Source organism: Streptomyces sp. NPDC037083 (assembly GCF_055606485.1).
The window spans coordinates 572804-630474 of sequence record NZ_JBVJSQ010000002.1 but is presented as its reverse complement, the minus strand read 5'-3'; the positions used below and the strand labels follow the sequence as shown (position 1 = coordinate 630474).

At 70.8% G+C, this 57671-nt stretch carries 47 protein-coding genes, 2 tRNA genes and 1 pseudogene (2 of these 50 running past the window's edge); 31 read left to right on the top strand and 19 right to left on the bottom strand.

Annotation, left to right across the window (positions count from 1 at the left end; translation table 11 throughout):
- Positions 1-500: the 3' portion of a mycothiol-dependent nitroreductase Rv2466c family protein gene (locus ACZ7DE_RS07510; protein ID WP_470758768.1), read on the top strand. The gene continues 145 nt to the left of window position 1, outside the view; 500 of the gene's 645 nt are visible here — the last part of the coding sequence; its start codon lies beyond the left edge, outside the window; it ends in the stop codon at positions 498-500.
- Between the two features lie 119 nt (positions 501-619).
- Here ACZ7DE_RS07510 and ACZ7DE_RS07505 read toward each other — a convergent pair whose 3' ends face one another.
- From ACZ7DE_RS07505 to ACZ7DE_RS07465, 9 genes are all read right to left on the bottom strand, one after another.
- Positions 620-856, bottom strand: coding sequence for a hypothetical protein (locus ACZ7DE_RS07505; protein ID WP_470758767.1), 237 nt, complete (start codon positions 854-856; stop codon positions 620-622).
- 194 nt (positions 857-1050) lie between these two features.
- On the bottom strand, positions 1051-1692 hold the full coding sequence (locus tag ACZ7DE_RS07500; RefSeq protein WP_470758766.1) for a superoxide dismutase: 642 nt from the start codon (positions 1690-1692) through the stop codon (positions 1051-1053).
- A 129-nt stretch (positions 1693-1821) separates the two neighbouring features.
- Entirely contained in the window at positions 1822-3207 is a 1386-nt protein-coding gene (locus tag ACZ7DE_RS07495) for an amino acid permease (protein ID WP_470758765.1), read from the bottom strand.
- A 114-nt stretch (positions 3208-3321) separates the two neighbouring features.
- Positions 3322-4215, bottom strand: coding sequence for a TauD/TfdA dioxygenase family protein (locus ACZ7DE_RS07490; RefSeq protein ID WP_470758764.1), 894 nt, complete (start codon positions 4213-4215; stop codon positions 3322-3324).
- Between the two features lie 29 nt (positions 4216-4244).
- Positions 4245-5603 carry an LLM class flavin-dependent oxidoreductase gene (locus ACZ7DE_RS07485; protein WP_470758763.1) on the bottom strand — a complete coding sequence of 453 codons (1359 nt, stop codon included), beginning with the start codon at positions 5601-5603 and terminating at the stop codon, positions 4245-4247.
- Positions 5600-6337: an ABC transporter ATP-binding protein gene (locus tag ACZ7DE_RS07480; protein WP_470758762.1), complete on the bottom strand. Its 738-nt coding sequence runs from the start codon at positions 6335-6337 to the stop codon at positions 5600-5602. The genes ACZ7DE_RS07485 and ACZ7DE_RS07480 overlap by 4 nt, the downstream gene beginning before the upstream one ends.
- Positions 6313-7233, bottom strand: a complete 921-nt coding sequence (locus ACZ7DE_RS07475) for an ABC transporter permease (RefSeq protein WP_470758761.1) — start codon at positions 7231-7233, stop codon at positions 6313-6315. The genes ACZ7DE_RS07480 and ACZ7DE_RS07475 overlap by 25 nt, the downstream gene beginning before the upstream one ends.
- A gap of 5 nt (positions 7234-7238) precedes the next feature.
- Entirely contained in the window at positions 7239-8306 is a 1068-nt protein-coding gene (locus ACZ7DE_RS07470) for an ABC transporter substrate-binding protein (RefSeq protein ID WP_470758760.1), read from the bottom strand.
- A 248-nt stretch (positions 8307-8554) separates the two neighbouring features.
- Positions 8555-9769, bottom strand: a complete 1215-nt coding sequence (locus ACZ7DE_RS07465) for an ROK family protein (RefSeq protein ID WP_470758759.1) — start codon at positions 9767-9769, stop codon at positions 8555-8557.
- A 466-nt stretch (positions 9770-10235) separates the two neighbouring features.
- Here ACZ7DE_RS07465 and ACZ7DE_RS07460 point away from each other — a divergent pair, with 466 nt between their 5' ends.
- Positions 10236-10814, top strand: coding sequence for a biotin transporter BioY (locus ACZ7DE_RS07460; protein WP_470758758.1), 579 nt, complete (start codon positions 10236-10238; stop codon positions 10812-10814).
- Between the two features lie 149 nt (positions 10815-10963).
- Here the strand turns inward: ACZ7DE_RS07460 and ACZ7DE_RS07455 are convergent, their stop codons facing one another.
- Positions 10964-11686 carry a hypothetical protein gene (locus ACZ7DE_RS07455; protein ID WP_470758993.1) on the bottom strand — a complete coding sequence of 241 codons (723 nt, stop codon included), beginning with the start codon at positions 11684-11686 and terminating at the stop codon, positions 10964-10966.
- A 293-nt stretch (positions 11687-11979) separates the two neighbouring features.
- Here ACZ7DE_RS07455 and ACZ7DE_RS07450 point away from each other — a divergent pair, with 293 nt between their 5' ends.
- On the top strand, positions 11980-14574 hold the full coding sequence (locus tag ACZ7DE_RS07450; RefSeq protein WP_470758757.1) for a serine/threonine-protein kinase: 2595 nt from the start codon (positions 11980-11982) through the stop codon (positions 14572-14574).
- A gap of 123 nt (positions 14575-14697) precedes the next feature.
- Here ACZ7DE_RS07450 and ACZ7DE_RS07445 read toward each other — a convergent pair whose 3' ends face one another.
- Complete coding sequence (locus ACZ7DE_RS07445) at positions 14698-16191, bottom strand: amino acid permease (protein WP_470758756.1); 1494 nt, start codon at positions 16189-16191, stop codon at positions 14698-14700.
- 216 nt (positions 16192-16407) lie between these two features.
- On the opposite strand from ACZ7DE_RS07445, the gene ACZ7DE_RS07440 reads away from it, so the two are divergent.
- Complete coding sequence (locus ACZ7DE_RS07440; protein WP_470758755.1) at positions 16408-16893, top strand: ribose-5-phosphate isomerase; 486 nt, start codon at positions 16408-16410, stop codon at positions 16891-16893.
- Positions 16894-17008: 115 nt separating this feature from the next.
- On the top strand, positions 17009-17815 hold the full coding sequence (locus ACZ7DE_RS07435) for an Fpg/Nei family DNA glycosylase (protein WP_470758754.1): 807 nt from the start codon (positions 17009-17011) through the stop codon (positions 17813-17815).
- Positions 17816-17848: 33 nt separating this feature from the next.
- Here ACZ7DE_RS07435 and ACZ7DE_RS07430 read toward each other — a convergent pair whose 3' ends face one another.
- The gene (locus ACZ7DE_RS07430) at positions 17849-19090 is read right to left on the bottom strand and encodes a GNAT family N-acetyltransferase (RefSeq protein ID WP_470758753.1); all 1242 of its coding nucleotides are present in this window, start codon (positions 19088-19090) and stop codon (positions 17849-17851) included.
- 163 nt (positions 19091-19253) lie between these two features.
- Between ACZ7DE_RS07430 and ACZ7DE_RS07425 the strand changes: the two genes are divergently transcribed.
- Positions 19254-20438: a SpoIIE family protein phosphatase gene (locus tag ACZ7DE_RS07425; protein WP_470758752.1), complete on the top strand. Its 1185-nt coding sequence runs from the start codon at positions 19254-19256 to the stop codon at positions 20436-20438.
- A 79-nt stretch (positions 20439-20517) separates the two neighbouring features.
- The gene (locus ACZ7DE_RS07420) at positions 20518-20967 is read left to right on the top strand and encodes an HD domain-containing protein (RefSeq protein ID WP_470758751.1); all 450 of its coding nucleotides are present in this window, start codon (positions 20518-20520) and stop codon (positions 20965-20967) included.
- Here ACZ7DE_RS07420 and ACZ7DE_RS07415 read toward each other — a convergent pair.
- On the bottom strand, positions 20955-22178 hold the full coding sequence (locus ACZ7DE_RS07415; RefSeq protein ID WP_470758750.1) for an acyltransferase family protein: 1224 nt from the start codon (positions 22176-22178) through the stop codon (positions 20955-20957). The two genes, ACZ7DE_RS07420 and ACZ7DE_RS07415, sit on opposite strands and share 13 nt — an antisense overlap.
- A 389-nt stretch (positions 22179-22567) precedes the next feature.
- Between ACZ7DE_RS07415 and ACZ7DE_RS07410 the strand changes: the two genes are divergently transcribed.
- Complete coding sequence (locus ACZ7DE_RS07410) at positions 22568-22762, top strand: hypothetical protein (RefSeq protein ID WP_108999428.1); 195 nt, start codon at positions 22568-22570, stop codon at positions 22760-22762.
- Positions 22763-22825: 63 nt separating this feature from the next.
- On the opposite strand, the gene ACZ7DE_RS07405 is transcribed toward ACZ7DE_RS07410, so the two are convergent.
- Complete coding sequence (locus ACZ7DE_RS07405; RefSeq protein WP_470758749.1) at positions 22826-23203, bottom strand: DUF6083 domain-containing protein; 378 nt, start codon at positions 23201-23203, stop codon at positions 22826-22828.
- Between the two features lie 347 nt (positions 23204-23550).
- Positions 23551-23624 (bottom strand) — tRNA-Gly (locus tag ACZ7DE_RS07400).
- A 166-nt stretch (positions 23625-23790) separates the two neighbouring features.
- On the opposite strand from ACZ7DE_RS07400, the gene ACZ7DE_RS07395 reads away from it, so the two are divergent.
- The 5 genes from ACZ7DE_RS07395 to clpX all read left to right on the top strand — a co-directional run bounded on the left by ACZ7DE_RS07395 (position 23791) and on the right by clpX (position 28741).
- Positions 23791-23867: transfer RNA gene (locus tag ACZ7DE_RS07395), tRNA-Pro, on the top strand.
- Between the two features lie 204 nt (positions 23868-24071).
- Positions 24072-25463, top strand: coding sequence for a trigger factor (gene tig, locus ACZ7DE_RS07390; RefSeq protein ID WP_470758748.1), 1392 nt, complete (start codon positions 24072-24074; stop codon positions 25461-25463).
- A 282-nt stretch (positions 25464-25745) separates the two neighbouring features.
- Positions 25746-26354 carry an ATP-dependent Clp protease proteolytic subunit gene (locus ACZ7DE_RS07385; RefSeq protein WP_030779489.1) on the top strand — a complete coding sequence of 203 codons (609 nt, stop codon included), beginning with the start codon at positions 25746-25748 and terminating at the stop codon, positions 26352-26354.
- A 235-nt stretch (positions 26355-26589) separates the two neighbouring features.
- A complete protein-coding gene (locus ACZ7DE_RS07380; protein ID WP_470758747.1) occupies positions 26590-27270 on the top strand; it encodes an ATP-dependent Clp protease proteolytic subunit in 681 nt (226 codons plus the stop codon).
- A 181-nt stretch (positions 27271-27451) separates the two neighbouring features.
- On the top strand, positions 27452-28741 hold the full coding sequence (gene clpX / locus ACZ7DE_RS07375) for an ATP-dependent Clp protease ATP-binding subunit ClpX (RefSeq protein ID WP_079662266.1): 1290 nt from the start codon (positions 27452-27454) through the stop codon (positions 28739-28741).
- Between the two features lie 66 nt (positions 28742-28807).
- Here clpX and ACZ7DE_RS07370 read toward each other — a convergent pair whose 3' ends face one another.
- On the bottom strand, positions 28808-29779 hold the full coding sequence (locus ACZ7DE_RS07370) for a hypothetical protein (protein WP_470758746.1): 972 nt from the start codon (positions 29777-29779) through the stop codon (positions 28808-28810).
- A gap of 136 nt (positions 29780-29915) precedes the next feature.
- Here ACZ7DE_RS07370 and ACZ7DE_RS07365 point away from each other — a divergent pair, with 136 nt between their 5' ends.
- From ACZ7DE_RS07365 to ACZ7DE_RS07310, 12 genes are all read left to right on the top strand, one after another.
- On the top strand, positions 29916-32567 hold the full coding sequence (locus tag ACZ7DE_RS07365) for a valine--tRNA ligase (protein ID WP_470758745.1): 2652 nt from the start codon (positions 29916-29918) through the stop codon (positions 32565-32567).
- Positions 32568-32657: 90 nt separating this feature from the next.
- Positions 32658-34190, top strand: a complete 1533-nt coding sequence (folC, locus tag ACZ7DE_RS07360) for a bifunctional tetrahydrofolate synthase/dihydrofolate synthase (RefSeq protein ID WP_470758744.1) — start codon at positions 32658-32660, stop codon at positions 34188-34190.
- Between the two features lie 11 nt (positions 34191-34201).
- Positions 34202-34567, top strand: coding sequence for a DUF4233 domain-containing protein (locus ACZ7DE_RS07355; protein WP_470758743.1), 366 nt, complete (start codon positions 34202-34204; stop codon positions 34565-34567).
- A gap of 66 nt (positions 34568-34633) precedes the next feature.
- Positions 34634-35047: a nucleoside-diphosphate kinase gene (ndk, locus tag ACZ7DE_RS07350; protein ID WP_393251511.1), complete on the top strand. Its 414-nt coding sequence runs from the start codon at positions 34634-34636 to the stop codon at positions 35045-35047.
- Between the two features lie 231 nt (positions 35048-35278).
- A complete protein-coding gene (locus ACZ7DE_RS07345; protein WP_020127820.1) occupies positions 35279-36298 on the top strand; it encodes a rod shape-determining protein in 1020 nt (339 codons plus the stop codon).
- Positions 36299-36480: 182 nt separating this feature from the next.
- Complete coding sequence (gene mreC / locus ACZ7DE_RS07340) at positions 36481-37419, top strand: rod shape-determining protein MreC (protein ID WP_470758742.1); 939 nt, start codon at positions 36481-36483, stop codon at positions 37417-37419.
- Between the two features lie 15 nt (positions 37420-37434).
- Positions 37435-38106: a rod shape-determining protein MreD gene (gene mreD, locus ACZ7DE_RS07335; protein WP_470758741.1), complete on the top strand. Its 672-nt coding sequence runs from the start codon at positions 37435-37437 to the stop codon at positions 38104-38106.
- Between the two features lie 236 nt (positions 38107-38342).
- Positions 38343-40592 (top strand): penicillin-binding protein 2, encoded by a 2250-nt coding sequence (gene mrdA / locus ACZ7DE_RS07330; RefSeq protein WP_470758740.1) that lies wholly within the window; start codon positions 38343-38345, stop codon positions 40590-40592.
- The gene (gene rodA / locus ACZ7DE_RS07325; RefSeq protein ID WP_470758739.1) at positions 40589-41788 is read left to right on the top strand and encodes a rod shape-determining protein RodA; all 1200 of its coding nucleotides are present in this window, start codon (positions 40589-40591) and stop codon (positions 41786-41788) included. The genes mrdA and rodA overlap by 4 nt, the downstream gene beginning before the upstream one ends.
- Before the next feature lie 92 nt (positions 41789-41880).
- Positions 41881-43431, top strand: coding sequence for a CYTH and CHAD domain-containing protein (locus ACZ7DE_RS07320; protein WP_470758738.1), 1551 nt, complete (start codon positions 41881-41883; stop codon positions 43429-43431).
- A 121-nt stretch (positions 43432-43552) separates the two neighbouring features.
- Entirely contained in the window at positions 43553-45493 is a 1941-nt protein-coding gene (locus ACZ7DE_RS07315) for a TIGR03960 family B12-binding radical SAM protein (RefSeq protein WP_470758737.1), read from the top strand.
- A gap of 81 nt (positions 45494-45574) precedes the next feature.
- On the top strand, positions 45575-45898 hold the full coding sequence (locus ACZ7DE_RS07310; protein ID WP_470758736.1) for a S1 RNA-binding domain-containing protein: 324 nt from the start codon (positions 45575-45577) through the stop codon (positions 45896-45898).
- A gap of 341 nt (positions 45899-46239) precedes the next feature.
- On the opposite strand, the gene ACZ7DE_RS07305 is transcribed toward ACZ7DE_RS07310, so the two are convergent.
- Positions 46240-47148, bottom strand: a complete 909-nt coding sequence (locus ACZ7DE_RS07305) for an NADP-dependent oxidoreductase (protein ID WP_470758735.1) — start codon at positions 47146-47148, stop codon at positions 46240-46242.
- Positions 47149-47574: 426 nt separating this feature from the next.
- On the opposite strand from ACZ7DE_RS07305, the gene ACZ7DE_RS07300 reads away from it, so the two are divergent.
- The gene (locus ACZ7DE_RS07300; RefSeq protein WP_470758734.1) at positions 47575-47931 is read left to right on the top strand and encodes a MerR family transcriptional regulator; all 357 of its coding nucleotides are present in this window, start codon (positions 47575-47577) and stop codon (positions 47929-47931) included.
- Positions 47932-48282: 351 nt separating this feature from the next.
- Here the strand turns inward: ACZ7DE_RS07300 and ACZ7DE_RS07295 are convergent.
- Positions 48283-48471: pseudogene (locus tag ACZ7DE_RS07295) on the bottom strand (transposase); the annotation flags it as partial.
- Between the two features lie 126 nt (positions 48472-48597).
- Complete coding sequence (locus tag ACZ7DE_RS07290) at positions 48598-49290, bottom strand: hypothetical protein (protein WP_470758733.1); 693 nt, start codon at positions 49288-49290, stop codon at positions 48598-48600.
- 268 nt (positions 49291-49558) lie between these two features.
- On the opposite strand from ACZ7DE_RS07290, the gene ACZ7DE_RS07285 reads away from it, so the two are divergent.
- The 5 genes from ACZ7DE_RS07285 to ACZ7DE_RS07265 all read left to right on the top strand — a co-directional run.
- Positions 49559-50710 (top strand): glycosyltransferase, encoded by a 1152-nt coding sequence (locus ACZ7DE_RS07285; protein ID WP_470758732.1) that lies wholly within the window; start codon positions 49559-49561, stop codon positions 50708-50710.
- A 124-nt stretch (positions 50711-50834) separates the two neighbouring features.
- Positions 50835-52004, top strand: a complete 1170-nt coding sequence (locus tag ACZ7DE_RS07280) for a hypothetical protein (protein WP_470758731.1) — start codon at positions 50835-50837, stop codon at positions 52002-52004.
- 48 nt (positions 52005-52052) lie between these two features.
- Positions 52053-52817, top strand: a complete 765-nt coding sequence (locus ACZ7DE_RS07275; protein ID WP_470758730.1) for a TIGR03936 family radical SAM-associated protein — start codon at positions 52053-52055, stop codon at positions 52815-52817.
- A gap of 277 nt (positions 52818-53094) precedes the next feature.
- Positions 53095-57186, top strand: a complete 4092-nt coding sequence (locus ACZ7DE_RS07270) for an Rne/Rng family ribonuclease (RefSeq protein ID WP_470758729.1) — start codon at positions 53095-53097, stop codon at positions 57184-57186.
- A 462-nt stretch (positions 57187-57648) separates the two neighbouring features.
- Positions 57649-57671: the 5' end (the start) of a DegT/DnrJ/EryC1/StrS family aminotransferase gene (locus tag ACZ7DE_RS07265; protein WP_470758728.1), read on the top strand. It continues 1093 nt past the right edge of the window; only the first 23 of its 1116 coding nucleotides appear in the window; its start codon is at positions 57649-57651; its stop codon lies off the right edge, out of view.

Below are 57671 nucleotides of genomic sequence, written 5' to 3'. Positions count from 1 at the left end.
ACAAGCTCGACGAGCTGCCCGAGGAGTACCGCGAGATGCTCGCGGTCAAGGCCTGGCAGCCGGTGCGCGTGGTCACCGCCGCGTGGCAGCTGCACGGCGAGGACGTCCTCGGCCCGCTGTACACCGCGCTCGGCACCCGCTTCCACAACAACGGCGAGGGTCCGACGGTCGAGGCCATCGCGGGCGCGCTCAAGGACGCCGGTCTGCCCGCGTCCCTGATCGAGTACGCCGAGCAGACGGACTTCGAGTTCGACGCCCAGCTGCGCGCCTCCCACAAGGAGGGCATCGACAAGGTCGGCCAGGACGTCGGCACCCCCGTCATAGCCGTCCCCGGCCCCGACGGCGAGCAGATCGCCTTCTTCGGTCCGGTCGTCACCCCGGCCCCCAAGGGCGAGGAGGCCGCCCGCCTGTGGGACGGCACCCTCGCCGTCGCCTCGGTCCCCGGCTTCTACGAGATCAAGCGGACCCGCACGAAGGGACCGGACTTCAGCAACCTGTGACCGTGGGGGTCCCCGCGGGCGACGCCCTCGGGGACCCGTGGGACCGCGCCCGGAAGCCGGCCTCACGGCCGGGGCGGCAGCCCCGTTCCACGGCAACCACCACCGCCCGGGTGCAGGTCCTAGGTGGCCGGCTGCGGAGCCGTCCGGAACTCCTCCGGTAGGTCGAAGCCGGTTTTCCAGTTGAAGTAGGACTGCACCCGCACACAGCCCTCGCTGGTGCAGCGCCGGTACTTGTCGAGATCCGCCCTGTGCACCTGTGCCTGTGTCAGGGCGAAGGCCCGCTCGTCGTCCTGCAGGTGCCGGAAGTGCTGATCGGTGTCCCCACAGTTGGGGCAACGCCTCTTCGGAAGACCCATGCGGGCCACTGTCACCCGTGGGCGCCGCCCTTGGGAAGCACCCACGCCCGCCCGCACACACGAGCGGCGCACACCGGGTCGGCGTACGCCGAAGCGGCCCCGCGAGTCATGTCCTCGCGGGGCCGCTCCCTCCTTCCGCCCGCCGTCGTGAAGGGTGAGAAGACGATCACGAGGCAGGACGCTTCGCCCGCTGCTCAGGGAGCGAGCAGCAGCACATCCGCGCGGGACTTCGCGCTCTCGTAGCGCCTCGCCACGTCCTGCCAGTCGACGACGGCCCACATGGCGTCGATGAAGTCGACCTTCTGGTTCCTGTACTGGAGGTAGAAGGCGTGCTCCCAGGCGTCGAAGACGAGGATCGGCACGGACCCCTGGCCGACGTTGCCCTGGTGGTCGTAGACCTGCTCGACGATCAGCCGGCCGCTGAGCGGCTCGTGGGCGAGGACGCCCCAGCCGGAGCCCTGGGTCGTCGCGGCCGCCTTGGTCAGCTGGGCCTTGAATCCGGCGAAGGAGCCGAAGGACTCGGTGATCGCGTCCGCCAGCTCGCCGACGCCGTCCGCCGCGAGGGGCTCGCCGCCGCCGTCGCCGCTCATGTTGGTCCAGTAGATGCTGTGCAGGATGTGGCCCGAGAGGTGGAAGGCCAGGTTCTTCTCCAGCCCGTTGAGCGCCGCCCACTGCTCCTTGTCGCGCGCCTCCGCCAGCTGCTCCAGGGTGTCGTTGGCGCCCTTCACATAGGCCGCGTGGTGCTTGTCGTGGTGCAGCTCGATGATCTCAGGGCTGATCACGGGGGCGAGCGCGGAGTAGTCGTAGGGCAGTTCGGGCAGCGTGTAGACGGGCATGACGGGGTCCCCTCAACCTCTTATTGCAAGTCACTTGCAAGTGCAGGCTAGCAACAAGAGGGGGGATCCGGGCAACAGGAAGGCCCCCACGCGTCCCGCACGTGAGGGCCGACTGGCGTTCCGGGGGGATCAGTTCACGCCCCGCCTCCGCTGCCACGCGTATCCGACGGCCGCCAGGAACGCCGTCATCCCGCCCGACCAGTACAGCTGCACCCGGGTGTCCGGCTCCCGCGCCATCAGGACGAAGATCGCCGCCATGCCCGCCAGCGCGACCCAGGTGAGCACCGGGAACGCCCACATCCGGACGACCAGCCGGTCGGGCGCCTCCCGCTCCAGACGGCCGCGCAGCCGCAGCTGGGAGAGCGCGATGAAGATCCAGACGACGAGGATCACCGCGCCGATCATGTTCAGCAGCCAGGGGAAGACATCGTCCGGACGCCAGTAGCTGAGCAGTACGCAGCCGAAGCCGAAGACGCAGGACGTGAGGACCGCCACCCGGGGCGCGCCGCCCGACACCCGGCCGAGCGCCTTCGGCCCGTGGCCCCGCTCCACCAGCGAGTACGCGATGCGCGAGGAGCCGTAGACGTTGGCGTTCATGGCGCTCAGCAGCGCGACCAGCACCACCACGTTCATGACCTGGCCGGCCCCCGGGATGCCGAGCTGGTCGAGGGCGGCGACGTACGGGCCCTTCTCGACGACCGCCTTCGAGTCCCAGGGCACGAGGGTGACGATGAGCGCCATGGAGCCGACGTAGAACAGCGCGATGCGCCACATCGCCGTGCGGACCGCGCCGGCCACGCCCCGGACCGGGTTCTCCGACTCGGCGGCGGCGATGGTGACCGTCTCCAGGCCGCCGTACGCGAAGACGGACGCGAGCAGGCCGACGACCAGGCCCTCGCTGCCGTGCGGGAAGAGCTCGCTCAGATGGGACGTCCCCGGGGAGTCAGTGCCCGGCAGGACACCGGCGACGGCCAGCACGCCCAGCACCAGGAACAGGGTGATCGCGCCGACCTTCAGCGCCGCGAACCAGAACTCGAACTCGCCGAAGTTCTTCACGGCGGCCAGGTTCGCCCCGCAGAACAGCAGCATGAACAGGGCCACCCAGGCCCACTCGGGCGTGCCCGGCAGCCAGCCCGTGACGATCTTCGCGGCGCCGATGCCCTCCAGGCCGACGGCCGTGCACAGCAGGACCCAGAAGGCCCACCCCACGGTGAAGCCCGCCCAGGGCCCGAAGGCCCGCTCGGCGTGCGCCGAGAACGAACCCGACGAGGGATACGCGGCCGACATCTCGCCCAGCATCCGCATCACCAGCATCACGAGAAGACCGGAGAGGGTGTAGGCGAGGACGATCGACGGACCGGCGGCGGCGATCCCCGCGCCCGAACCGACGAAGAGGCCGGCGCCGATGACGCCGCCGAGGGCGATCATCGACAGATGGCGCTGTTTGAGGCCGTGGGACAGGGGGGCGCCCGACTCCTGCGGAGTCCTGGCGGTGGTGGTGTCGCTGCTGGGCATGGGCGCGGCTCGTCCAATGCGTGAGATGGGCAAAAAACGCACCCAGTCTGGGCAGCCCCTCCGCCCGGGCGGAGGGGCTGCCCATCATTCGGACGGCCCGGACACGCGCTGTGTCTAGGCGGCTACGGAAGTGTAGTGCGCCGCGTCCCCCTCGATCGCGTAGCTCTCCTTGCCGTCGATGCCGACCGGGATGTCGCCCGCGACCGTCACCCGGTGCAGCCGGCGCGGCCGGCCGTCGTAGTTGTCGACCGCGTAGTGCTGGGTGATGCGGTTGTCGAACAGGACCAGCTGGTTCTCCGACCAGCGGTGCCGCAGGATGTTCTCCGGCCGGGTGACGTACGACTGGAGCAGGTCGAGGATCTTGCGGGACTCGGCCACCGACAGGCCCACGATGCGCTGCGCGAACCCGCCGATGAACAGGCCCCGTTCGCCGGTCAGCGGGTGCACGCGGACCACCGGGTGGACCGTTCGGTACTTGATCGAGGTGAACTGGGCGCGCGCGGCTTCCTGTTCCTCGTCGACCGCCTCCTGCGGCACCGCGTAGTCGTAGTCGTTGGTGTGCTCGGCCCACAGGGTGTCGGCGAGCTGCCGGAGCGGCTCGGGCAGCTGGCGGTAGGCGGCCGCCGCGTTGGTGATCAGGGTCTCGCCGCCGTAGGGCGGAAGGACGAGGCTGCGCAGCGTGCTGGCCTGCGGCGGATTGAGGACGAAGGTGACGTCCGTGTGCCAGTGGTTGGCGGCGCGGCCGCGCTCGCTGTCGACCGGCAGTACGTTCGGCGCGCCGTCGACGGCCGGCACGGTCGGGTGGGCGGTGGTGAGGTCGCCGAAGTGGCGGACGAAGGCCTGCTGGCCCTCGTCGTCCAGGTTCACGTCGTCGAACACCAGGGCCTTGTGGACGTTCAGCGCCTCACGCAGGGCGGAGTAGGTCTCCTCGTCGAGGGGCTTGGCGATGTCGACGCCACGGATCTGCGCGCCGATGTTCGCGGTGACCTTGCGGATCTCGATGCTCATGGAGAAGCCTTTCGGGCGAGTCGGACGGGTCAGACGAGGACGGGTGCGGGAGCGCTCACGTACTGGTTGGCGGGGCGGGGGAGGCCGTACCTCTCGCGCAGCGTGGTGCGCGGGCCGTACTCGCCGCGCAGCAGGCCGCGGGCGCGCAGGATCGGCACGACGTGGTCGACGAAGGCGTCCAGGCCGGAGGGCAGCACCGCGGGCATGATGTTGAACCCGTCGGCGGCGCCCTGGGTGAACCAGGTCTCGATCGCGTCGGCGACCTGCTCGGGGGTGCCCGCGAAGGTCAGGTGCCCACGGCCGCCGCCGAGCCGCCCGATCAGCTGCCGCACGGTGAGGCGCTCGCGCCGGGCCAGCTCCACCACCAGGGTGTAGCGGCTCTTGGCGCCCTCGATCGCGCTCTCCGGCGGCAGATCGGCGGGCAGCTCCGCGTCCAGCTCCAGGGCGCCCGGCTCCAGTTGGAGCAGCTGCTCCAGCCGCTGGACCCCGTGCGTGTGCACGATGTGGTCCTCCAGGACCTGTTCGTTCGCGCGCGCCTCGGCCTCCGTGGAGCCGATCACCGGGACGATCCCGGGCAGCACCTTGATGTGCTCGGGGTCCCGGCCCGCCGCCCGGGTACGCGACTTGAGGTCGGCGTAGAAGGCCTGCGCGTCGGCCAGAGTCTGCTGCGCGGTGAACACCGCCTCGGCGTACCGGGCCGCGAACGCCTTGCCGTCCTCGCTCGACCCGGCCTGCACCAGCAGCGGGTAACCCTGGGGCGAACGGGGGACGTTGAGGGCGCCCTCGACGCTGAAGTACGTCCCCCGGTGCCGGGGCGGGTGGACCTTCGCGTCGTCGCCCCAGACGCCGGCCGCCTTGTCGGCGACGATCGCGTCGTCCTCCCAGCTGTCCCAGAGCTTCAGGGCCACGTCGAGGAACTCGCCGGCGCGGGCGTACCGCTCGGCGTGCGCGGGCTCGGCGTCCAGGCCGAAGTTGCGGGCGGCCTCGGCGCCGGCGGTGGTGACGATGTTCCAGCCCGCCCGGCCGCCGCTGATGATGTCCAGGGAGGCGAACTTGCGGGCCAGGTTGTAGGGGGAGTTGTAGGAGGTGGAGGCAGTGGCGATGAGGCCGATGTGCCGGGTGGCCGTCGCCAGCGCGGTGAGCAGGGTGAGCGGCTCCAGGGCGCCGGCCGGACGCTGGGCGATGTTGCCCCACAGCTGCGGGCCGTCGGCGAGGAAGAGGGAGTCGAAGGTGCCGCGTTCGGCGATCCGGGCGAGGTGGACGTAGTGGTCCAGCTCGACGTGGGCGTACGGGTCGCTCTCCGGGAGCCGCCAGGACGCCTCGTGGTGGCCGGTGTTCATCAGGAACGCGTTCAGGTGGAGCTGTCGTCTGTTCTCAGCCGTGGTCACTGGTGATCCTCCGTGACGCCCAGCGCGGCGAGCAGCCGTTCGCGGTACTCGCCGAGCAGCGGGTCCCGGTACGAGCGCGGGTGCGGGCGGTCGATGGTCAGGTCGAGGCCGATACGGCCGTGGTCGAGGACGAGGACCCGGTCGGCGAGCACGATCGCCTCGTCCACGTCATGGGTGACGAGCAGCACGGAAGGCCGGTGGCGTTCCCACAGTTCGCGCAGCAGGGCGTGCATCCGGATGCGGGTGAGGGCGTCCAGCGCGCCGAACGGCTCGTCGGCGAGGAGGAGTTCCGGTTCGCGGACCAGGGACCGGGCGAGCGCGGCGCGCTGTGCCTCGCCGCCGGACAGCTCGTTCGGCCAGGCCCGTTCGCGTCCCTTCAGCCCCACCTCGGCGAGGGCCTCGCGGCCCTTCTCCTGCGCCTCCTTGCCGTCCAGTCCCAGCAGGACGTTGTCCAGCACCCGACGCCAGGGCAGCAGCCGGGAGTCCTGGAAGACCACCGACACCCGCTCCGGGGCCGTGAGCCGACCGCTGCCGACGACCTCGTGGTCGAGGTGGGCGACCGCCCGCAGCAGGGTGCTCTTGCCTGAACCGCTGTGGCCGAGGAGCGCCACGAACTGTCCGGCGGGGATGTCCAGGTCGATGCCGTCGAGGACCGTACGGTCGTTGAACGACCTGGTCAGTCCGCGCAGTTGGACGGCTGCGGGGCGGGTCAGCTGCTCAGTGTGCGGCGCCACGACAGCACCCTCCGTTCGATGAGACGGACCGCGCTGTCGGAGAGAAGTCCGAAGACGCCGTAGATGAGGAGGCCGACGAGGATGACGTCCGACTGGCCGTAGTTCGTGGCCTGGAACATCATGTAGCCGAGGCCGCTGGTGGCGTTGATCTGCTCCAGGACCACCAGCCCCAGCCAGGAGCCGGTCACCCCGAGCCGGAGTCCCACGAAGAATCCGGGCAATGCGCCGGGGATCACGATCTGCCGGATGAACTGGACCTTCGACAGGCCCTGCACCTCGGCGAGTTCGACGAACCGGTTGTCGATGCCGGACAGCGCGGCATGCGTGTTGAGGTAGATCGGGATGTAGACGACGATGGCGATGATCGCGATCTTGAAGGTCTCCCCGATGCCCAGCCAGAGGATGAACAGCGGGATCAGGCCGAGGGTCGGGATCGCCCGGTTGAGCTGCACGGTCCCGTCGATCAGCGCTTCGCCGGTCCGGGTCAGCCCCGACGCCAGCGCGAGCACCACCCCGGCGGTCAGGCCGATCGCGAAGCCGTAGGCGGCGCGCTCCAGCGAGGTCAGGACGTCGGTGGTCAGCGTCCCGTCGGTCCACAGATGGAAGCCGGTCCGCACCACCGTCCAGGGCGCGGGGATCGCCCCGGTGTCCAGCCGTCCGGCGGCCGAGGCGGCGGCCCACAGGACGATGAGCAGCAGGGGCCCGACGAGCCGGGACGCCGGCCACGGTGCGCCGGGCGCGAGTCCGCCACGTCGGCGGCGACGGACGCCGGGGCCGGTGTCGGCGTGGACGTCGGTTTCGACGGAGGTGGAGGCGGAGGCGGCGGTCGAAGCCGCGGCGGTGGGGGCGGCGACGGCAGGGGGCGTGCTCGTGGTCGTGCTTGAACGGGTGGTCATGGCGGTCAACTCCGGTACTCGGCGGCCACGGACTTGGCGGCGATGCCCTCGAAGCGGTGGTCGAACAGCGAGGCGACGTCGAACTTCTTCACGAAGCCGCCCTCGGCGAGCAGGTCCGCGGTCTCCTGCTCCCACTTGATGGCCTCGTCCCAACTCGGCGGGAAGAGAGGCTTGTTGGCGAGGGCGGTGATCGACTTGGCCTGGTCGAGGGTCAGGTTCTGCGTCTTGACGAAGAACTCCTCGTTCCAGACGTCCGGGTTCTCGTAGCTCCACACCAGGCCCTGCGCCCACTGCGGGATGAACGCGGCGACGGCGGCCGCCTTCGCCCTGTCGTTCAGCACGGACACCGGCGCCCACAGCAGACTGAGCAGGTCGACGACGTCGGTGGTGATGATGCGGGCGCCCTTGGACTCGTACTGCTTGAGGTAGGCGGGCGACTGGGTGTTGCCGAGCGGGGCGATGTCCACCTGGCCCGACTGGAGGGCGGTGAGGAACTGGTTGCTGGTCAGCGGGACGAGCTTCACGTCGTCGTACTCCAGCCCGGCCTTCTTCAGCGCCCGCAGCAGGACGACGCCCTGCGCCTGTCCCTGGGAGAAGGCCAGCTTCTTCCCGCGGAAGTCGTCGACGCTCCTGATGTCGCTGCCCGGCTTGGTGGCGAAGACGTAGTTCGGCCGCCGCGTGATGTTGATCGCGACGATCTTCGCGTCGAATCCCTGGTAATGCGCCTGGATCGGCGGAATGCCCGCGTTGTTGGCGAGGTCGAGGGACTTCGCGCGGAACGCGTTGATGACATCGGGGCCGGCCCCGATGTTCAGCCAGTTCGACACCTTGAAAGGCAGCTCGGGCAGTTTCGCCAGCTTGAGCTGCAACTCCTGCTGACCCTGGAAGGAGGCGATCTTCAGGCTCGTGCCGGCGGGCACCTTGTCGGCGAGCGGGGCCGTGGAGGCGCCCTTCCCGCTGGTGGCGGCACTGCTCTCGGCGCAGCCGCTGAGCCCGGCGACACCGGCGGCGGCGCCCAGCAGAGAGGTGAGGAAGAGACGCCGGTCGACACCGGACGTACGGGAAACGGGCATGGGAGGACCCCCAGGGGAAACGGAGAAAGCCTGGCAGCGGCAGGCGGAATCACGGGCACGACAGGGCGCGGCAGGGTGCCACGAGGCCCAGGAAAGAAATTCACCGGGGGAAGCAATTCACCCGGGAAAAGGCGAGGAGAAGGGCGCGCTCCCGGCGCGCCGGGGCGTCAGCAACAGAAAGTGCGACAGCTCATGATGATTATGTTCCTGTTCCGGTGGTGGGCCTGTCAACATTCAGAGTTTCTGAATTAACTCGGCTCTGGTGGCCGGCCCGGGGAGGTGGCCAGCGGATCGCGGTAGAGCACGTCCAGCGCCACCGCCCCGCCGGCCACGGCCAGTACGGAGTCGGGGAAACTGCTCGGCGCGACGGCGGCGGCGCGACCCGCTCCCACCTCGTCCCGCAGCGCGGTGAGACAGTCCTCCCGGAACAGCACCCCGACCTCCGTGACGACGACACGCTCCGGATTGAGCACGTCCAGCAGCAGCCCGGCCGCGCGCCCCACCATCCGCGCACGCTCCCGCAACAGCCTTACGGCCACCGGGTTCCCGGCGTCCGCGGCGGCGACCACGTGCATCGGGTTCACCCCGTCGATCACTCCGGCCTCGCGGGCCCGCCGGCACAGCGTCCGCTCGCTCAACTCCACCTGCAGGCAGCCGACGCGGCCGCAGTCGCAGGCCTGGGTGCCGCCGGCCAGCGGCAGGTGCGCGATGGCGCCCGCCTGGGAACGCGGCCCGTGGTGCACCTCGTCGTTGGTGGCGAACGCCGCGTCGACCACGTTCCCGACGAACAGGTGCAGCACGCTGCGGCTGCCGCGGGCCCGCCCGAACAACCGCTCCGCGTTGACCAACGCCCGTGCGTGTCCGTCCACATGGACCGGCAGCCCGGTGCGGGCGCCCATCGCCTCGCGCACCGGCACGTCCCGCCAGTCCAGCAGCGGATGCTCGACGACGGTGCCCGAATCCCGGTCCACCCAGCCGCCCGCGGCGACCCCCACCGCCAGCGGACGGCAGTCGTGCGCCTCGCCCAGCAGCGCGCCCAGCCCGTCGGCGGCCCGCGCCAGCACCGCGGACGGTTCGAGGCTCCGATGCTTCAACTCCCGCCGCGCCACCACCCGTCCGCGCAGATCCAGCAGCGAGACGGTCGTGTACGGCACCGCCACGTGCACCCCGCCCACCACGAACCGCGAGTCGTCCAGGTCCACGGGAACGTGCGGGCGGCCCACGCCGTTGCTGCGCCGGGGCGCGTCCGCCTCCCGGATCAGCCCGAGCCGGGTGAGCCGGGAGCAGTGGTCGGTGACGGAGGCGGGGGACAGCCCGGTCAGCCGGGCGATGGTGGAGCGCGCGACCGGGCCGTGCTCCAGCACGGACCGGAGGATCACGCTGGCGCTGGTGCGTCGCCGGTCGCTGTCGGCGACCCGGGTCACGGGAGAGGTCAGGGCGGGGGGAGCCGCGGTACGGGGCATGGGGAACTTCCTCGGAAGTCAGGAACCGGTCCGACACTGCGCCGTCTGTGGAGCGCGGCGCGCCGGATGATCGGCTCCGCCCGCCTCACACCGGAGGGCGACAGGCGGCAGCGCCCACCCGTCGCAGGTCGACATGGCGACGCGACGAGAAGTTGAGGGCTTGGGCCTGGGCAACCATGGCTCGAAGCTAGCAGCGAGGGCCCGTCCTGCCCAGACGGCGACCGACGGGCGAGACGGCCGCTGTTCGATTGGCGAAACCCTACAGAGGCCGCTCGGGGCGCCGACGTCGCCCGCACCACCTCACCTCAGTGACCAGGGTCACCCCGTACCAGGTGTAACCCCCATGTTTTGTCCGGAGCCCACCAAGCTCCCGATCGTCCGTTTGTCGATCGCTGACGGTGATCGCCCCGACGCCCCTGGGATAGCGTCACCGTGTCCTGATCCGTCCGACCTCCGCGGAGTCCCCATGAGCACCGCCGCCGCCACCCCCGCTCGCCCCGGACAGGTCCTCGCCGACCTGCTCCCCGCCTCCCGTGTCCGGGACGTCGCGCTCGTGCTCGGCGGTGCCGCGCTGACCGGTCTCGCGGCCCAGATCGCGGTCCCGATCCCCGGCACCCCGGTTCCGGTGACCGGCCAGACCTTCGCCGCGCTGCTCGTCGGCACGACCCTCGGCGCCCGCCGCGGCGTCTCCTCCCTCGCCCTGTACGCGCTGGCCGGTCTCGCCGGCGTGCCGTGGTTCGCCGGGGGCACCTCGGGCCTCGGCGTCTCCTTCGGCTACATCCTCGGCATGATCCTCGCGACCGCCGCCGTGGGCGCCCTCGCGCGCCGCGGCGCCGACCGCTCCATGCTGCGCATGGCGGGCGCGATGCTGCTGGGCGAGGCGATCATCTACGCCGTCGGCGTTCCCTACCTTGCCTTCGCGGCGGGCATCTCCGCGTCCGCCGCCGTCGCGGCCGGCCTCACCCCCTTCCTGATCGGCGACGCCGTCAAGGCGGCCCTGGCGATGGGCCTGATGCCCACGGCCTGGAAGCTCGTCAAGCGGTAGCCGTCTCGAGCCGTCGCCTGGCCGCCGTCGGCCGCCGCCGGCCGTCGTCGCCCCGAGGGAGGCGTGACCCGACCATCCGCGTCGGGTCACGCCTCCCTCGCGTCCGTCATGCCCTGGAGCGTGTCGTCATGCCCGGCCGGCGTCCGGGCTCAGCTCTCCTTCCGGGCGGGCCGCCGCTGGGACCACCACAGTCCGGCCACGCCCGCCGTGAGCAGCGAGGCCCCGGCCACGCCGAGCGGGATCAGGGCCCGTCCGACGCCGGTCCTGGGCAACTCGTCGCCGCCGGGCGCCGCGGGCGTGTTGTCGGTGCCGAGGAGCAGCGGAGTGGCGGGCGCGTTCGGCGACGGATTCGTCGTACCGAACGGCACCGGCCCCTGCTGCCAGAACGTCTTCTTGCCGTCACTCGTCTGGACGGGCAGACAGATCTTCCCGGTCTTGCTCAGATCGAAGGTCGCGTCGACGTCGTACGACTGCGACGCCCCGGCCGCGAGATTGTCGACGGGGCAGGCGAAACCGCTGTTGGAGCCTTCCGGGAGGTCCTTCTTCGCGATCGCCTCGCACCCCTGAACGCTTTTGACCGTGAGTCCGTCGAAGCCGACGACCAGAAGCCGTATCCGTCCGCTGTCCTTGGTCCCCTCATTCTTCACCGTGGCGGTGATCGCCGTTTTCCCGGAACTGTTGTCGACCGAGATCCGCTCCGGCAACGTCGTCGTCGTCCTCACGCCCGCGGGCGCCTCGTCGACGGGCTTTCCCCCCTTGTTGCTGCCGGGACCCTGATCGTCCGCCCCGGCAGGGAAGGAAAGGATCAACACTGCCGAGAAAGATGCCGCGACCATCGAACCGGCAATGGTCGTCGCACGACGAGAACTCATGTTCGTCCCCCTTGGCTGCGCCTGAATTCGCAGTACTTGAAGAGGTACCACAAGATTTCTCCGCACTATGCTGGTACGGCACTAAGTGTGACTATTGTGTTTCTGGGGCCGGGTAATGGAGGGGGTGCGACGGATTGCCGGGAAATTCGGGAAGCGCAGGGAATTCGGGGATTCCGGGGAATTCGGGGAATCTCGGGAACGGTGGTGAATCAGGGAGGGGCGGTTTTCCTGGGCTGCTGGTGGCGGGGCGTTATCGGCTGGTCGAGAGTATCGGCCAGGGGGGAATGGGCCGGGTGTGGCGAGCCACCGACGAGGTGCTCGACCGGCAGGTCGCCGTGAAGGAGATGCGCATCGACGGCCTGGACTCGGAGGACACCCGCACCCGCCGCGAACGCACCCTGCGCGAGGCCAGGGCGACCGCCCGCATCGACCACCCCAACGTGGTGCGCGTCTACGACGTCGTGGACGAGGGCGAACGCCTGTGGATCGTCATGGAGTTGGTGGCCGGGCGCTCCCTCGAGCAGATCATGGCCGAGGAGGGACCGCTGGGTCCCCGCGAGACCGCCCGCATCGGACTCGGGCTGGTCACGGCGCTGCGCCAGGTCCATGCGAGGGGCGTCCTGCACCGCGACATCAAACCGGGCAACGTGCTGGTGGCGGACAGGGTCGACGGGGGCGACGGAGGCGACGGAGGCTTCCAGGGCGTCGGGGGGAGGGGGACGTTCCCGGGGGGCGAGCAGCGGCGGGAAGGCGGCGGCCGACGGGTGGTCCTCACCGACTTCGGCATCGCCGCGATCCAGGACGCGAAGGCGTTGACCATGGTCGGCATGCTGGTCGGTTCCCCCGACTACATGGCCCCCGAGCGCATCTCGGGACGCCCGCAGGGCCCGCCCTCCGACGTGTGGTCGCTGGGCGCGACACTCTGCGCCGCCCTGGCCGGCCACTCCCCCTTCTCCCGGGACACCACGCTGGCGACGTTGCACGCGGTCCTCTATGAGGAGCCCCGACTCCCGGGCCACGCCGGCCCGTTGCGCACCGTCCTCGCGGCCCTCCTGCACAAGGAGCCCTCGGCCCGTCCGACCCTCGCAGCCCTGGAATCCACCCTCGCCCCCATAGCCTTTCCGCCCCCGACCCCGACCCTGGCGGTGACACCGGAGGCGGCACCACCGCCACCCCCGGGCGACAAGGGTGCGGAAGGCGACCGAGGACCAGGCGGCACGGACGGCCCGTCGGGCGCGGGTGAGCCACCGCCGGGTGAGCCCCCGTCGGGTGAGCCCGTGTCGGGGGAGCCGCGGCTGAGTCAACCGCCGCTGGGTGCGGCCCTGCCGAGTGAACCGCCGCCGAGTGAGCCCTTGGTGAGTGACGCGCCGTCGGGTGAGCCGTTGCTGAGTGAGCCGCCGACCCGCACCCTCCTGGACGCCGCCAGGGAGCCCGCCCCGCAGGATGCCCGCCGCCCGCCGCCCGCGCCCTACCCAGACCCCGAGGCCGGACGCCCCGAGCCGGTATACGGGGAACCCGCATACGTAGACCCCGGACACGCGGAGCCCGGACCTGCAGATCCCGGACACGCGGAGCCCGGGCACCCTGAGCTCTGGCGCTCCCGGCCCCGAGACCCCGAGTCACGTGACTCCGACCTCGCACCCTCCGGGCGACGGGGTTCCGAGGGTGAGCCCCCCACTCCTCCCCAGCCTCCCGAGGCGGCCTCCAGTGAAGCGGCGTCGGAGATGCGTTCCGAGTCGGGCTCCGAGCCGCCGTCCCCCAGCCCGGCCGGCGCCCCGCCTCCTCACTCCGGAGTATCACTGGCCCGCTCCCGGGCGGCGACGGAACGCAGGCCCGCTCCGGACCCTGACCCCGCCCCGGACCCTCATCCCGCCCCGGACTCTTATCCCGGCCCGGACCCCTACCCCGCCCCGGACCCTTATCCCGCCCCGGACTCTTATCCCGGCCCGGAGGCCGAGCCCGCCCCGGAGGCCGATCCCGGTCCCGGCCCGGACGTCCCGGACATCGGCGCTCAGGGGCACACCGGCCCTGCCCTGGAGCCTCGCCCGGCCGAGACCGGCGAATCCTCGAGCACGGCGTCGGGTCCACCGCACAGTCCTGCGCCGAGTCCCGCCTGGCAGGTGACGCAGTCCTCGGACGCGCAGTCGTCCGAAGCGCCGACCCGGAGGGCGGAGGGATGGCCGGCCGGCGGTGAGCTGCCCGGACCCGCTGTCCCGGCCGGCGCGGGCAGCGGCAGCCGTCGCCCGCTCACGGGGGAGTGGACGCGTCGGCGTGCGGGCACGGTCGGCGCCGTCCTCGCCGTGACCGTCGGCGCGGTCCTCGCGATCGTGCTGGTGGCGGCCCCCGGTGCGCACGACGGCGACGATCGGGCCCGGGCCGGCGGTTCCTCGTCCGGGTCGTCGGCCGTCACGGGCGTGAGCCCCTCGTCGTCGCCCACGGTCGAGGGGACCTTCAGGCCGCCGAGTCTGCCCCCGGGCGCGCACCGGGAGGCGGGCGGGTTCGCGTGGGCGACGCCGAAGGGCTGGCGACGCGACGTGAAGACCGGCGCGGAGGTGCACTACACGTCCCCCGACGGCGCCCAGGAGCTCGTCGCCAAGTCCTCCCTGGCCCGGGGCGATCTGATGGACACCTGGCGGACCTCCGAGCGGAACGCCCGCCAGGGCCGGGACTACCGCAAGATCCGCCTGGAGGAGACGACGTTCCGAGGCCTCCCGGCGGTCGTCTGGGAGTACACCTTCACCCTCGGGGGCACCCCTTGGCACGCCCGGCTCCTCGGCTTCGACGAGAGCGGGAAGTCCTACCAGATCAACACCTGGTACCAGCCCGCCGCCGAGGGGCAGGCTCTGAGGACGTACGAGAAGGTCAAGGACAGCTTCACCGTGATGTGACGGAAGGGGCCCGCTGAAGCGGACCCCTTCACTCTTGACGCTCTCCCGGCCCGAAGACCATCGACGACCGAGAAGACCTTCGAAGGACCCGGAGGCCCCCGGGCCGGAACCCGGATCGGGACCCTAGACCTTGCTCTTGGCCTCGACCTCGGCCCCGGTCTCGGCGTGGTCGACGGCGGAGTTCCGTCGGCCCTGCCGGGAGTTCCGCTCCTTGACCAGGGCGATGACGACCACGACGGCCGCGACGAGCAGCGACAGCAGGACGGTCGTCCGTCCGCTGCTCTCGCCCTCGGTGTCGGTCAGCATGTAACCGAGGACGAAGACGATCAGCGCGGCGGTCGCCCAGGTCAGGTACGGGTACAGCCACATCTTCACGACCAGCTTCTCCGGCGCCTCGGCCTGGATGATCTTCCGCATCCGCAGCTGCGAGAAGCAGATCACCAGCCAGACGAACAGGGCCACCGCGCCGCTCGAGTTCACGAGGAAGAGGAAGACGGAGTCCGGGAACCGGTAGTTGAAGAAGACGGCGACGAACCCGAAGACCACGGAGGAGACGATCGCCGCGAGCGGGACGCCCCGGCTCGTCGTGCGGGCGAAGACCTTCGGCGCGTCGCCCCGCTCACCGAGCGAGAACGCCATGCGGGAGGCCGTGTAGAGGCCGGAGTTGAGGCAGGACAGCACCGACGTCAGGACGATGAAGTTCATGATCTGGCCGGCGTGCGCGATGCCCAGGGAGTCCAGGGCGGCGACGTACGAGCCCTGCTCCTTGATGGCGGGGTCGTTCCACGGCAGCAGCGTGACGACGACGAAGATCGAGCCGAGGTAGAAGACGCCGATGCGCCAGATGATGCTGTTGGTGGACTTGGTCACGGCCCGCTGCGGGTCCTCCGACTCCCCGGCCGCCAGGGTCGCGATCTCGCTTCCCATGAAGGAGAAGACGACGAGCAGCACACCGGTGAGGATGGCGCCGGGCCCGTTGGGCAGGAAGCCGCCGTGCCCGGTGAGGTTGCTGAGCCCGGCCTTGTCGCTGTCGACGCCGGGCAGCACGCCGAACACGGCGAGCCCGCCCACGACGATGAACGCCCCGATGGCGACGACCTTGATGCCCGCGAACCAGAACTCGAACTCGCCGTAGGAACCGACGGAGACGAGGTTGGTGGCCGTCAGCACCACCATCACGATGAGGGCCCACCCCCACTGCGGTACGGCGGGGATCCACCCTTCGAGGATCTTGGCCCCGGCGGTGGCCTCCACCGCGAGCACGACGACCCAGAAGAACCAGTACAGCCAGCCGATGGAGAACCCGGCCCAGCGTCCGAGCGCCCGGTCGGCGTGCGCGGAGAACGAGCCGGAGGTCGGGTTGGCCGCGGACATCTCCCCGAGCATCCGCATCACCAGCACCACGAGCGTGCCGACGAGAGCGTAGGACAGCAGAATGCCCGGGCCCGCGGTGGCGATGCCGGAACTGGAACCGACGAAGAGTCCCGCGCCGATGACACCGCCGATGGCGATCATCGACAGATGCCGGTTCTTGAGACCTGCCTGAAGCCCGGAACCGTTTTCTCCGGGGGCTCCAGAGCCGTGTTCGGCCTTGGTGAGGGTCGGCTGCGAAGTCATGGGGATGGTCTTTCCTTTGCGCCGCGTGTGAGGAACCTTGCGCTTCGTGCGTGGGGGCGTACGAGCCGGTCCAGTGAATCCGAGGTGAATCAATTCGGGAACCTCTGAATCCGGATTGTTACTTGAGGTTTTCCTGAGCTTCCATGGGCTTGCTCGCAGTTCGTGGACGCGGCACCCGGCGCTGCTACCCCGCGGCGCCCGTGTCACACTCATCCCATGCGCGTGTATCTCGGCTCGGACCATGCCGGCTTCGAACTCAAGAACCACCTCGTCGAATGGCTCAGGGCGGCGGGCCACGACCCGGTCGACTGCGGGCCGCACATCTACGACGCCCAGGACGACTACCCGCCCTTCTGCCTCCGCGCCGCGGAGAAGACGGCCGCGGACCCCGACGCCCTCGGCATCGTCATCGGCGGCTCCGGCAACGGCGAGCAGATCGCGGCGAACAAGGTGAAGGGCGTCCGTGCCGCCCTGGCCTGGAGCGAGGAGACCGCGTCCCTCGGCCGCCAGCACAACAACGCCAACGTCGTCGCGGTCGGCGCCCGCATGCACACCCAGGACGAGGCGACGAAGTTCGTCGAGACCTTCCTGGCGACGCCGTTCTCCGAGGACGAGCGCCACGTCCGCCGCATCGACATGCTGTCGGCGTACGAGACCACGGGCGACCTCCCGGAGATCCCCGCCCACCACCCCCAGCAGTAACCCGCAGCCGGAGCCCTGGAGCCCCGGAGCCCCGCGCGGCGGCAGAGGCCGGGCGCGGGGCCGCCGCCCGTCCCGCCGCGTCGGACGGGCGGGCGGTGAGGAAAGGAAGACCCCGGTGCCAGAAGGGCACACGATCCACCGGCTGGCGCAGGACTACGCCCGCTTCGCCGGCCGCCCCGCCCAGGTGAGCAGCCCCCAGGGCAAGTTCGCCGACGCCGCCGCCCTTCTCACCGGCACCCCGCTCACCCGCACCGAGGCCCACGGCAAACACCTCTTCCTCGGGTTCGCCGGCGACCGGTGGATCCACATCCACCTCGGCCTCTTCGGCAAGGTCGCCTTCGGCGACGCCCCCGCGCCCCCGCCCACCGACACGGTCCGCCTCCGCCTGGCCGGCCCCACCGGGTACGTGGACCTGCGGGGCCCCACCACCTGCGCCCTGATCACGGACGTCGAGAAGCAGGCCGTACACGCCCGCCTCGGCCCCGACCCGCTCCGCGCCGACGCCGATCCGCGCGTCGCCCACGCCCGCGTCTCCCGCAGCCGTACGACGATCGCCGCCCTGCTCATGGACCAGAAGGTCATCGCGGGCGTCGGCAACGTCTACCGCGCCGAAGTCCTCTTCCGGCACGGCATCGACCCGTACCGGGCGGGCAGGACCATCACCCCGGACGAGTGGGACGCGATCTGGACCGACCTCGTCGCCCTCATGCGCGAGGGCGTCCGCAACAACCGCATCGACACGGTCCGCCCGCAGCACACCCCGGAGGCGATGGGCCGCGCGCCCCGCGTCGACGACCACGGCGGCGAGGTGTACGTCTACCGCCGCACCCACCAGCCCTGCCACCTCTGCGGCGACGCCATCCGCACCGCCGACCTCGCGGCCCGCAACCTCTTCTGGTGCCCGACCTGCCAGAAGGGCTGACCGCCCCGCTCGGAGCCCGGGCCCGGCCCCGTGTCAGAACCCGTGCGGCAGCCACGGAGCCGTGACCGATGCGAACCCCACCGCCGCCTCCGTCAGCGCCCCCCGCCTGAGTTCCCGCACCCGCCCGGCCGCGCCGAGCGCCCCGAGGCTCACCCCGCCGAGATACGCCGACCCCAACTCCCTTGCGGACAGGGCGAGATCGGCGGCGTCGGTCGTGCGCTCGCACACCGCGCCCTTGGCGTCCCCCGACAGTCGCCAACGCCCCGAGTTCCAGGGGCAGAAGGCGTCCTCGACGTCCAGCACCACGTCCACCGGCGCCTGGTACGTCCGCGCCTCCAGCGCCGCCGCGACGTCCACCAGCCGTACGTACAACGAGTCCCGCACCCGCAGTGCACACCGCCGGACGTCGGAGACGAGATGCCGCCACGCCTCGTCCACCGGGCGTCCACGCAGCCTCAGCGTGGTGGTCAGGTCGATCTCGAACAGGAACCGCCACAACGCGGCCTGCGACAGCGGGTCCACCGCGGCCAGGTCCTGCACCTGCACCTGCCCGTCGTGCCCGCTGTCCGTCCACCGGGGCAGCACCCGGAAGCGCGCGTACCCGGTGACCTCGCCGTCCCGCTCGGCGAGCGCGCACTGCAGCGGGGACGCCCCGCCCCGATCGCTCTCCGGATCGAGCAGCCCCAGCCGCTCCCAGCCCGGCCGCCTCGCGAGCATCCCGGCCCGGCCGGGCACCGTCCGCGCGTACACCCCCTCGCACGCCGCGAGTTCGGCGCCGGGGTCGCCGTACCGCACCCGCACGTCGTCCGTGCCGGGCGGGACGGACAGCCGTACCCGGCCGAGGTCGATCTCGGCGTTCAGCCCGAAGGTCGCCGTGCCGTACCCGAACCGCCCGTAGATCGCGGGCTCGGACGCGGTGAGCGCCGCCAGCGGCTCGCCCCAGGTCCGCACGTCGTCCAGCTGCCGCCGCATCATCGACGTCAGCACCCCGCGCCGCCGGTGCGTCGCGCTCACGCCGACCATCGTCACGCCCGCCGTCGGGACCGACGCCCCGCCCGGCACGGTCATCCGGAAGTCGTACGCCCCGGCCGTCGCCACGCACGCGGCGCCGTCCCACACTCCGAGGGAGCGTTCGTACGGGGTGAGCGCCCTGTAGAGCGCCCGCTCCTCGTCCGATTCTCCGACCCCGCCGAAGGCGCGAAGGAGAGTGTCGTACCACTCGTCCCATTCATCCCGCCGCAGTACCCGCATTCGCCCTGTCGCCTCGCTCGCCATGAATCCATGCCTAGCAGTCCGATGCGGGACGAGCCAGGGAATTTCACCCACCTTGCGGCGCGAGCGCTTTCCTTCAAGTTCACTGTGAAGTTGAGCCTCGGAGGGGGGACAAGTGGGACCTCCCGTGCCAAGCGGCGGGTTCGATGGATAGGGTCCCGAACTAATGGCAGCAGGACGACAGCGGCGCGCGGAAGCCGAGACGTTGACGGCCCGGATGAGGCACTGGATGCACCGGGTCCGGACCGGCGTGCGCAGAAGCGCCGTGGACTACTTCCGCGGCGACGGCTCGGACTGGATCGCGCTCGCCTTCCTGCTGCTCACCGTCCCGCTGATCGCCGTCACCACGCTCGCCAACTCGGTGTGGTGCTCCCCGGCCGCCCTCGTCCTGCCGATCGTCGCCGGCGGTCTGCTGCTGCGCCCGTCGAGCCTCCTCGGCCTGTACGCGGCGGCGGCCACGGCGCTCATCGTGGAGTCGGTGCAACTCGGCCCGTACACCGAGGGCCCGTCCCGGGTCACGCCCGGCGTGGTGCTCGTGGTGGCCGCATGCGGTTTCTTCGGTCTTCTCATCGCCCAGTTCCGCAGCCGGGTCGGCGTGCCCTGGCGGCGCGGCGGCACCATGCTCTTCGACCTGCGCGAACGCATCCGCGTGCAGAGCAAGCTGCCCGGGCTGCCGCACGGCTGGCACCGCGAGATGGCGCTCAGGCCCGCGGGCGGCCAGTCCTTCTCCGGCGACTTCGTCGTCGCGGCCCGCACCAACGGCGGCCGCACCCTGGAGGTCGTCCTCACGGACGTCTCCGGCAAGGGCATGGACGCCGGCTCGCGCGCGCTGCTGCTCTCGGGCGCCTTCGGCGGCCTCCTCGGCTCCCTGCCCCCGCACGCCTTCCTCCCGGCCGCCAACGGCTATCTGCTCCGCCAGGACTGGGACGAGGGATTCGCGACCTCCATCCACCTCGTCCTCGACCTCGACTCCGGCGACTACGAGCTCTACTCGGCCGGCCACCCGCCGGGCCTCCAGCTCAGTGCCGGCAGCGGCCGCTGGGAGGAGAAGGCCGCCGAGGGCCCCCTGCTCGGGGTGTACGACGGCGCCCAGTTCGACCCGGTGAAAGGCTCGCTGCGCCCCGGCGACGTGCTGATGCTCTTCACCGACGGCCTGGTGGAGACGTCCGACCGGGACATCGTCGAGGGCATCGACCGCCTCACCGGCGAGGCCGACCGCTACGTGGCCGGCGGCTTCCAGGGCGCCGCCTGGCATCTGATCGAGGCGGTGGCCAAGGACGTCAACGACGACCGGGCCCTGCTGCTGATCTGCCGCGAGGGCCCGACGGCCGTGTCCGCGGCGCTCTCCTGAGACCCGCGGGGCCCCGGCTCCGCGACGCCGTCCCGAGCTCGTCCGACCTCGCCCGAGCTCCTGCGAAGGAGGACCCGTCATGCTGACCCTGTCCGAGATCGAGACCCTGGCCCGCGCCGCCCACGAGGGGCAGACGGACAAGGCGGGCCGGCCCTACGCCGAGCACCTCCGGGCGGTCGCGGAAGGCGTACGCGCGCGGGGCGGCGACCCCGACCAGATCGCGGCCGCCTGGCTGCACGACGCCGTGGAGGACGACGCCCTGCCCGAGGCCTGGCTGGACGGAGCCGCCCTGAGCGAGCGCACGAAGGCGGTCGTCCGGGCGGTCACCAAGCGGGCGGGGGAGACGCCGGAGGCGTACGCGGGGCGCATTCTGGCGACCCCGGGAGCCCTGCTGGTGAAGGAAGCGGATCTGGCGCACAACGCGGACCCGGTGCGGCTGGCGGTCCTGGACGAGCGGACGCGCACCCGGCTGACCGAGAAGTACGCACGGATGCGCGCACTTCTCGGCCTGACGGATCAGCTCTTCTGAACCTCGAGCCGCTCTCGGCGCCCGGGCTCCTGCCGCTGCTTCCGCTCCTGCTTCCCGCGCTCACGGGCGAGTTCGGCGGCGTCCGGCTTGAACGACCACGCCATTCTCGGCTCTACGACGAACCGGAAGACGCGCCGTACGGGCGGGGTGCACAGCAGGGTGACGGCCACGGCCACCGCGACGCTGACGGCGATCTCGCCGAGCGGCCGGTGCAGCGCGGGCTGGTCGAACCAGCCGCGGTAGTCGGCGCCCTTGATCAGGAAGCCGTGCAGCAGATAGCCGTACAGCGTGCCCGCGCCGAGCGCCGTGAACCACATGGTGCGGCCCGGCACCCACGAGAAGAAGCAGGCCGTCAGCAGCAGCGAGCAGCCGAACAGGGCGAGCTGCATGGCGGGACCGACCCACCACGGCAGGCCCAACTCCTGTGCGGACGCGCGGTGGTAGAGCCAGCCGGTGTTCATCCTCGGCACCGCCCACCAGCAGAAGGCCAGGGAGAGGGCGAACACCGGGACGGCCGCGATCCGCACCGCGCGGCGGCGGACCATCCGGAAGTGCTCGGGCCGCAGGCACAGGCCGAGCACGAAGTAGGGCAGGAACTGCAGGACGCGCTGGAGGTCCAGATCGCCGCCGAAGGCCGGGGTGAGGGAGGCCAGCATCGCCATGCCCAGGGCGACCGGCAGCGGGTGGCGGACCATCTTCCAGATGGGGGTCGTCAGCCGCCAGATGAACAGCGCGCACAGGAACCAGGTCAGGTAGTACGGGTCGAGCAGGGTGATGGCGGCCTGGGGGTCGTGGTCGACGACGCGCTTGAAGAGCGGGTACGCGCTCTCGAACACGACGTACGGCACGGCGACTCCGGTGACCAGCCGCTTCAGCCGGCCGGGGCTGCCGTCGAAGCTGCGGGAGAAGAACCCGGAGACGACGATGAAAGCCGGCATGTGGAACGTGTACACGAGCATGTACGCGGCCTGCAGCACCCGGCTGTCGCCCTTGAGCGGCTCCCAGGAATGGCCCAGCGCCACCAGCACGATCGCCAGGTACTTGGCGTTGTCGAAGAACGCGTCACGCTGCGTGGCGGGACGCGGGGACGTTCGACCGGCGGATCTGTCCCGAGGCCGGTCGGGTGACCCGTCGTGCTGATCGTTCTGCTGACCGTTCCGGTTCTGGGGCGAGCGGGGGCTCGGAACGAGAGACGAGGCGGCGTGGAACATTCGATGCACCCTAGCGTCGCGCGCGCGTATTCGTAAAACGCCCCAGGTCATTCCTCGTTATTCACGTTCTGGACGCGTGATCGAGCGGCGACGGTAACGCGCAGTCGGCCGTGATGTCATGATTCATCCCGACTAAAAGGTGCATAACGCCGGTTGTGCGGCAGCATTTGACGAGACCGCGACCACAATTCGAATTACCTGCGCACACGTTGTGCGGATATGGAAACCGACCGCCCCAATTCCCGTACGGATAAGCCCTCCCGTGGTCGTCCGGCGCACTCACGTTCGGAGTCGGCCGCGCGATGATGCGTCACGGGCCGCATAGGGAGGCCGGGTTGGTGGCACGATGGTCTCGGGAGTGCGGACCGACCGAGGGCGTGTGATCAGTTGTGGCCATTTCACTGTCAGTGGTGCTGCTGTTGGCGATCATCCTGGTCGTGCTGATCCGAGGAGGGTCGATCAAGGCGGGCCCGGCCATCGTCGCCATCCTGTTCGGCTTCTTCCTCGCCTCGACCGGCATGGCGCCGTCGATCAACAGATTCCTCAACTCCCTCGCGGACACGATCAACTCCATCAGCTTCTGAGCCCGGCGGTCCGACCGGCCGAAGCGCCGGGGCGGCGCCCCCGAACCGTGGTTGCCGCGTGATCTACGGCTCCCCCCACTCGGGGACGCACGTCATGCGGTGAGCCGGCACGACGGGTTCGCCCGGGAGCGGATCGATTCCGCGGACCCGTACGGCCACGACGTCCGTGGTGATGAGGGATCGGCCCGGAAGCCTCGTCAAGCGCCACCTGAAGGCCTCCGGGACGTCTTTGGCGGGCAACTCCACCATGGCGAGACTGACCCATCGGTCGTAGTTGGTGGGATACACGCGAACGGAAGCGCCGCATTCCGGGCAGAGCGGTGGCTCGATCCATGTCGCGTCGTCGGGGTCGGGATCCGGTCTGGGGGCGGCTGTCGCCCCGTCGGCCTCGGCCATCTCGTTGGCGAAGCCGTTCCAGCACGTCTCGCAGTAGCTCGCCATGAGACCGAACCGTCCGCGTTCACGCACGGTGAGGCCGGTCTCCCCGCAGCGATGGCATGCCAACCGGTCACGATCCCGAATCGCCCCCATGTGTTTGAGTGTGAGCGAATCTGACCGGATCCCAGTAGGTCGCGATTTGGCCGTATTCGACGATCAGGGGCGCAGGCGGGCCTCCATGCCCGGTGATGAGCGCGCCCTGAGCCGGCGCCCTGAGGCACCACCCCTCGAAAAGAGGTGCGCTCGCCAGTCCGTGAGTCAGACGCGGGACGCGGCGGACTGATCGGCGTCCTCGGAAAACGACGAGGGCCAGGCGGAGGAATGAACCTCCGGCCTGGCCCTGCGTCTTCTGGAGCGGGCGACGGGAATCGAACCCGCGTAGCTAGTTTGGAAGACTAGTGCTCTACCATTGAGCTACGCCCGCACGCGACGCGCCGCAGGTCGGTGGACCGCGGCACTGCACGCATCGTAGCGGGTCGGCGGGCTGTGTCGCACACCGCGTTTCCCCGCCCCGTCGCGGCCCGCCCGGAGGCTCGGCAAATGCGGCGGTCAGAGGGCCTGCGGGCATGTACCCTACGTGTCGCACCAGACGGGGTGTGGCGCAGCTTGGTAGCGCGTCCGCTTTGGGAGCGGAAGGCCGTGGGTTCAAATCCCGCCACCCCGACCACCGACCGCGGTCGCCCCCGGTCGTCACCGGCCACCTGCGCGGTCACGTCGCTTGATCGCCTTTGGGGCGTGTCGTCGCTGCCGTTACTATGCAAGCTGCACGCCCGTATGTCCTCATCCTCTGAAGTCCTCCGGGCGGCGAATCCGCCGGAGCCGGTCTGGCTCCGGCAGAAACCAAGAAGTCAGCCCCCAAGGAGACCGAACCGTGAAGAGCGCCGTGGAGACCCTGAACCCGACCCGGGTTCGGCTCAGCATCGAGGTGCCCTTCGAGGAGCTCAAGGACAGCCTCGACGCGGCGTACAAGAAGATCAACCAGCAGGTCACGGTGAAGGGCTTCCGCAAGGGCAAGATCCCCGCCCGGGTCATCGACCAGCGCTTCGGCCGTGGCGCCGTGCTGGAGGAGGCCGTCAACGACGCGCTGCCGAAGTTCTACACCGAGGCGGTCAACGAGGCCGAGATCGACGTCCTCGGCCAGCCCGAGGTCGACATCACGGAGCTGAAGGACGGCGAGACGCTGAACTTCACCGCCGAGGTCGACGTCCGTCCCGCCCTCGAGCTCCCCGAGGACTTCTCCACCATCGAGGTCGAGGTCGACGCCGTCGAGGTCACGGAGGAGGACATCGACAAGTCGGTCGAGCAGCTCCGTGAGCGCTTCGCCTCGACCTCGCCGGTCGAGCGCGCCGCCGCGGACGGCGACGTCGTGACGGTGGACCTGGAGGCCAAGGTCGACGGCGAGGTCCTCGAGGACGGCGTCGCGAGCGGCGTCTCCTACACCATCGGCTCCGGTGAGCTGCTGGACGGCATCGACGAGGCCGTCAAGGGCCTGGAGGCCGGTGGCGAGGCCACCTTCACCTCCGAGCTGAAGGGCGGCTCCGCGGCCGGCAAGGAGGCCGAGGTCACCGTCAAGGTCACCCAGGTCGCCGCCCGCGAGCTCCCCGAGCTGGACGACGAGTTCGCGCAGCTCGCCTCCGAGTTCGACACCCTCGAGGAGCTCAAGGCCGACAGCCGCAAGCGCCTCGAGAACATGAAGCAGTACGACCAGGCCACGCAGGCCCAGGAGCGCGTCCTGGAGAAGCTGCTGGAGCTCGTCGAGGTGCCCGTCCCCGAGAAGCTGCTCGAGGACGAGATCAACACCCGCAAGCACAACCTGGAGCACCACCAGCTCGGCCAGATGGGCCTTGACCTCGACAAGTACCTCGAGATCCAGGGCAAGACCGCCGAGGAGTTCGACACCGAGACCCGCGAGGCCGCGGTCAAGGGCATCAAGACCCAGTTCGTGCTCGACGAGCTCGTCAAGCGCGAGAAGCTGAACGTCAACCAGGAGGAGCTCACCGAGCACCTCATGCGCCGTGCCGCCTCCTCTGGCATGTCCCCCGACCAGTTCGCCCAGGCGGTCGTCGAGGGCGGTCAGGTTCCGCTGCTGGTCGGCGAGGTCGCTCGCGGCAAGGCGCTGGCCACGGTCGTCGAGTCCGCCACGGTGAAGGACACCAACGGCGAGGTCATCGACCTGGACGACGAGGAGGAGGAGACCGCGGAGGCCGCCGCCGACGCGGAGACCTCCGAGACGGAGTCCTCCGAGGAGAAGTCCGAGGCCTGACACGCCTCGCGTCGCCTCTGACGCAGACATGAGGGGCCCCGGGGCGGGGATGCGCTCCGGGGCCCCTCTGTCTTGTCGTGCTCCCGTGCTGTCGTGCGCCTGCCGTACGGGCCCCGGCCGACTACGCCCCCGGCGAACACTCTCCTCTCCGGGATTCCCCGAAGGGACCCGCGCGTTAGGGTCCATGAGTACGAGGGCAGGGGAGTCCCCGAGCCCCAGGCAGTACACGTGAGACGGCCCGGCGCCGTCGTAAGACGAGCAGGTGGATACGTGACGAATCTGATGCCCTCCGCCGCCGGCGAGCCTTCCATCGGTGGTGGCCTCGGCGACCAGGTCTACAACCGGCTGCTCGGCGAGCGGATCATCTTCCTCGGCCAGCCGGTCGACGACGACATCGCCAACAAGATCACCGCACAGTTGCTGCTCCTTGCCGCAGACCCGGACAAGGACATCTACCTGTACATCAACAGCCCCGGCGGCTCCATCACGGCCGGCATGGCGATCTACGACACCATGCAGTTCATCAAGAACGACGTGGTGACCATCGCCATGGGCCTGGCAGCCTCCATGGGCCAGTTCCTGCTCAGTGCGGGCACCCCCGGCAAGCGCTTCGCGCTGCCGAACGCCGAGATCCTGATCCACCAGCCCTCCGCGGGCCTGGCGGGGTCGGCCTCGGACATCAAGATCCACGCCGAGCGGCTGCTGCACACCAAGAAGCGCATGGCAGAGCTGACCTCGCAGCACACCGGCCAGTCGGTCGAGCAGATCACCCGCGACTCGGACCGCGACCGGTGGTTCGACGCGTTCGAGGCCAAGGAGTACGGCCTCATCGACGACGTCATCCCGACGGCCGCCGGCATGCCGGGCGGCGGCGGTACCGGGGCGGCCTGAGCGAGGCCGCCGACGGCGGCAGGGCCGCCCAGGGCGCTCCCCGGAGCATCCTGAGCCCCTGATCCCTTCCGAGGCTCCAGGAGCCCGCTGGGAGGCTCCGGGTGGCCCGGGAAGCCCCTCGGGGCCCCCGGGCCACCCGGAGCCTCCCAGCGGGGCCCGGAGCCCCTCAGAAGCCGTCAGAGCCCCTCTCCAGCCCCTCCAGCCCACCGCCCCAGCCCCCTCTTCAGGAGACACCGTGAACGACTTCCCCGGCAGCGGCATCTACGCCCGCACCGAGGCCGAATACACCGGCCCCCGCGCCGAGTCCCGCTACGTCATCCCGCGCTTCGTCGAGCGCACCTCCCAGGGCATCCGCGAGTACGACCCGTACGCGAAGCTCTTCGAGGAGCGCGTGATCTTCCTCGGCGTGCAGATCGACGACGCCTCCGCCAACGACGTCATGGCGCAGCTGCTGTGCCTGGAATCGATGGACCCCGACCGGGACATCTCGGTCTACATCAACAGCCCCGGCGGCTCCTTCACGGCGCTGACGGCGATCTACGACACGATGCAGTTCGTGAAGCCCGACATCCAGACGGTCTGCATGGGCCAGGCGGCCTCGGCCGCCGCGATCCTGCTGGCCGCCGGTACGCCGGGCAAGCGCATGGCGCTGCCGAACGCGCGCGTGCTCATCCACCAGCCGTACAGTGAGACCGGCCGCGGACAGGTCTCCGACCTGGAGATCGCCGCCAACGAGATCCTCCGGATGCGCGCGCAGCTGGAGGACATGCTGGCCAAGCACTCGACCACGCCGATCGAGAAGATCCGCGAGGACATCGAGCGCGACAAGATCCTCACGGCCGAGGACGCCCTGTCGTACGGCCTGATCGACCAGATCATCTCCACCCGGAAGTTGAACAACGAGTCTCTTCGTTGACGTTCGCGGTCGTCCCGTTCAGGGCCCCTCGGCACGGTGTGACACGGTCCACGTCGCAGTGAACCGTGCCAAGGGGGGCCCGAACGGGGGCCCAGGCAAGGTACCGTCGGAATAAGGCAGCACCAGGAGCCGCTGGATTCGAAAGCGTCCAGGCGTCTCCCAGGCGAAGGGGAAGCACACCGTGGCACGCATCGGTGACGGCGGCGATCTGCTCAAGTGCTCGTTCTGCGGCAAGAGCCAGAAGCAGGTCAAGAAGCTCATCGCAGGGCCCGGTGTCTACATCTGCGACGAGTGCATCGATCTCTGCAACGAGATCATCGAGGAAGAGCTCGCGGAGACGAGCGAGGTCCGCTGGGAGGAACTCCCGAAGCCACGCGAGATCTACGAGTTCCTCGAGGGCTACGTGGTGGGCCAGGAGCCCGCCAAGAAGGCCCTGTCGGTCGCGGTGTACAACCACTACAAGCGCGTCCAGGCCGGTGAGAACGGCGGCGCCCAAGGGCGCGACGACGCCATCGAGTTGGCGAAGTCCAACATCCTCCTGCTGGGCCCCACCGGCTCGGGCAAGACGCTCCTCGCGCAGACCCTCGCGCGCATGCTGAACGTCCCCTTCGCGATCGCCGACGCCACCGCGCTGACCGAGGCGGGCTACGTCGGCGAGGACGTCGAGAACATCCTGCTGAAGCTGATCCAGGCGGCCGACTACGACGTCAAGAAGGCCGAGACCGGGATCATCTACATCGACGAGATCGACAAGGTCGCGCGCAAGAGTGAGAACCCCTCGATCACGCGCGACGTGTCGGGCGAGGGCGTGCAGCAGGCCCTGCTGAAGATCCTGGAGGGCACCACCGCCTCCGTTCCGCCGCAGGGCGGCCGCAAGCACCCGCACCAGGAGTTCATCCAGATCGACACGACGAACGTGCTGTTCATCGTGGGCGGCGCCTTCTCGGGCCTGGAGAAGATCATCGAGACCCGGGCCGGCGCCAAGGGCATCGGCTTCGGCGCGACGATCCGCTCCAAGCGCGAGCTGGAGTCCAAGGACCAGTTCGAGGCCGTCATGCCCGAGGACCTGGTCAAGTTCGGCATGATCCCGGAGTTCATCGGCCGTCTGCCGGTCATCACCTCGGTCCACAACCTGGACCGCGAGGCGCTCCTGCAGATCCTGATCGAGCCGCGCAACGCGCTGGTCAAGCAGTACCAGCGGCTGTTCGAACTCGACGGCGTGGAGCTGGACTTCGAGCGCGAGGCCCTGGAGGCCATCGCCGACCAGGCCATCCTGCGCCAGACCGGCGCCCGCGGTCTGCGCGCCATCATGGAGGAGGTCCTCCAGGCGGTCATGTACGAGGTCCCGTCCCGCAAGGACGTGGCCCGCGTGGTCATCACGGCGGACGTCGTCCTCTCCAACGTCAACCCGACCCTGATCCCCCGCGACGCCCGGGGTGGCCGCGGCCCGGGCGAGCAGAAGACCGCCTAGGCGGCACCCGTACGACGACGGGGCCCCGGTCGACCGACCGGGGCCCCTTCGTCGTGTGCGGCGTCGTCACGCCTTGACGCGGACCTCGTCGCGCAGCTTCGTGGTGATGTCGATCGCCACGTCCTTGGTGACGCCCTTCGTGGCGTCGCCCGGCGAGACCATGGCGATGGTGCTGTAGTCCGCCCACGCGCAGAACCAGTCGGTCTTCTCCTGCTTGCTGACGGTGTCCTTGCCCGTGGCCGCCTGGCACTTCATGACCGCGCCGTCGAGGTCGGCCTCCTCGGGCTCGCCGACCAGCTTGGTCTCGGAGCCCGTGCTGCTGGAGGAGCTCTTCTGGGACGACTTGTTGAAGTTGGCGAAGAAGAGGTCGAGCGCCTTCTCGGGGTCGTCGATCGTCCCGTAGGCGCCGGCGTAGGTGATGCCCTTGGCCGTCGCGAGCTCGGACGCGTCGGGAACGGTGCTCGGGTCAGCGGGGTCGTACCCGGTCAGGTCCGCGGTCGAGTAGACGCCGATCACGCTCTTGCCGTTCTTGACGCCGCTCTTCTCCAGGTCGGCGGCCGAGCCCTCCGTCGCGCTCGCACCCTCCTTGGAGGCCCGCTTGTAGTCCGTGAGGACGGTTGCCGGGGTGTCCAGCTTGTGGGCGCCGTCGTCCTGCAGGCCACCGGCGCCGCCGCTCCCGGCGAGCACGAAGTACGCGCCCACGCCGATCGCGGCCACGACCGCCACCGCGCCGACGATGATGCCCGCCTTCTTGCCGCCGCCGCCCGGCGCCGGGGGCTGCGGGACGCCGTAGGGAGGCTGGCCGTAGGGCGGCTGCTGGCCGTACGGGGGCTGCTGGCCGTAGGGCGGGGCCTGCGGGGGCACGCCCTGCGGCGGCTGCGCCGGGTAGCCGTAGCCGGGCTGCGGGGCGGGAGGCTGCTGGGGGTAGCCGTAGCCGGGCTGCGGCGCCTGCGGCTGCTGGCCGTACGGGCCGGGCTGGCCGTACGGTCCGGGCTGCTGGGGCTGCCCGCCGTACGGGCCCGGCTGGTTGTGACTCATTCCTGGGTTCCCCTCCAGATGCTTATGTGATTTTCACATCCTGGCTCAAACCCAACGCCCGCACGGCAGCGGGGCCCCCACCGTTACAGAGGAAACACGTTTCGGGACGGCCCCGTGACACCCCTAAACTGGGCGCGTGACCGAGAACGCTCAGCAGCAGCCATCAGCGCCCCACACCGAACTGCCGACCCAGTACGCGCCGGCCGACGTAGAGGGGCCGCTGTACGAGCGCTGGGTGGAGCGGGGTTACTTCGAGGCGGACGAGAAGAGCGACAAGCCGCCGTACACCATCGTCATTCCGCCGCCGAACGTCACGGGCAGCCTGCACCTGGGCCACGCCTTCGAGCACACGCTCATCGACGCCCTCACCCGCCGCAAGCGCATGCAGGGCTTCGAGACGCTGTGGCAGCCCGGCATGGACCACGCCGGCATCGCCACGCAGAACGTCGTCGAGCGCGAACTGGGCAAGGAGGGCAAGTCCCGTCACGACCTCGGCCGTGAGGCGTTCGTCGAGCGCGTCTGGCAGTGGAAGGGCGAGTCCGGCGGCCAGATCAGCGGCCAGATGCGCCGCCTCGGCGACGGCGTCGCCTGGTCGCGCGAGCGCTTCACCATGGACGAGGGCCTCTCCCAGGCCGTCCAGACCATCTTCAAGCGGCTCTACGACGACGAGCTGATCTACCGCGCCGAGCGCATCATCAACTGGTGTCCGCGCTGTCTGACCGCGATCTCCGACATCGAGGTCGAGTACCAGGACGACGACGGCGAACTCGTCTCCATGAAGTACGGCGAGGGGGACGACACCATCGTCGTCGCCACCACGCGCGCGGAGACGATGCTCGGCGACACGGCCGTCGCCGTCCACCCCGACGACGAGCGCTACAAGCACCTGGTCGGCAAGGAGATCCGCCTCCCGCTGACCGACCGCTCCATCCCGGTCGTCGCCGACACCCACGTCGACCCGGAGTTCGGCACCGGCGCCGTCAAGGTGACCCCGGCGCACGACCCGAACGACTTCGAGATCGGCCAGCGCCACAACCTGCCGTCGCTCACCGTCATGGACGAGCACGCCGTCATCACCGCCCACGGCCCCTTCCAGGGCCTGGACCGGCTGGAGGCCCGCTCCGCCATCGTCGCCGCGCTGCGCGCCGAGGGCCGGATCGTCGCCGAGAAGCGGCCGTACGCCCACTCCGTCGGCCACTGCTCGCGCTGCAAGACCACCATCGAGCCGCGCCTGTCCATGCAGTGGTGGGTCAAGGTCGGCCCGCTGGCGAAGGCCGCCGGCGACGCCGTCCGTGACGGCCGCGTCAAGATCCACCCGCAGGAGATGGAGAAGCGGTACTTCGACTGGGTCGACAACCTCCACGACTGGTGCATCTCGCGGCAGTTGTGGTGGGGCCACCGCATCCCGGTCTGGTACGGCCCGAACGGCGAGGTCGTCTGCGTCGGACCCGACGAGGAGGCGCCGACCGGCGAGGGCTGGCGTCAGGACACCGACGTCCTCGACACCTGGTTCTCCTCCGGCCTGTGGCCGTTCTCCACGCTCGGCTGGCCCGAACAGACCGAGTCGCTCGCGAAGTTCTACCCGAACTCCGTCCTGGTCACCGGCTACGACATCCTCTTCTTCTGGGTCGCCCGGATGATGATGTTCGGCCTGTACGCGATGGACGGCACCCCGCCGTTCCACACCATCGCCCTGCACGGCATGGTCCGCGACCAGTTCGGCAAGAAGATGTCGAAGTCCTTCGGCAACGCGGTCAACCCGCTGGACTGGATGGACAAGTACGGCTCCGACGCGCTCCGGTTCACCCTCGCGCGCGGCGCCAACCCCGGCGTCGACGTCCCGATCGGCGAGGACTGGGTCCAGGGTTCCCGCAACTTCGCCAACAAGATCTGGAACGCGACGCGCTTCGCGCTGATGAACGGCGCCACGGTCGACGGCCCGCTGCCGGACGCCTCGAAGCTGTCGGCGACCGACCGCTGGATCCTCTCCCGCCTCAACTCGGTCGTCGCCGAAGTCGACGCGCTCTACGAGGACTTCCAGTTCGCGAAGCTCTCCGACGCGCTGTTCCACTTCGCGTGGGACGAGGTCTTCGACTGGTACGTCGAGCTGTCCAAGACGACGTTCATGGCCGGCGGCGAGCCCGCGAAGGTCTCCGGCCGTGTCCTCGGCGAGGTCCTCGACGTCACCCTCAAGCTGCTGCACCCGATCGTCCCGTTCGTCACGGAGACCCTCTGGACGACGCTGACCGGCGGCGAGTCCGTCGTCGTCGCCGAGTGGCCGACCGCCGTGCTGGTCCCCGGGGCCGACGCCCCCGGCGGCTTCCGGGACGCGGCCGCGGAGCAGGAGATCGAGAGCCTGCAGTCCGTCATCACCGAGGTCCGCCGCTTCCGCGCCGACCAGGGCCTGCAGCCGGGCCAGCGGGTCCCGGCCCGCCTCACCCTGGACGGCACGCCGTTCGCGGCGCACGAGGCGGCCGTCCGCCAGCTGCTGCGCCTGCAGCCGGAGGGCGAGAGCTTCTCCGCGACGGCGACCCTGCCCGTCGCGGGCGCCACGGTCGCGCTGGACCTGTCCGGCACCATCGACGTGGCCGCCGAGCGCAAGCGCCTGGCCAAGGACCTGGCCGCCGCCGAGAAGGAGAAGGCCCAGGCCAACGCCAAGCTGGGCAACGAGGCCTTCCTGGCGAAGGCCCCGGACAACGTGGTCGACAAGATCCGCACCCGCCTCGCCAAGGCGGACGAGGACATCGCCCGCATCCAGACCCAGCTGGAGCGCCTGCCGCAGGCGTGACGGGCAGCACGTCGACGAAGGCCCCCGGGACCAGCACGGTTCCGGGGGCCTTCGCCCACGTCTGTCAGCGGTCGTCCGTAGACTGGCCCCGTGAGCGAGCTCCCCCCGAACGGCAACCCAGACGACCTGCCCGCCCCCTTCGACCCCCTCGATCCCTTCGACGAGATCATCGCCGAGGAGACCGACCGCGACCCCGATCTCGCGGTCATCGAAGCCGGCAGCCGCACCCTGCGCACCCAGGGCGGCGCCCCGCAGGCCGATGTGCCCGCGCGCCCCGAGGACCCCGAGGTCGACAAGGCCCTGCGCGAGGTCGAGGCGGAGCTGGCCACCCGCTGGGGCGAGACGAAGCTGGAGCCCTCCGTCGGCCGGATCGCCGCGCTGATGGACGTGCTGGGCGAGCCGCAGCGCTCGTACCCGTCGATCCACATCACGGGCACGAACGGCAAGACCTCCACGGCCCGCATGATCGAGGCCCTGCTCGGCGCCTTCGAGCTGCGCACCGGCCGGTACACGAGCCCTCACGTCCAGTCGATCACCGAGCGGATCAGCCTCGACGGCGCCCCGGTCTCCGCCGAGCGGTTCATCGAGACGTACCAGGACGTCAAGCCGTACGTCGAGATGGTCGACGGCATGCAGGAGTACCGGCTGTCGTTCTTCGAGGTCCTCACCGGCATGGCCTACGCCGCCTTCGCGGACGCGCCCGTCGACGTCGCCGTGGTCGAGGTGGGGATGGGCGGCTCATGGGACGCCACCAACGTGATCGACGGCGACGTCGCCGTCGTCACGCCGATCGACCTGGACCACACCGACCGGCTCGGCGAGACGCCCGCCGCGATCGCCGCCGAGAAGAGCGGGATCATCAAGCAGGACGCCACCGTCATCCTGGCCCAGCAGCCGGTCGACGCGGCCCAGGTGCTGCTGAAGAAGGCCGTCGAGGTCGACGCGACCGTCGCCAGGGAGGGGCTGGAGTTCGGGGTCGTCGCGCGTCAGGTCGCCGTCGGCGGGCAGCTGGTCACCCTGCGCGGACTGGGCGGCGAGTACCCCGAGGTGTACCTGCCGCTGCACGGCCCCTACCAGGCGCACAACGCGGCCGTCGCGCTCGCCGCCGTCGAGGCGTTCTTCGGCGTCGGCTCCCAGCGGCCCGAGCCGCTCGACATCGACACCGTGCGCAAGGCGTTCGCGGCCGTGTCCTCGCCGGGCCGCCTGGAGGTCGTCCGCCGGTCCCCGACCGTCGTCCTGGACGCGGCGCACAACCCGGCCGGCGCCCGGGCCACCGCCGAGGCCGTGGGGGAGGCCTTCGACTTCAGCCGGCTGATCGGCGTGGTCGGAGCCAGCGGCGACAAGAACGTGCGCGGGCTCCTGGAGGCCTTCGAGCCGATCTTCGCCGAGGTCGTGATCACCCAGAACACGAGCCACCGCGCGATGGACGCCGACGAGCTCGCCGCGATCGCCGTCGAGGTGTTCGGCGACGAGCGCGTCCAGGTCGAGCCCCGGCTGCCCGACGCCCTGGAGGCGGCGATCACCCTCGCCGAGGAAGAGGGCGAGTTCTCCGGCGGGGGCGTGCTGGTCACCGGTTCCGTCATCACCGTCGGCGAGGCCCGACTGCTCCTCGGGAAGGGCTGAGGTCCCCCATCATGCGTACGCTCTGCTCCTCGACCCTGATCGGCGAGTTCTTCGTCATCGGCTTCGCCGGTCTGGTCGCCATGAAGGACCCCGACCTGTCCATGTCCACGGTGTGGACGGTCTGCGGCGTCGCCATGCTCCTCAGCGTGCTGCTGTGCGGCATGGTCACCCGGCCCGGCGGCGTGGCCCTCGGCTGGGCGCTGCAGATCGCCCTCGTCGCGTCCGGCTTCTTCGTCCCCTTCATGTTCGTCATGGGGGTGCTCTTCGGGGCCCTGTGGTGGGCGTCGGTGCACTTCGGACGCAAGGTCGACGAGGCGAAGGCGCGCTTCGCCGCGCAGGCCGCCGCAGGCTCTGCGGATACCGCTGACGCTGCGTAACAGACGCCCGGACACGACCTGTAACCTCATCCCACCGCACACACCGGCAGTAGAAGGAGTCACCTCGTGAGCCAGCGCACCCTCGTCCTGCTCAAGCCCGACGCCGTCCGTCGTGGCCTGACCGGCGAGATCATCAGCCGTATCGAGCGCAAGGCCGGCTGGCAGATCACCGCGCTGGAGCTGCGCACGCTGGACCAGGACACGCTGGAGCAGCACTACGGCGAGCACAAGGGCAAGCCCTTCTACGAGCCGCTGGTGGACTTCATGGCCTCCGGCCCGGTCGTCGCGCTGATCGTCGAGGGCGAGCGGGTCATCGAGGGCGTGCGCGCGCTCGCCGGTCCCACCGACCCGATCGCCGCCGCCCCCGGCTCCATCCGCGGCGACTACGGTGTGATCGTCCGCGAGAACCTGATCCACGCCTCCGACTCCGAGGAGTCCGCCGAGCGCGAGGTGAAGATCTTCTTCCCCGGCCGGGCCTGACGCCCCCACGCCTGACGCTGCTGAAGCGGGCGATCGAGGGAACGTGAGCCCCCGAACGCCCGTCTCCAGAAGCGAACCCACACAGCATCTGCAAACAATGGCGGAGACCGCTCCGCAGTGTTCGTGCAGGCGCGTTTACGATGGAAGCCTTCACGTCACAGCACCCACCTCGCCGACCTGAAAAGCCCTCAAAGCTCATGGAAGGCCAGTCGAATCCTGATGGGGAACTCAATGTCGTTCATCGGCCGTGACATGGCTGTCGACCTCGGGACCGCCAACACGCTGGTGTACGTCAGGGGTCGCGGGATCGTACTCAACGAGCCGTCCGTCGTCGCGATCAACACCAACACCGGTGGCATCCTCGCGGTCGGCGCCGAAGCGAAGAAGATGATCGGGCGCACGCCCGGCAACATCGTTGCCGTGCGCCCGCTGAAGGACGGCGTGATCGCCGACTTCGAGATCACCGAGCGGATGCTCCGCTACTTCATCCTGAAGATCCACAAGCGGCGGTATCTGGCTCGGCCGCGAGTCGTCGTCTGCGTGCCCTCGGGCATCACGGGCGTCGAGCGCCGTGCCGTCATCGAGGCGTCGACCCAGGCCGGCGCCCGCCAGGTGCACATCATCGAGGAGCCCATGGCCGCGGCCATCGGCTCCGGCCTGCCGGTCCACGAGGCCACGGGGAACATGGTGGTGGACATCGGCGGCGGCACCACGGAGGTCGCGGTCATCTCCCTCGGCGGCATCGTGACCGCCCAGTCCATCCGTGTCGCGGGCGACGAACTGGACAACGCGATCATCCAGCACATCAAGAAGGAGTACAGCCTCCTCCTCGGTGAGCGGACCGCCGAACAGATCAAGATCACGATCGGTTCGGCGTACGACCTCGACGACGACCAGCACACCGAAATCCGCGGCCGTGACCTCGTCTCCGGGCTGCCCAAGACGGTCGTCATCTCGGCCGCCGAGGTGCGCAAGGCGATCGAGGAACCGGTCAACGCGATCGTCGACGCCGTGAAGACCACCCTCGACAAGTGTCCGCCGGAGCTGTCCGGCGACATCATGGACCGCGGAATCGTTCTGACCGGCGGCGGAGCCCTGCTGCGCGGGCTGGACGAGCGGCTGCGTCGGGAGACCGGCATGCCCATCCACATCGCCGAAGACCCGCTGGACAGCGTCGCGCTCGGCTCCGGAAAGTGCGTCGAGGAGTTCGAGGCGCTCCAGCAGGTGCTGGACGCCGCGCCCCGCAGATGACGTAACGCTTCGATTCCGCCGTACGGGATGATCTCCTCTCGTGCGGCGGATCGTTGATCCAGAGGCATAAGCTCCGACAAAGCGCCCTTGGCCGTCCTGGCCCGGGGCTACCCCAATTCCTGATCTGCTTCCTGATTCCTGTTTCTGGGTTTTTCTCTCGAGGAAGGGCACGGCCGCCGCACGTGAGGGACACACGAGAGAGCCGGCTGCTCCTGGTGCTGCTGATCGCCGTCGCGTTCGCGCTGATCACGGTGGACATCCGCGGCGGTGAGGACTCGCCGGTCGACGGGGCCCGGCAGGCCGCGGCCACGGTCTTCGGTCCGATCGAGAACGGCGTGTCGTCGGCGGTGGACCCCGTCGGCAACGCCGTGTCCGCGGTCCGTGACTCCGGCGAACGCCATGACCGGCTCGCCGGTCTGGAGCAGGAGAACGCGGCGCTCAAGGCGAAGCTCGGCAGCGACGACCGCAACCGCAGCCGGCTGACGCAGCTCGACAAGATCCTGAAAGTCGCCGGCGCCGGCCAGTACGGCATCAAGGGCGCGGAGGTCATCGCGATAGGAGCGGCCCAGGGCTTCTCCTGGACGATCACCATCGACGTCGGCGCGCACGACGGCGTCAAGCGCGACATGACGGTCCTGAACGGGGACGGGCTGGTCGGACGGGTCACCACCGTCGGGCCCGACACCGCGACCGTGCTGCTGGCCAGCGACCCCGACTTCACCGTCGGCACCCGGATGGAGGCCTCCGACGAGCTGGGCTTCGCCTCCGGGCAGGGCGACAGGCCGCTGCGCGTGGAACTCCTCAACGGCAAGGCCGACGTGAAGAAGGGCGACCGGCTGGTCACCTTCGGCTCGCAGGCCGACAAGCCCTTCGTGCCCGGCGTCCCCGTCGGCGTCGTCTCCCGCGTCGACCCCTCCGGCGGCGACCTCACCCGCACCCTCTACGTCACGCCGTACGTCAGCTTCACCAAGCTCGACATCGTGGGCGTCGTCGTCGAGGCCCCGAAGAAGGACCCGCGCGACACCGTGCTCCCCACCAAGCCCAAGCCGGTCCCCACGCCGACGGTGACCGTCACGGTCACGCCGAACGCGAACGCACCCGAAGACGGCCAGCAGCAGTAGGAGCTGACAACCCCCATGCGCGTCAACCGGATCCTGCTCTCCGTCCCGCTGGTCGTCGTGGCCCTGGTGATCCAGGTGAGCGTCCTCGCCCGGCTCCACCTCCCCGGCGCCGTCCCCGACCTCCTGCTGCTCACCGTCCTGGGCCTGGCCATGGTGTACGGCCATGTGGGCGGCGCCCTCATCGGCTTCGGTGCCGGCCTGCTGGCCGACCTGGCGCCGCCCGCGGACCACGCCGCCGGCCGCTACGCCCTCGTGCTGTGCGTGATCGGCTACCTCGCCGGGCTCGTCAAGCCCGAGACCGGGCAGATCAAGTCGGCCACCGGCCCGATGGTCGTGGTGGTCGCGGCCGCCATCGGCTCCACCCTGCTGTACGCCGGGGTCGGCGCCCTCGTCGGCGACACCGCCGCCCGTCATGTGGGCCTCACCGGGCTGCTGTTCACGGCCGCCCTGTACGACCTGCTGCTCGCGCCGTTCGTGGTCCCCGCGGTCATGTTCCTGGCGCGACGCGCCGACAACGATCCGCTCGCCGAGACCAACTCCGCCGCCAAGGGCGCCGACATCTCCTCGGGCTGGCTCTCCTCCGGGACGGGCCTGCGGATCGGCGGTCAGCGCGGCGGACTCAAGCTGAAGGCGGCCAGGTCGCGGGCGACCCGGGCCGGGCGCATCAAGGGGGTCAAGCGGCTGTGAGCGCGGGCGGGTTCACCAGACGGTCCATCCCCCGGTTCACCGGACGGTCCATCCCCGGGTTCACCGGACGGTCCATCCGCGGGCTCACCCGAAGGGCCGGGCGAGGATTCACCCGAACGGGGAAGTTCCGGCGGAACGGGGCCTCATCGGCCGGTCGTTCATCATTCGTACGCACAGCCGTCCGCGGCGCTGTCCGCGCACACACGTTCGCACACTGAGAGGGGGAGACAGCCGCAGTGACCAACATCCCCGAGACCGGTCGGACCCCACGGGTCCAGATCCGGCTCGTCGTGATCCAGATCCTGGTCCTCTCCCTGCTCGGCACCCTCGGCGGCCGCCTGTGGTACCTGCAGATCCGGGAGGGCGCGGAGTACGCCAAGGAGGCCTCCGGCAACCACGTCCAGCAGGTCGTCGAGCCCGCCGTGCGCGGCTCGATCCTGGACGCGCGCGGGGTGCCCCTGGCCGACAACGAGACACGGCTCGTGGTCTCCGCCTCCCGCACCGAGCTGCTGAAGCAGAAGGACGACGGCAAAGCGGTCCTGACCAAGCTCGCGGGCGTGCTCGGCATGAAGCCCGCGGACGTCATGCTGAAGGTCCGGCTCTGCGACGCGAAGACCCCGCAGCCCTGCTGGAACGGCTCGCCCTACCAGCCGATCCCCATCACCGACGAGGCCACCGCCAAGCAGGCCCTGCAGATCCGCGAGCGCGCCGAGGACTTCCCGGGCATCACCGCCGAGCCCGAGGCCGTGCGCCGGTACGCGGCCCCCGGCAACGCCAACACCGCCCAGGTCCTCGGCTACCTCTCCCCGGTCACGGACGAGGAGATCACCAAGGCCCAGGACACCGACTCGCCCTATCTGCGCTCCGACCAGGTCGGCCGCTCCGGCCTGGAGCGGCAGTACGACAAGGAGCTGCGCGGCAAGGCCGGCGTCACCCGCTACGAGGTCGACAACCTCGGCCGGGTCATCGGCCAGGCCGAGGCGGACGCGGCCCAGCCCGGCTCCAACCTCGTCACCAGCATCGACGCCCGCGTCCAGCGGGTCGCCGAGTACGAGCTGAAGAACGCGATGAAGATCGCCCGCCAGCAGTTCGACAAGATCACCGGCGAGAACTACAAGGCGGACTCCGGGGCGGTCGTGGTGATGGAGGCCAAGACCGGCCGGGTCGTCGCCATGGCCTCCGCCCCGGCCTACGACCCCAACGTCTGGGTCGGCGGCATCTCCGCCAAGGACTACAAGAAGCTCACCGGGAAGAACTCCGACTACCCGCTGCTGAACCGGGCCATACAGGGTCAGTCCGCGCCCGGTTCGACCTTCAAGGTGGTCTCCACGGCCGCCGCGGTCGAGGCGGGCTACGAGTGGGACGGCGGCTACCCCTGCACCAGCTCGTACTCGGTGGGCGGCCAGGTCTTCAAGAACTTCGAGGGGGAGAGCTTCGGCCCGATCTCGCTCGGCCGGGCCCTCGAGGTCTCCTGCGACACCGTCTTCTACGGCCTCGCGGACCGCGAGTGGAAGAAGGACGGCGGCATCAACCCGAAGAAGGGTGAGCCCAAGGACTACTTCTACAAGGCCGCGCACCAGTTCGGCCTCGGCAAGGAGACCGGCGTCGACCTGCCCAACGAGGTCACCGGCCGCGTCCCGGACCGCCAGTGGAAGGAGTCCTACTGGAAGGCCAACAAGGACTCCTGGTGCAAGTCCGGCAAGAAGGACGGCAGTTACGTCGAGAAGATCGCGTACGAGAACTGCCTCGAGGGCAACAAGATGCGCGAGGGCGACTCGATCAACTACTCCATCGGTCAGGGCGACACCCTCGTCACCCCGATCCAGGAGGCCGTGATCTACGGGGCGCTCGCCAACGGCGGCACGATGTACACCCCGACCATCGGCAAGGCGATCGTCAGCGCCGACGGCAAGACCGTCCAGGAGATCAAGCCCAAGGTCAAGGGCAGGCTGCCGGTCACCAAGGCGACGCTCAAGGGCATGGACGCCGCGCTGGAGGGCGTGGTCACCCGCGGTACCGCCGCCTGGAAGTTCGGCGGCTGGCCGCAGGAGGAGATCCCGCTGCACGCCAAGACCGGTACCGCGGAGGTCTACGGCAAGCAGACGACGTCCTGGCTCGCCACGTACAGCAAGGACTACACGGTCGTGATGACGATCGCTCAGGCCGGTACCGGCTCGGGCGCCTCCGGTGAGGCCGTGCGCCACATCTACAACGCGATGTACGGCGTCTCCGAGGACGGCAAGATCGACAAGAAGAACGCCCTGCTGCCCACCCCGCAGGCCGGCCTGCCGAAGGTCCAGGCGGACGGCACGATCAAGTCCCCGAAGATCTCCAAGGACCCGGCGAAGGACCAGCGCGCCGCCCAGAAGACCGCGCCCGAGCCGGACGCGTCCCAGCCGGCGGGCACCACGGGGCAGAACACCGGCACCAACCGGGACACCCGCAGGCGACGGCGGAAGAGGGGAAGCCGGAGGATGTGCACATGAGCGGCGCGAACGGTTTCTCCGTTTCGGGATACGGGCCCGAGCGGGGCGGCTGGACCCGGGTCTTCGCCCGTGACTCGCTGGCCCGCCGACTGGACTGGCCGATACTGCTGTCGGCGATCGCCCTGTCGCTGATCGGCTCACTCCTGGTCTTCTCGGCGACCCGCAACCGCACCGAGATCAACCAGGGCGATCCGTACTACTTCCTGGTCCGGCACCTCATGAACACCGGCATCGGGCTCGCCCTGATGATCGGCACGGTCTGGCTCGGCCACCGCACCCTGCGCAACGCGGTACCGGTCCTCTACGGCCTCTCGCTCCTGGGGATCCTGGCGGTGCTGACCCCGCTCGGCTCCACGGTCAACGGCGCGCACTCGTGGATCGTGCTCGGCGGCGGCTTCTCGCTGCAGCCCTCGGAGTTCGTGAAGATCACGATCATCCTGGGCATGGCGATGCTGCTCGCGGCCCGGGTCGACGCCGGCGACAAGCTCCATCCCGACCACCGCACGGTCGTCCAGGCGCTCGGCCTCGCGGCCGTCCCCATGCTGATCGTGATGCTGATGCCCGACCTCGGCTCGGTCATGGTCATGGTGATCATCGTGCTGGGCGTGCTGCTCGCCTCCGGCGCCTCCAACCGCTGGGTGTTCGGACTGATCGGCGCGGGCGCGGCCGGCGCGATCGCCGTCTGGCAGCTGCACATCCTGGACGACTACCAGATCGCCCGCTTCGCCGCCTTCGCCAACCCCAGCCTCGACCCGGCCGGCGTCGGCTACAACACCAACCAGGCGCGGATCGCGATCGGTTCCGGCGGCCTCTCCGGCGCCGGGCTGTTCCACGGCTCCCAGACGACGGGCCAGTTCGTGCCCGAACAGCAGACGGACTTCGTCTTCACCGTCGCGGGCGAGGAACTGGGCTTCCTGGGCGCGGGCCTGATCATCGTCCTGCTCGGCGTGGTCCTGTGGCGCGCCTGCCGCATAGCTCGTGAGACGACGGAGCTGTACGGCACGATCGTCGCCGCGGGCATCGTGGCCTGGTTCGCCTTCCAGTCCTTCGAGAACATCGGGATGACCCTGGGGATCATGCCGGTGACGGGTCTGCCGCTGCCGTTCGTCTCCTACGGCGGCACGTCGATGTTCGCGGTGTGGGTGGCGGTCGGGCTGCTGCAGTCCATCCGGGTGCAACGGCCGATGTCGGCCTAGACGTCGGAAGCGGTGCGGTTTCCCGGAGTTCGGCCGTGATCCCCGTCCGGTGCGCACTGCCGCTGGGGCCCGACTGCGACTAGATTCAATTCATGGCGGAGACGAAACGCGAGATCGAGCGCAAGTACGAATCCAACAAGAGCGGGCTGCCGGACCTGACCGGCGTCGCCGGCGTTGTCACCGTCCTGGACAGGGGCGTCGCCGAGTTGGACGCGACCTACTACGACACCTCCGATCTGCGTTTGGCCGCGGCCGCGATCACCTTGCGCCGCCGTACCGGGGGCTCCGACGCCGGCTGGCATCTGAAACTCCCGGTCGAGGCCGGCGTCCGGGACGAGATCAGGGCTCCGCTCTCCGACACCGTGCCCGAGGAGCTCGGCGCCCTGGTCCGCTCCCGTGTGCGCGAGGGACAGCTGGTGCCGGTGGTGCGACTGCGCTCCAGCAGGGACGTCCGCGAACTCGTCGACGCCCAGGGCCGCCGGCTCGCCGAGGCCAGCGTGGACGCCGTACGCGCGGATCGGCTGTTCGGCGGTGAGGGCAGCGCCCAGTGGACCGAGATCGAGGTGGAGCTCGCCGACGGCGGCGACCCGGCTCTGCTCGACAAGGTGGAGAAGCGGCTGCGCAAGGCGGGCGTGCGGCCGTCGAAGTCCCCGTCGAAACTGGCGCGGGCGCTGACGGAGACGGCGTCCAGGAAGAAGCGGGCCAAGGCAGGGACGGCGGGACAGAAAGCAGGGCGCAAAGCGGCGGGGAGCAAGGCCGCCGACGGTGAGCCCGTGACCGCCGGCGACCATGTGCTGGCGTACGTGCGCGCCCAGCGGGACGCGATCGTCGAGCTCGATCCGGCGGTCCGCCAGGAGGCCGAGGACTCCGTGCACGACATGCGCGTCGCCACGCGCCGGCTGCGCAGCACCTTCCGCTCCTTCCGCAAGGTCCTCGACCGCGACGTCACCGACCCGATCGCCGCCGAGCTGAAGTGGCTCGCGGGCGAGCTGGGTGCGGGCCGCGACCAGGAGGTGCTCAGCGAGCGCCTGGCGGCCGGCCTGGACGACCTGCCCCACACGCTGGTCTCCGGCCCGGTCGGCGAACGGCTGCGGGCCTGGGCGAAGGCCGAGCACCGGGGCTCGCGCCGCCGGCTGCTCGGGGTCCTGGACTCGCAGCGCTATCTGACGCTGCTCGACGCCCTGGACGCCCTGGTCGCCGACCCGCCGCTGCTGGACGAGGCCGCGAGCAAGCCGAAGAAGGTGCTCGCCAAGGCCGTCCGCAAGGACGTCGGGAAGGTCTCCGAGCTGGTCGAGCAGGCCCTGGAGCAGCCGGCCGGCCACGAACGTGACCTGATGCTGCACGAGGCGCGCAAGAAGACCAAGCGGACCCGCTACGCGGCGGAGACGGCCACACCGGCGATCGGCGGTGCGGCCAAGGCCCTCGCCAAGTCCATGAAGTCGTTGCAGAGCCTGCTGGGCGAACACCAGGACAGCGTCATGGCCCGGCAGGCCCTGCGCGAGCTTTCCGCCGTGGCGCACGCGGCGGGGGAGAGCGCGTTCACGTACGGGGTGCTGTACGGCCGTGAGGAGCGGCGGGCCGAGCTGTCGGAGGAGCAGCTGCCGGGAGCCTGGGAGAGGACCCGCGGGGCGATGAGGGTTTAGAACGGGCCGCGGTGGATTCGTCGTGGCGGGGAAGACCTCCGGCCGGGTTAGGCTAGATGGTCCCCCTCCCCCAGCCTCCGGCCGGGGGGACCCCCAGTCAGCTCACGAAGGTGCCCCCGCGATGTCTGTCGAGTCGGTCTTCCCGCAGCTCGAAGCCTTGCTCCCGCATGTGCAGAAGCCGATCCAGTACGTGGGCGGCGAGCTCAACTCCACGGTCAAGCCCTGGGAGTCCTGCGACGTCCGCTGGGCGCTCATGTACCCGGACGCGTACGAGGTCGGTCTGCCCAACCAGGGCGTCATGATCCTCTACGAGGTGCTCAACGAGCAGGAGGGCGTCCTCGCCGAGCGCACGTACAGCGTGTGGCCGGACCTGGAGGTGCTGATGCGGGAGCACGCCGTCCCGCAGTTCACGGTGGACAGCCACCGCCCGGTGAAGGCCTTCGACGTGTTCGGCCTGTCCTTCTCCACGGAGCTGGGCTACACGAACATGCTGGCCGCCCTGGACCTGGCCGGGATCCCCTTGGAGGCCAAGGACCGGGGGCTGGACGACCCGATCGTGCTGGCCGGCGGCCACGCGGCCTTCAACCCGGAGCCGATCGCCGACTTCATCGACGCGGCGGTCATCGGCGACGGCGAGCAGGCCGTGCTCGACATGACGAAGATCATCCGCGACTGGAAGGCGGAGGGCCGGCCGGGCGGCCGCGAGGAGGTCCTCTTCCGCCTCGCGAAGACGGGCGCGGTGTACATCCCGCGCTTCTACGACGTCGAGTACCTGCCGGACGGCCGGATCGCCCGTGTGGTGCCGAACAAGTCGGGCGTGCCGTGGCGTGTGTCGAAGCACACGGTCATGGACCTCGACGAGTGGCCGTACCCCAAGCAGCCGCTGGTCCCGCTCGCCGAGACGGTCCATGAGCGCATGTCGGTGGAGATCTTCCGCGGCTGCACCCGCGGCTGCCGTTTCTGCCAGGCGGGCATGATCACTCGCCCGGTGCGCGAGCGCTCCATCACCGGCATCGGCGACATGGTGGAGAAGGGTCTGAAGGCGACCGGCTTCGAGGAGGTCGGCCTGCTGTCGCTGTCGAGCGCCGACCACAGCGAGATCGGCGAGGTCGCCAAGGGGCTCGCGGACCGGTACGAGGAGGACAAGATCGGCCTGTCCCTCCCCTCCACCCGTGTCGACGCCTTCAACGTGGACCTGGCGAACGAGCTGACCCGCAACGGCCGCCGCTCCGGCCTGACCTTCGCCCCCGAGGGCGGCTCGGAGCGCATGCGCAAGGTCATCAACAAGATGGTCTCCGAAGAGGACCTGATCAGGACCGTCTCCACCGCTTACGGCAACGGCTGGCGTCAGGTGAAGCTGTACTTCATGTGCGGTCTGCCGACGGAGACGGACGAGGACGTCCTGCAGATCGCCGACATGGCGATGAACGTGATCGCCGAGGGCCGCAAGGTCTCCGGCCAGAACGACATCCGCTGCACGGTCTCGATCGGCGGGTTCGTGCCCAAGCCGCACACCCCGTTCCAGTGGGCCCCGCAGCTGAGCGCCGAGGAGACGGACGCCCGTCTCACGAAGCTCCGCGACAAGATCCGCGGCGACAAGAAGTACGGGCGCTCGATCGGCTTCCGCTACCACGACGGCAAGCCCGGCATCGTCGAGGGCCTCCTGTCCCGCGGCGACCGCCGCATCGGCGCGGTCATCAGGGCCGTCTACGAGGACGGCGGCCGCTTCGACGGCTGGCGCGAGCACTTCTCCTACGACCGCTGGATGGCCTGCGCGGACAAGACGCTGCCCGCCTTCGGCGTGGACGTCGACTGGTACACGACCCGTGAGAAGACCTACGAGGAGGTCCTGCCCTGGGACCACCTGGACTCGGGCCTCGACAAGGACTGGCTCTGGGAGGACTGGCAGGACGCCCTCGACGAGACAGAGGTCGAGGACTGCCGCTGGACGCCCTGCTTCGACTGCGGGGTGTGCCCGGCGATGGACACCCACATCCAGATCGGCCCGACCGGCAGGAAGCTGCTGCCGCTGGAGGTCAAGAACACCACTCCGGCCGGCTGAACCGGGGGAGTGGTCCGACGTCACGACAACGCCCGCAGCCGGGGCGGGGGAGCCGCGTGAGGGCGCCCACTCCAGCGTGGAGTGGGTCCACGGGGTTGTCGTGAGGGCCTGGGCGGCCGGGCACGGCCGCCCCTGCGGGCGACGCGTCCGGATCCCTTCCCGGTGTTCACCGACCGGATCGCGGCGGGCCGGACACTGCGTGGGCGGGTGACCAGGCCGGTCCCTTTCGGCGACTTCGTCCAGGTCGCGGACGCGATCGAGGACCTGGTCCCGCTGCCGGAACTCGCCGCGGCGCCCGAGAGCGCTCCGGCGGTCGTCGTGCAGCTCGTCGACGAGGTCTCGGTCGTCGCCACGGACATCGCCCGAGAAGGCCGCGGGCTGGTCCTGTCGCGGCGGCGCGCCTGAGGCACTTCCTCGCCGTGCTCATGGCGGCCCCCACAGCCCTTGCGGCGAAGGCGAGGAAACAAGCCGGCGCTCCTCAGAACCCGTATGGGAACCCCTCTCACGGGGCTGCTGAAGCTGGATGAGGCTGGTGCCCCGTGGACGACGGCTCATGTGCCACGTGCGGCGCCCTAGTGGGGGCGGTCTGCTTGACGAGGCGCCATGGAGATCGGCCTGCTCCGGACCGCCCGCTCGCCGGTACCGATCGAGGGCACGCTCGCCACGCAGGCCCGCCCGTTGCGAGTTGCCTACCTCGTGGGCCTGTTCAGATACAGATCGGCCTGTTCAGATACAGATCGGCCTGTTCAGATGCAGATCACGATCTTTCCTCGGGTGCGTCCGCGCTCGGCGTGCGCGTGGGCGTCGGCGATCCGCTCCAGGGGGTAGGCCTGTTCGATACGGGGTGTGTAGCGGCCTTGCCCGCCCAGTTCCGCCGCCGCGGCCAGGAGAGTGGAGTCGTTCACCGCGTTGACCACATGCGTGCCCAGGTGCTGCCCGCCCGCGTGGTCGGCGACCGTCGCGACGCGCTTCGGGTCACCTGCGATCGCGACGAGGTCGTCCAGGGAGCCGGAGGCCGCGGTGTCGAGCACGATGTCGACGCCGTGCGGAGCGAGGGTGGCGAGGCGCTGTGCGAGGCCGGGGCCGTAGGTGGTGGGAACGGCGCCGAGAGAGGTGAGGAACTCGTGGTTGCGTTCGCTGGCTGTCCCGATCACGGTGCCGACACCTTGCGCCACGGCGATCTCGACCGCCGCGCTGCCCACGCCGCCGGCGGCGCCCTCGACGAGAAGGGTGCGCCCCGCGAGGGAGCCGAGCGCGTTCAGTCCACCCATCGCGGTCACGGACGCGAGACCGGCGCCCGCGGCCTGCTCGTCGTTCCACGTGGCGGGGGTGTGCGCCCAGGCCGAAAGGATGAGCAGCTCCGCGGTCGCGCCGGTGACACCGCCCAGCCCGAAGACACGGTCGCCGATGCTCACCCCCTGCACCCCGTCGCCGATCTCGTCGACCACACCGGCGCCGTCGCGCCCGGGAATGTCGGGCAGATCCAGAGGGAACATCTGGTGCAGGGCGCCGGAACGCAGCTTCCAGTCGATGGGATTGACGCTGGCCGCCGCGACGCGGACACGAATCTCCCCGGGTCCGGGGTGGGGGTCGGGGGCCTGCTCGATCACCAGGCTCTCCGCTCCGCCGTATTCGTGGAACCGGGCTGCGCGCATAACGGTCTGCCTTACTTTGACGGGCCGGAATGACGTGTTCATCCGGCGGTCGTCACTCTAGAACCTGACGTTGACGTGAGGTGCAAGCCGCAATTGCCGCCCGGCCGGAGGAGGGCAGGCGCGGATGGGTGAGGTTGCCGAGCGGGCGGGGGTGGGCGTGGGGGCCTGCGCCACTACGAGGGATCACGCCGCCCGTCACGGTCGACACCCGTGTGCCCTCGGGCGGGCTCGGCGATCCCGGCACGACGCGAGGACTGCCGTGCGTACGTGAACCGCGTGAACGCCCTCGGGTCCGCCACCGGTTCATGATCAATCTCGGCGCCGGCAACGGTTCGATCGGCCCCCAGGGCTGCCCCCGGAGCCGGTATTGCTAGCCTTAACCTGACGTCAACGTGAGGTACGAGCGGGAAGGGAGTGCCCTGCGGCATGCGCATCGGACAGCTCGCCAGGCGGTCAGGGGTCAGCGTGCGGGCCCTGCGCTACTACGAGGAGCAGCGGCTCCTGGAATCGGCACGGACGCCCGGTGGGCAGCGTGACTATCCCGACGAAGCCCTGGAGCGGGTCCAACTCATCCAGGACCTCTTTGCGGCCGGCCTCTCCAGCCGTACGGTCGTCGAACTCCTGCCGTGCGTGAGCACCGGCGTCGCGACCCCCGCCATGCTCGCCCAGCTCATCATCGAACGCGACCGCATCGCCGCACGCATCCAGGACCTGACCCGGGCCAAGACCAAACTCGGCCGCGTGATCGAGAACGTGACCGCGGCGAACGTGGCGCAGGACTGATCTGGTGACCAGAAGTGCGGCAGTGCGGGCACCGTCGGCGGCATCATGCGGATCCGGGGAAGGAGCCCGGTCACACCGCTCCGGAAGGCTGTCTGGCGAGGCGATGCCGCGTAGCAACTCCTTCTGTCCCGTGGAGGAATGGGCCGTCCTGACCGAGGCATCGGGCAGGTGGTCAAGCTGCCTGGACTGCTGTTGTGGGCCGTGGTGTTGCCGCTGTCGGGTAGGCGGGCTGGCGGGTGAGGCGCCGGGTCATGAGCGTGATGGCGGCGAGGGTGAGCATCGCTTCGGAGTGCTTGCGCCGGGTCTCGTAGTCCCGGGCGTTCCTGCGGGCGTGCAACCAACCACCAGGCCAGGCTCCGCCGCCGCGGGCAGGGCCCGCCGCTTGCAGCCCGTATCCACCACATACCGGATGGCGTCCACGATCGCGCGGCGAGGCCACTTCTCCGGACGGCCGCCCGTGGACAACTGACATGCGGGCGTGGGCAGCAGCAGTTCAAGGGCGAGTGGCGGCCGGTGTGGCGTGTCGGCAGTGGCGGGCAGGACGTGGCGATCGACGCTGTTACCGGTGAGCGCATCGTGGGCGAGGGCTGAGGGGCCCGCGCCGCTGAGCCCCCTTTCCGGAGGGGAGGGGGGCTCAGTGCTGTGCGTGGTGGGGGCGGTGGGGGGTCAGAGGCGGAGGTTGTTGTTGTTGCCTGGTTCCGGGGAGTTCAGTGGTTGCCAGGCAAGGGTGGGGAGCGAGGGGTTGGGGCAGGTCAGAGTGGCCGCGCTGGCGGCGGTGTGGCTCTCGGTGCAGATGATCTCGAAGACCTGGCCCGTGGTGGTCAGGATGTCGATCTTGATGCCTGCCAGGTCCTGGTTGCCCTGGCTGTGCTCGTTGACCGATACACCGCAGGCGAATCCCGCCTGGCCGCCGCTCGGGTACCCGGTCCTGTTGCTGAGGTCGGTCCACCTCAGGGTGTGGTCGAAGTTGGGGCGCACGTCGCGGATGCCGGCGTAGGTGACGCCGCCGCTCACCGCGGCGCGGAGCTCGTACACCTCCTGGTCCTGGAACGCGTCGATGTCGGCGCACGGCCCGGTCGCTCCGGTCGTCCCCGGCCCGCCGGGTGAGCCGGTCGCGCCGGTGGCTCCGGTCGCGCCGGTGGCTCCGGTCGCTCCCCTGGGGCCCGTCGGGCCCGTCGGCCCCTGGCATCTGTCCTTGCCGCCGATCTGGCTCGCCCGGTGGGGCCTCGGCTTCGGCTTGCACTTGTCGCCGCCGCTGCCGACGGCCGCCACCCTCGTCTCACCGGTGACGCTGCGCGCCGCCGCGGCGGCCGGGCTGATCACACCGGCCGCCAGGATCACGGCGAGCGAGGTCACCATGCCGGCCTGTTTGCATCTGTGTCGGGCCACCGGCCCGAGAAGTGAGTACGGTCCGAACTCGGATCGCATGCGCGTGCTCCTTGCGTCAATCGGTTCGGGCGCTCCCCGAACCTGAGGGCGAGCCTGAACGAAGCGCGGCGGTTCGAGCGGGATACGGGGCGTATAAGTTCATTTTTATCGACGTATCGGATTAACCGGTGCGTGCCGATGGAGCATTCCCCGCGTGGGGTGGGCGGCCGGGGGCCGGGCCCGTGCCAACTTGACCTCCGTGACACACCAGACTCTGTGCCTGTGCATGATCGTCAAGGACGAGTCGCGGGTGATCGAGCGCTGCCTGGAGTCCGTCCGCTCCCTCGTCGACTACTGGGTGATCTCCGACACCGGCTCGACGGACGGCACACAGGACCTGATCCGCAAGGTGCTCGACGGCGTCCCGGGCGAGCTCCACGACGAACCCTGGGTCGACTTCGGGCACAACCGGTCGCGCAACATCCAGCAGGCCCGCGGCAAGGCCGACTACCTGCTCACCCTCGACGCCGACCACGTCCTGCGGCAGGACGCCCCGTTGCCCCGGCTGACGGCGGACTCGTACATGCTGCGCTACGACACCCCCGGCACCCAGCACCGCTTCAAGCACCTCATGCGCGGGGACCGGGCATGGCGGTACGAGGGCGTCACCCACGAGTACCCCTGCACCGACGGGCCCGACCGGCAGGAGAACCTGGACGCGCTCGTCATCGAGGACCACGCGGACGGCGGCTGCCGCAGCGACAAGTTCGAGCGCGACGCGCGCCTGCTGCGGCGCGAGTTGGAGCGCGACCCGGACAACCCGCGCACCGTCTTCTACCTCGCCAACACCGAACGCGACCTCGGACACGCGGACGAGGCGATCGCGCTGTACGAACGGCGGGCCGGGCTGGGCGGCTGGGGCGAGGAGGTCTACTGCTCGCTCCTCGAGGCCGGCGTCCTCAAGGCGGAGCAGAACGACGACTGGCCCGGCGCGATGGACGCCTTCTCCCGAGCCTGGGAGGCCCGCCCCGCCCGCCTCGAAGCCGTCTACGAACTGGCCTCGCGACTGCGCCTGCGCAGCCGCTACCACACGGCGTACGCCCTGCTCGGCGCGGTCATCGGCGCGCGCGAACCGGACGACCTGCTCTTCACCAGGTCCTGGGTGTACCGCTGGGGCCTGCTCTTCGAGTTCTCCATCTGCGCCTACTGGGTCGGCGATCACATGGCCGCCGTCCGGGCCTGCGACGAGCTGCTGGCCCTGCCGGACCTGCCCGCCGCCATCCGCAGCCAGACCGAGACCAACCGCGGGTTCTCCGTTCCCCACGTCAACGCCGTGCCGCGTCCGGCGACCCCCGTGCGCCGGCCGAAGGCCTCCCGGGCCGGGAAGGCGGCACGGACCCGGAAGCGGTAGCCCGCCCCTGGCCCGACCGCGCCTGACGCATCCTCACCGACGCGCCCGCAGCAGGGTCGTGTGCCCGTCGCCGCGTGCTCCGCGTTCCTGCATCCATCGAGCCGGTTGTAGCGTCTACGTCCACATGGACCTGCAGAAACCGCCCGCCGCCGAGCCGCCCGCGCAGATGCCCGGCGGCACTGGCGGCCACGCTGCCGTCAGCACTCCCGGCCGGCCGCCCGAGGGGTGTCTCGTCGTCGCGATCCGGCTGCCCGTGCGCGTCGTCGTGCTCGTGCTGGTGGTGCCGGTGCGCATGGTGTGGGACGCGCTCGTCGTGGTGGGCCGGTTCCTCAGGGACATGGTCCTCCGGCCGGTCGGGCGGGCCCTGGCGTGGCTGGGGAAGGCGCTGTTCGTCTGGCCGCTGATCGGCCTGTGGCGCTATCTCCTCGTCCCTGCGGGCAAGGCGCTCGCATGGCTGGGCAAGGTGCTGGTCGTCGTGCCGGCGCTCTGGCTCCACCGGCACGTCCTCACTCCGCTCGGACACGGCGTCGCGTGGCTGGCCCGGGGGGTGGGGATCGGGCTCGCGTGGGTGTACGCGCGCGTGCTGACGCCCCTCGGGCGCGCCGCGCTGTGGCTGCTGAAGGGGATCGGGGCCGTGGTGGCCGCCGTCGGCGTCGGCCTGTACGGCGCGATCGCGTGGCTCGTGCGGTATCTCGTCGTCGTCCCCGCCCGGTGGGTCCACGAGTGGTTCCTCGCGCCGGTCGGGCGGGCGATCGCCTGGTGCGCGCGAGGGGCCTGGTGGCTCCTGGGGCTGCTGGTCAGCGGGATCGGCCTGGTCCTCTACTGGACCGCCCGGATCCTGCTGGTGCTGCCCGCGCTCGCCCTGTGGCGCTGGGTGCTGGCCCCCGTCGGCCGGTTTCTCGGGGTCGTCGCGCGGGAGGTGGGGGACGCCCTCGGGCACGCCTGGCGGATCGCCGGGCGCATCTCCCGCGCCGTCGGACGGTTCCTCGGGACCCTCTTCCGGTGGATCTTCGTGGAGCCCGTGCGCTGGGTGTACCGGACGGTGCTCACCCCGGTCGGGCACGTGGTGCGGGACGCCGTGCTGCGTCCCGCGGCCCGGGCCGCGCGCGCGGTGGGCGGGGCCGCCCGGCAGGCGCTGGCCACCGCCCGGGAGACGGCACGGCAGGCCCGCGCCGACATGCGCCGGATGCTGTTCGGGGAACCGTCCCGGAAGGAGGCGGTCGCCCGACGGGAACCATCGGCGGGCGGGGCACGTACTCTTGGTAGCAGTACGACCGCTCTCACGAAGGACTGAACGACACTGGGCAAGCGACAGCCCGAAGGCCCGCCGCCCGCACCCGCGGTGCAGCGCATCCGACTGCGTTACACCAAGCGCGGCCGCCTCCGGTTCACCAGCCACCGTGACTTCCAGCGCGCCTTCGAGCGCGCGTTGCGCCGTGCCGAGGTGCCGATGGCGTACTCGGCGGGGTTCACGCCGCATCCGAAGGTGTCGTACGCCAATGCCGCACCCACCGGCACGGGCAGTGAGGCGGAGTACCTGGAGATCGCGCTGACCGCGGCGCGTGACCCGGAGAAGCTGAGACTTCTGCTCGACGAGTCGCTGCCCAACGGGCTCGACGTCGTCGACGCGGTCGAGGCCCGGACCTCGGGTCTCGCCGACCGGCTGACGGCCTCCGTGTGGGAGCTGCGGCTGGCCGGCGTGGATCCGGCCGAGGCCGAACGCGCGGTGGACGCCTTCAACCGGGCCGACACGGTCGAGGTCCAGCGCATGGCCAAGAACGGTGTCCGCACCTTCGACGCCCGTGCCGCGGTCGTACAACTTGAGACGCACAGTGAACCTGCTGATAGGCCGACCGACCAGCCCTGTGCGATACTGCGGCTGGTTGTTCGGCACGTGACGCCTGCCGTACGACCCGACGACGTCCTGTCCGGTCTTCGCGCCGTGGCCGACCTGGCGCCGCCGGTCCCCGCAGCGGTGACCAGGCTGGCGCAGGGGCTGTTCGATGCAGAGACCGGCACGGTGACCGACCCGCTCGCGCCCGACCGCGAGGCAGTTCCGGCCCCCACAACGGCCGATTCCGCTGCCGCCGCGAAGGCGCCCGCCTAGGGAAGGTCCCGCGAAGGGACGGACGTCGTAGCGCCGCCCTCGTACTCGGGAGCCACCTGGGTCGGGCAGCGCACCCACCAGAAGACTTTCGCCAGGCCGTGCGCATTCGGCGTACGGAACCGGCGAGACAGGACACAGAGAGCTCCCGTGCGGCGCCCGCGCCCCGGACGGCGGCACCGCGCATCGCGCGAGCCGCGGACGTCAACGGCGATCGATCCCCCGTGATCGACGCCGGACCAGGCGCGGCGCCCGGGAGCCTGACGGGAGAAACGCCCGCATGCTCGAGCCAACCGAATCCGCAGAGTCCGTGACGGACTCCGAAGCGAACACCCCCAGCGACACCCTGCCGCCGCGTCGTCGGCGTCGTGCCGCTTCCCGGCCGGCGGGACCGCCGTCCGCCGCCGCCGACACCTCGGCCGAGATCACCACGCCGGCCATACCGGCCGTGGAGTCCGTCGAGGAACTGGCGGAGCAGGACGTCACGGTCGAGGACGTCCTGACCGACGACGTCAAGGCGCAGGAGCCCGAAGAGGCCGTCGAGGCCGCTCCGCGTACGCGGCGCCGGGCCACCCGCCGGGCCTCCGCGCCCGCCGGCGCTCCGGCCGCCGCCGAGGCCGCCGAGACCGTCGTGCCCACGGCCGCCGCCGAGGTGAGCGCCCCGGCCGTCGAGGAGACCGCAGCGGAGGAAGCGCCCGCCGAGGACGCCGCGCCTCGCCGTTCGCGCCGCAGGGCCACGCGCCGCGTCACCACGCCCGCCGAAGCCCCGGCCGAGGCCGTTGAGGCCGCCGCCGAGGAGACCGCGGCCGAGTCCGCGCCCGAGCCCGTCGCCCAGACGGCCGACGAGGCGCCCGCGGAGGCCGCTCCGCGTACCCGACGCCGTGCCACCCGACGGGTGACCGCGCCCGCCGCCACGCCGGAGGCCGAGGCGCCCGCCGAAGCCCCCGCCGAAGCCGCCGAGGCCGAGGCGCCCGCGGAGGCCGCTCCCCGCGGCCGCCGTCGCGCCACGCGCCGCGTCTCCGCGCCCGCCGAGCCCGAGACCACCGAGGTCTCCGAGGCTCCCCAGGTCTCCGAGGAGGCCGCGGAGCCCGTCGCCGCCGCGCCCGCCCCCGCCGACCAGGCCGACGAGGACGCCGGACCGCGCCGTGGACGCCGCAGGGTGGTCCGTCGGGCCGCCGGAGGCTTCTCCGCGCCGGAGCCCGCGAAGGGCGAGGACGACGCGCCGCGTCGCCCGGCGCGCCCCGCGGTCGCCGTGTTCCAGGCGCCCGTGTTCGCCGAGCCGCAGTTCCAGACGCCGCAGCGGGCCGCCGCCGAGGCCGCCGCCGCGGAGGCGGAGACCGTCGAGGCCGAGGAGCCCGAGGAGGTTCAGCCGGCCCAGGAGCTCGCCGAGGAGCCGACCGGCTCGCGCCGCCGCCGTCGACGCCGGGCCGCCGGTACCGGTGAGGAGGCCGAGACCGGCCGCACCGCCGCGCCCGCCGCCCAGGCCGCCGCGCCCACCGCCGAGGACGAGTCGCAGACCGAGCCGGACGAGGCCGACGACGCCGCCGAGGACGTCGTCGAGGGCGACGACGAGACCGAGGAGACCGGGTCGCGTCGCCGTCGCCGCCGGGGCGGCCGTCGCCGTCGCCGCGGCGATGCCGCCGACGGCGAGGGCGAGTCCGGCGACGACGCCGACGAGCTCGCCGCCGAGCAGGCCGCACAGGACGCCGAGGACACCGCCGAGCAGGAGGACGAGGACGCGGACGACGAGGAGGCGGGCGGTTCCACCGCCGGCAGCCGTCGCCGCCGTCGCCGTCGTCGTCGTGCCGGTGACGCCTCCACCGAGGCCGAGCCCGTCGACGGAGACCCGGAGCGCACGGTCGTGAAGGTCCGTGAGCCGCGCAAGCCCTCCGAGCCGTCCGACGAGGTGCAGTCCATCAAGGGCTCTACCCGTCTCGAGGCCAAGAAGCAGCGCCGCCGGGAAGGCCGCGAGCAGGGCCGCCGGCGTGTGCCGATCATCACCGAGGCCGAGTTCCTGGCCCGGCGCGAGGCCGTCGAGCGGGTGATGGTCGTCCGCCAGAGCGGCGAGCGCACCCAGATCGGCGTCCTGGAAGACAACGTGCTCGTCGAGCACTACGTCAACAAGGAGCAGGCCACCTCGTACGTCGGCAACGTCTACCTGGGCAAGGTCCAGAACGTGCTGCCGTCGATGGAGGCCGCCTTCATCGACATCGGCAAGGGCCGCAACGCGGTGCTCTACGCCGGTGAGGTCAACTTCGAGGCGCTGGGCATGGCCAACGGGCCGCGCCGCATCGAGGCCGCCCTGAAGTCGGGCCAGTCGGTCCTCGTGCAGGTCACGAAGGACCCGATCGGCCACAAGGGCGCGCGTCTGACCAGCCAGGTCTCCCTGCCGGGCCGCTACCTCGTGTACGTGCCCGAGGGCTCGATGACCGGCATCAGCCGCAAGCTGCCCGACACCGAGCGGGCCCGGCTGAAGACGATCCTGAAGAAGATCGTCCCCGAGGACGCGGGCGTCATCGTGCGCACCGCCGCCGAGGGCGCCAGCGAGGACGAGCTGCGCCGTGACGTGGAGCGTCTGCAGGCGCAGTGGGAGGAGATCCAGAAGAAGGCCAAGAGCGGCAACGCCCCGACGCTGCTCTACGGCGAGCCGGACATGACCGTCCGGGTCGTCCGGGACATCTTCAACGAGGACTTCTCCAAGGTCATCGTCAGCGGTGACGAGGCCTGGTCGACCATCCACGGGTACGTCTCGCACGTCGCGCCCGACCTGGCCGAGCGGCTGTCGAAGTGGACCTCCGAGGTCGACGTCTTCGCCACCTACCGGATCGACGAGCAGCTCGCCAAGGCGCTGGACCGCAAGGTCTGGCTGCCCAGCGGCGGCTCGCTGGTGATCGACCGGACCGAGGCGATGGTCGTGGTCGACGTCAACACCGGCAAGTTCACCGGTCAGGGCGGCAACCTCGAGGAGACGGTCACCAGGAACAACCTGGAGGCGGCCGAGGAGATCGTGCGCCAGCTGCGGCTGCGCGACCTCGGCGGCATCATCGTGATCGACTTCATCGACATGGTGCTGGAGTCCAACCGGGACCTGGTGCTGCGGCGCCTCCTGGAGTGCCTGGGCCGCGACCGCACGAAGCACCAGGTCGCGGAGGTGACCTCGCTGGGTCTGGTCCAGATGACCCGCAAGCGGGTGGGCCAGGGCCTGCTGGAGTCCTTCTCCGAGACCTGCGTGCACTGCAACGGGCGCGGTGTCATCGTCCACATGGAGCAGCCGACCGCCGTCGGCGGTGGCGGCAAGCGCAAGAAGCGCGGCCGCGGTGGCGAGGGACAGGGCCACGAGCACGAGCACGAGACGGTGACGGCCGACCTCGTCGAGTCGTCGACGGGCGTCGAGCAGGAGGCGGAGAGCGAGGCCGAGGTCGCCGCCGAGGTGGCCGAGCCGGTCGCCCTCGCCGCTCCGGAGTTCGCGGCCGACGAGGAGCTGTACAGCAGCGTCGCCGAGGCTGAGGCCGCCGCCGGCCGTGGCCGCGGCCGGCGCCGGGCGAGCCGCAGGGCGTCCGCTCCGGCGGGTGCGCCGCGCGGCGGCGCCTCGCGCAGGGCGGGCGGCTCCGAGTCGTTCGCCGCGGCGGAGCCGGCCGAGGCCGTCGCCGAGGCGCCCACCGCGCAGGACGTCACCGTCGAGGCGGAGACCGAGCGTCCGGTGCAGCCGGCCGAGGCGGTCGAGGCGCACGCCGAGCCGGTCGCCGTCGAGGACCCGGTCGTCGAGGCGCCGGCCGTCCAGGCCCCCGCCGGGACGCCGATCGCCGAGGAGGCCGCGCCCAAGGGCCGTACGCGCCGACGCGCCACCCGCAAGGTGTCCGCTCCGGCCGGGTCGCCCGCAGGCGCGGAGGCCGCCGTGGTGACGGTCGCCGAGCCGGCGGTCGCCCCGGCCCCGGTCGCCGAGGTGACTCCGGTGGAGCAGCCGGAGTCAGAGCAGGCGGCCGAGCCCGTCGTCGAGAGCGCGGCCCCGGCCCGCCCGCGGCGCCGCGCCGTGCGCAAGGCCACCGCGCCCACCGCGTCCGAGGAGACGGCCGTCGTGGTCGTCCCGTCGGTCCCGGCGGAGGCCACGGCGCCGACCGCGGCCGAGGAGCCCGCCGCGCCCGCCGAGGACGCGGAGGCCGCTCCGGTGAAGAAGACGGCCGCCCGCAAGACGGCCAAGAAGGCCACGGCGAAGAAGGCCGCCACCAAGAAGACGGCCGCGGCCAAGACGACGGCCGCGAAGAAGACCGCCGCCAAGAAGACGACGGCCAAGAAGGCGGCGAAGTCGGTGTCGAAGAAGACGTCGGCGGCGCAGCAGAGCGTGCCGTCCGTCACGGCCTCGACGGAGGACTGACGCCTCCCGGCGCGGACCGCCGACGGCGGCGCGGGTGTCCGGTGAATCCGGACGCCCGCGCCGGTGTCGCACACGCCTCCGGATCCTCGCGTCGCCGTGTGTTCACCGGGGAGTTACGCTGTGTTTCGCTTGTGATGGAGCGCACCCGCGCCGTCGGTTTCGGGGTGGTAACCCTGGGCAAGATCGCCGTCTCCAGGCTGGTAACGTGCACTGTGGTCCCGGTGGCCAAAGACATGCACACCGTGACCACAGCCGATGAGCACATCCGGTCTTCCAGCCGGACACGGCTGACTTCCCGCAAGGAACCCTCACGGGGCGGGGTCCTGTGTACAAGCCGTCCGCCCGCCCACAGGCTTTCGGCGGACAACCAGGGATGCGGCCGTGCTGTGCATCGACACGGTCCCTTCCCGACCATGCATGACGTGGTGCGCCTTCGAGGTCGCCGTAGAGGAGGGGATGTCGATGACCGACGCCCATGAGTTCAT

Excerpts from the sequence above, each read along its gene's own strand:
- ACZ7DE_RS07430 (WP_470758753.1), bottom strand. The coding sequence starts at position 19,090 with ATGGCGAGCGAGGCGACAGGGCGAATGCGGGTACTGCGGCGGGATGAA.
- ACZ7DE_RS07315 (WP_470758737.1), top strand. The coding sequence starts at position 43,553 with ATGTCTGTCGAGTCGGTCTTCCCGCAGCTCGAAGCCTTGCTCCCGCAT.
- mreD (WP_470758741.1), top strand. The coding sequence starts at position 37,435 with ATGCGCGTCAACCGGATCCTGCTCTCCGTCCCGCTGGTCGTCGTGGCC.
- rodA (WP_470758739.1), top strand. The coding sequence starts at position 40,589 with ATGAGCGGCGCGAACGGTTTCTCCGTTTCGGGATACGGGCCCGAGCGG.
- ACZ7DE_RS07280 (WP_470758731.1), top strand. The coding sequence starts at position 50,835 with ATGGACCTGCAGAAACCGCCCGCCGCCGAGCCGCCCGCGCAGATGCCC.
- ACZ7DE_RS07355 (WP_470758743.1), top strand. The coding sequence starts at position 34,202 with ATGCGTACGCTCTGCTCCTCGACCCTGATCGGCGAGTTCTTCGTCATC.
- ACZ7DE_RS07425 (WP_470758752.1), top strand. The coding sequence starts at position 19,254 with ATGGCAGCAGGACGACAGCGGCGCGCGGAAGCCGAGACGTTGACGGCC.
- ACZ7DE_RS07445 (WP_470758756.1), bottom strand. The coding sequence starts at position 16,191 with ATGACTTCGCAGCCGACCCTCACCAAGGCCGAACACGGCTCTGGAGCC.
- ACZ7DE_RS07270 (WP_470758729.1), top strand. The coding sequence starts at position 53,095 with ATGCTCGAGCCAACCGAATCCGCAGAGTCCGTGACGGACTCCGAAGCG.
- ACZ7DE_RS07405 (WP_470758749.1), bottom strand. The coding sequence starts at position 23,203 with ATGGCGAGCTACTGCGAGACGTGCTGGAACGGCTTCGCCAACGAGATG.
- ACZ7DE_RS07490 (WP_470758764.1), bottom strand. The coding sequence starts at position 4,215 with ATGAGCATCGAGATCCGCAAGGTCACCGCGAACATCGGCGCGCAGATC.
- ACZ7DE_RS07290 (WP_470758733.1), bottom strand. The coding sequence starts at position 49,290 with ATGGTGACCTCGCTCGCCGTGATCCTGGCGGCCGGTGTGATCAGCCCG.
- ACZ7DE_RS07415 (WP_470758750.1), bottom strand. The coding sequence starts at position 22,178 with ATGTTCCACGCCGCCTCGTCTCTCGTTCCGAGCCCCCGCTCGCCCCAG.
- ACZ7DE_RS07465 (WP_470758759.1), bottom strand. The coding sequence starts at position 9,769 with ATGCCCCGTACCGCGGCTCCCCCCGCCCTGACCTCTCCCGTGACCCGG.
- ACZ7DE_RS07305 (WP_470758735.1), bottom strand. The coding sequence starts at position 47,148 with ATGCGCGCAGCCCGGTTCCACGAATACGGCGGAGCGGAGAGCCTGGTG.
- ACZ7DE_RS07460 (WP_470758758.1), top strand. The coding sequence starts at position 10,236 with ATGAGCACCGCCGCCGCCACCCCCGCTCGCCCCGGACAGGTCCTCGCC.
- ACZ7DE_RS07300 (WP_470758734.1), top strand. The coding sequence starts at position 47,575 with ATGCGCATCGGACAGCTCGCCAGGCGGTCAGGGGTCAGCGTGCGGGCC.
- ACZ7DE_RS07345 (WP_020127820.1), top strand. The coding sequence starts at position 35,279 with ATGTCGTTCATCGGCCGTGACATGGCTGTCGACCTCGGGACCGCCAAC.
- ACZ7DE_RS07495 (WP_470758765.1), bottom strand. The coding sequence starts at position 3,207 with ATGCCCAGCAGCGACACCACCACCGCCAGGACTCCGCAGGAGTCGGGC.
- ACZ7DE_RS07440 (WP_470758755.1), top strand. The coding sequence starts at position 16,408 with ATGCGCGTGTATCTCGGCTCGGACCATGCCGGCTTCGAACTCAAGAAC.
- ACZ7DE_RS07320 (WP_470758738.1), top strand. The coding sequence starts at position 41,881 with ATGGCGGAGACGAAACGCGAGATCGAGCGCAAGTACGAATCCAACAAG.
- ACZ7DE_RS07370 (WP_470758746.1), bottom strand. The coding sequence starts at position 29,779 with ATGAGTCACAACCAGCCGGGCCCGTACGGCGGGCAGCCCCAGCAGCCC.
- ACZ7DE_RS07420 (WP_470758751.1), top strand. The coding sequence starts at position 20,518 with ATGCTGACCCTGTCCGAGATCGAGACCCTGGCCCGCGCCGCCCACGAG.
- ACZ7DE_RS07385 (WP_030779489.1), top strand. The coding sequence starts at position 25,746 with ATGCCCTCCGCCGCCGGCGAGCCTTCCATCGGTGGTGGCCTCGGCGAC.
- ACZ7DE_RS07505 (WP_470758767.1), bottom strand. The coding sequence starts at position 856 with ATGGGTCTTCCGAAGAGGCGTTGCCCCAACTGTGGGGACACCGATCAG.
- ACZ7DE_RS07470 (WP_470758760.1), bottom strand. The coding sequence starts at position 8,306 with ATGCCCGTTTCCCGTACGTCCGGTGTCGACCGGCGTCTCTTCCTCACC.
- ACZ7DE_RS07500 (WP_470758766.1), bottom strand. The coding sequence starts at position 1,692 with ATGCCCGTCTACACGCTGCCCGAACTGCCCTACGACTACTCCGCGCTC.
- ACZ7DE_RS07475 (WP_470758761.1), bottom strand. The coding sequence starts at position 7,233 with ATGACCACCCGTTCAAGCACGACCACGAGCACGCCCCCTGCCGTCGCC.
- ACZ7DE_RS07455 (WP_470758993.1), bottom strand. The coding sequence starts at position 11,686 with ATGAGTTCTCGTCGTGCGACGACCATTGCCGGTTCGATGGTCGCGGCA.